39 protein-coding genes and 1 riboswitch (1 of these 40 cut by a window edge) are annotated in these 54591 nt (G+C 36.2%); of the genes, 13 read left to right on the top strand and 26 right to left on the bottom strand.

Annotated features, from left to right (window positions below; genetic code table 11):
- Positions 1–242: 242 nt before the first annotated feature.
- The 6 genes from EA412_09010 to EA412_08985 all read right to left on the bottom strand — a co-directional run bounded on the left by EA412_09010 (position 243) and on the right by EA412_08985 (position 9673).
- Complete coding sequence (locus EA412_09010) at positions 243–3110, bottom strand: PKD domain-containing protein (GenBank protein ID TVR78562.1); 2868 nt, start codon at positions 3108–3110, stop codon at positions 243–245.
- Positions 3111–3175: 65 nt separating this feature from the next.
- Positions 3176–4174 (bottom strand): hypothetical protein, encoded by a 999-nt coding sequence (locus EA412_09005; GenBank protein ID TVR78561.1) that lies wholly within the window; start codon positions 4172–4174, stop codon positions 3176–3178.
- Between the two features lie 65 nt (positions 4175–4239).
- The gene (locus tag EA412_09000; protein TVR78560.1) at positions 4240–4650 is read right to left on the bottom strand and encodes a T9SS C-terminal target domain-containing protein; all 411 of its coding nucleotides are present in this window, start codon (positions 4648–4650) and stop codon (positions 4240–4242) included.
- Between the two features lie 18 nt (positions 4651–4668).
- On the bottom strand, positions 4669–6162 hold the full coding sequence (locus tag EA412_08995) for a hypothetical protein (protein ID TVR78559.1): 1494 nt from the start codon (positions 6160–6162) through the stop codon (positions 4669–4671).
- Positions 6163–6216: 54 nt separating this feature from the next.
- Positions 6217–7767: a T9SS C-terminal target domain-containing protein gene (locus EA412_08990; protein TVR78558.1), complete on the bottom strand. Its 1551-nt coding sequence runs from the start codon at positions 7765–7767 to the stop codon at positions 6217–6219.
- Positions 7768–7777: 10 nt separating this feature from the next.
- Positions 7778–9673, bottom strand: a complete 1896-nt coding sequence (locus tag EA412_08985) for a hypothetical protein (GenBank protein TVR78557.1) — start codon at positions 9671–9673, stop codon at positions 7778–7780.
- Between the two features lie 110 nt (positions 9674–9783).
- Positions 9784–9990, bottom strand: a riboswitch (cobalamin riboswitch).
- Positions 9991–10127: 137 nt separating this feature from the next.
- Here EA412_08985 and EA412_08980 point away from each other — a divergent pair.
- Positions 10128–10406, top strand: coding sequence for a hypothetical protein (locus EA412_08980; GenBank protein ID TVR78556.1), 279 nt, complete (start codon positions 10128–10130; stop codon positions 10404–10406).
- Positions 10407–10421: 15 nt separating this feature from the next.
- On the opposite strand, the gene EA412_08975 is transcribed toward EA412_08980, so the two are convergent.
- From EA412_08975 to EA412_08945, 7 genes are all read right to left on the bottom strand, one after another.
- On the bottom strand, positions 10422–11066 hold the full coding sequence (locus EA412_08975; GenBank protein TVR78555.1) for a methyltransferase domain-containing protein: 645 nt from the start codon (positions 11064–11066) through the stop codon (positions 10422–10424).
- 60 nt (positions 11067–11126) lie between these two features.
- Positions 11127–11399 (bottom strand): HU family DNA-binding protein, encoded by a 273-nt coding sequence (locus EA412_08970; protein TVR78554.1) that lies wholly within the window; start codon positions 11397–11399, stop codon positions 11127–11129.
- Between the two features lie 627 nt (positions 11400–12026).
- Positions 12027–12614 carry a sugar transferase gene (locus EA412_08965; GenBank protein ID TVR78553.1) on the bottom strand — a complete coding sequence of 196 codons (588 nt, stop codon included), beginning with the start codon at positions 12612–12614 and terminating at the stop codon, positions 12027–12029.
- Between the two features lie 11 nt (positions 12615–12625).
- On the bottom strand, positions 12626–13834 hold the full coding sequence (locus tag EA412_08960; GenBank protein TVR78552.1) for a DegT/DnrJ/EryC1/StrS family aminotransferase: 1209 nt from the start codon (positions 13832–13834) through the stop codon (positions 12626–12628).
- A 56-nt stretch (positions 13835–13890) separates the two neighbouring features.
- Positions 13891–14346 carry a ribose 5-phosphate isomerase B gene (gene rpiB / locus EA412_08955; protein TVR78551.1) on the bottom strand — a complete coding sequence of 152 codons (456 nt, stop codon included), beginning with the start codon at positions 14344–14346 and terminating at the stop codon, positions 13891–13893.
- Between the two features lie 10 nt (positions 14347–14356).
- Entirely contained in the window at positions 14357–15148 is a 792-nt protein-coding gene (gene tatC / locus EA412_08950) for a twin-arginine translocase subunit TatC (protein ID TVR78569.1), read from the bottom strand.
- Between the two features lie 70 nt (positions 15149–15218).
- Complete coding sequence (locus EA412_08945) at positions 15219–16241, bottom strand: hypothetical protein (protein TVR78550.1); 1023 nt, start codon at positions 16239–16241, stop codon at positions 15219–15221.
- A gap of 340 nt (positions 16242–16581) precedes the next feature.
- Here EA412_08945 and EA412_08940 point away from each other — a divergent pair, with 340 nt between their 5' ends.
- Positions 16582–16911: a hypothetical protein gene (locus EA412_08940; GenBank protein ID TVR78549.1), complete on the top strand. Its 330-nt coding sequence runs from the start codon at positions 16582–16584 to the stop codon at positions 16909–16911.
- Between the two features lie 375 nt (positions 16912–17286).
- Here EA412_08940 and EA412_08935 read toward each other — a convergent pair whose 3' ends face one another.
- Together EA412_08935 and EA412_08930 are read right to left on the bottom strand one after the other, a co-directional pair.
- On the bottom strand, positions 17287–17481 hold the full coding sequence (locus EA412_08935; GenBank protein ID TVR78548.1) for a hypothetical protein: 195 nt from the start codon (positions 17479–17481) through the stop codon (positions 17287–17289).
- 199 nt (positions 17482–17680) lie between these two features.
- Positions 17681–17872, bottom strand: a complete 192-nt coding sequence (locus EA412_08930; protein ID TVR78547.1) for a type II toxin-antitoxin system VapB family antitoxin — start codon at positions 17870–17872, stop codon at positions 17681–17683.
- Positions 17873–18128: 256 nt separating this feature from the next.
- Between EA412_08930 and EA412_08925 the strand changes: the two genes are divergently transcribed.
- Positions 18129–18608: a DoxX family protein gene (locus tag EA412_08925; protein ID TVR78546.1), complete on the top strand. Its 480-nt coding sequence runs from the start codon at positions 18129–18131 to the stop codon at positions 18606–18608.
- Positions 18609–18734: 126 nt separating this feature from the next.
- Positions 18735–20024, top strand: coding sequence for an amino acid permease (locus EA412_08920; protein TVR78568.1), 1290 nt, complete (start codon positions 18735–18737; stop codon positions 20022–20024).
- Between the two features lie 155 nt (positions 20025–20179).
- Here the strand turns inward: EA412_08920 and EA412_08915 are convergent, their stop codons facing one another.
- Both EA412_08915 and EA412_08910 read right to left on the bottom strand, forming a co-directional pair.
- Positions 20180–20689 carry a hypothetical protein gene (locus tag EA412_08915; protein ID TVR78545.1) on the bottom strand — a complete coding sequence of 170 codons (510 nt, stop codon included), beginning with the start codon at positions 20687–20689 and terminating at the stop codon, positions 20180–20182.
- A gap of 15 nt (positions 20690–20704) precedes the next feature.
- Positions 20705–21220 (bottom strand): hypothetical protein, encoded by a 516-nt coding sequence (locus EA412_08910; protein TVR78544.1) that lies wholly within the window; start codon positions 21218–21220, stop codon positions 20705–20707.
- Positions 21221–21427: 207 nt separating this feature from the next.
- Here EA412_08910 and EA412_08905 point away from each other — a divergent pair, with 207 nt between their 5' ends.
- On the top strand, positions 21428–21997 hold the full coding sequence (locus tag EA412_08905) for a hypothetical protein (GenBank protein ID TVR78543.1): 570 nt from the start codon (positions 21428–21430) through the stop codon (positions 21995–21997).
- 575 nt (positions 21998–22572) lie between these two features.
- On the opposite strand, the gene EA412_08900 is transcribed toward EA412_08905, so the two are convergent.
- Positions 22573–23241 (bottom strand): L,D-transpeptidase, encoded by a 669-nt coding sequence (locus EA412_08900; protein TVR78542.1) that lies wholly within the window; start codon positions 23239–23241, stop codon positions 22573–22575.
- Between the two features lie 79 nt (positions 23242–23320).
- Entirely contained in the window at positions 23321–25543 is a 2223-nt protein-coding gene (locus EA412_08895) for a TonB-dependent receptor (GenBank protein ID TVR78541.1), read from the bottom strand.
- 134 nt (positions 25544–25677) lie between these two features.
- Between EA412_08895 and EA412_08890 the strand changes: the two genes are divergently transcribed.
- On the top strand, positions 25678–26994 hold the full coding sequence (locus EA412_08890) for a T9SS C-terminal target domain-containing protein (protein ID TVR78540.1): 1317 nt from the start codon (positions 25678–25680) through the stop codon (positions 26992–26994).
- 3 nt (positions 26995–26997) lie between these two features.
- Here EA412_08890 and EA412_08885 read toward each other — a convergent pair whose 3' ends face one another.
- The 5 genes from EA412_08885 to EA412_08865 form a co-directional block, all read right to left on the bottom strand.
- Positions 26998–27819: an ATPase gene (locus EA412_08885; GenBank protein ID TVR78539.1), complete on the bottom strand. Its 822-nt coding sequence runs from the start codon at positions 27817–27819 to the stop codon at positions 26998–27000.
- A 9-nt stretch (positions 27820–27828) separates the two neighbouring features.
- Positions 27829–35196 (bottom strand): cell surface protein SprA, encoded by a 7368-nt coding sequence (gene sprA, locus EA412_08880; GenBank protein ID TVR78538.1) that lies wholly within the window; start codon positions 35194–35196, stop codon positions 27829–27831.
- Between the two features lie 18 nt (positions 35197–35214).
- A complete protein-coding gene (gene ruvA, locus EA412_08875; GenBank protein ID TVR78537.1) occupies positions 35215–35802 on the bottom strand; it encodes a Holliday junction branch migration protein RuvA in 588 nt (195 codons plus the stop codon).
- Positions 35803–35927: 125 nt separating this feature from the next.
- Positions 35928–36296 carry a co-chaperone GroES gene (locus EA412_08870; protein ID TVR78567.1) on the bottom strand — a complete coding sequence of 123 codons (369 nt, stop codon included), beginning with the start codon at positions 36294–36296 and terminating at the stop codon, positions 35928–35930.
- A 21-nt stretch (positions 36297–36317) separates the two neighbouring features.
- Positions 36318–37307, bottom strand: a complete 990-nt coding sequence (locus EA412_08865) for an aspartate-semialdehyde dehydrogenase (GenBank protein ID TVR78536.1) — start codon at positions 37305–37307, stop codon at positions 36318–36320.
- A gap of 115 nt (positions 37308–37422) precedes the next feature.
- Between EA412_08865 and EA412_08860 the strand changes: the two genes are divergently transcribed.
- The 3 genes from EA412_08860 (at position 37423) to EA412_08850 (ending at position 41874) form a co-directional block, all read left to right on the top strand.
- Entirely contained in the window at positions 37423–40047 is a 2625-nt protein-coding gene (locus EA412_08860) for a hypothetical protein (protein ID TVR78535.1), read from the top strand.
- Positions 40048–40120: 73 nt separating this feature from the next.
- The gene (locus tag EA412_08855) at positions 40121–40801 is read left to right on the top strand and encodes a DNA-binding response regulator (GenBank protein ID TVR78534.1); all 681 of its coding nucleotides are present in this window, start codon (positions 40121–40123) and stop codon (positions 40799–40801) included.
- 23 nt (positions 40802–40824) lie between these two features.
- A complete protein-coding gene (locus EA412_08850) occupies positions 40825–41874 on the top strand; it encodes a sensor histidine kinase (GenBank protein TVR78533.1) in 1050 nt (349 codons plus the stop codon).
- On the opposite strand, the gene EA412_08845 is transcribed toward EA412_08850, so the two are convergent.
- Together EA412_08845 and EA412_08840 are read right to left on the bottom strand one after the other, a co-directional pair.
- Positions 41875–42237, bottom strand: coding sequence for an MGMT family protein (locus EA412_08845; protein TVR78532.1), 363 nt, complete (start codon positions 42235–42237; stop codon positions 41875–41877).
- Complete coding sequence (locus EA412_08840) at positions 42224–42739, bottom strand: ferritin (protein ID TVR78531.1); 516 nt, start codon at positions 42737–42739, stop codon at positions 42224–42226. The genes EA412_08845 and EA412_08840 overlap by 14 nt, the downstream gene beginning before the upstream one ends.
- A gap of 438 nt (positions 42740–43177) precedes the next feature.
- Between EA412_08840 and EA412_08835 the strand changes: the two genes are divergently transcribed.
- The 4 genes from EA412_08835 to EA412_08820 form a co-directional block, all read left to right on the top strand.
- Positions 43178–44275: a glycosyltransferase gene (locus EA412_08835; protein TVR78530.1), complete on the top strand. Its 1098-nt coding sequence runs from the start codon at positions 43178–43180 to the stop codon at positions 44273–44275.
- Between the two features lie 130 nt (positions 44276–44405).
- Positions 44406–48230 (top strand): hypothetical protein, encoded by a 3825-nt coding sequence (locus EA412_08830; GenBank protein ID TVR78529.1) that lies wholly within the window; start codon positions 44406–44408, stop codon positions 48228–48230.
- A 230-nt stretch (positions 48231–48460) separates the two neighbouring features.
- The gene (locus EA412_08825; GenBank protein TVR78528.1) at positions 48461–52690 is read left to right on the top strand and encodes a PKD domain-containing protein; all 4230 of its coding nucleotides are present in this window, start codon (positions 48461–48463) and stop codon (positions 52688–52690) included.
- A 42-nt stretch (positions 52691–52732) separates the two neighbouring features.
- Positions 52733–54591, top strand: the 5' portion of a protein-coding gene (locus tag EA412_08820) for a T9SS C-terminal target domain-containing protein (protein TVR78527.1). It continues 49 nt past the right edge of the window; the window shows 1859 of its 1908 coding nt (coding positions 1–1859); the start codon lies at positions 52733–52735; the stop codon falls past the right edge of the window.

The raw sequence follows: 54591 nt of genomic DNA, 5'->3' as shown, positions 1-54591 counted from the left end.
AGGATGGATTCAACGTCAGGGGCGAGTTGTAAAACTGAGAAAAATGAATGTCCTGAGCTTCGGTTGAGCTTGTAAAAATAAAAAAGAAACAGCTCAAAATCAATGTAATTTTATTCTTCATAACGTTTAGTTTAATGTTATTTCACCAATAATTAAATATTTGTAATCGTAAAAATAATAAAAGAATTAAAAACATTGCTTGTAAAGACAACAAATTGAAGAATAAATATAAAAAATATAAATTAACGGATGAGAGTAGTATTTCCAAACAATTCAATAATAGAATTATTTATTGGGCATCTATACGCAACTACAAATGCATAAACTCCCAATTGAGCATACTCTCCACCTGCTATATCTCCATCCCAGCCTCTATCAACAGAGTTTGTTTCAAAGACTAAGTTACCCCAGCGATCAAAAACTCTGAAATATTTTAATTCAATAGGGTAAAGAGTCCGAACGTATAAGACATCATTAAAACCATCTCCGTTTGGAGTAAAGGTATTTGGAATATAAACAAAACTCGTGCATTCATCTATCATATCTAAACGGATATCAACCGATGACAAACAACCATTCATACTTATTAAGTTTGCTGTAACCCACATACTGCTATCCGGAAATGCAGTTGTAAGAAAGCAATCTGCACAATCAAAAATAGATTCCGGCTGCCATTGCAAATCACCTTCATCTGAGGTAAACACTTCTATATCCAGTCCCTGACCCATAAAAAAAGTCAATTCTTCTTCATCAGTCCATAATTCAGGCGGGTCATGGACAATAAGATTAAAAGTGTCATAAGCACTAAAACATTCATTATACTTTTCCACGATGATTTGCTGGTCAAAAAAAGCTTCAAATAAAACTTCATCACCTGTATTTGGAGTAACCGCAAAATCCGGATACCAATTATAACCTTCTCCACCCTCTGCACGAATAATCAGACTATCCTCATAACATAGCTCAAAAGTAAAAGGACCGTTTGAATTTAGCGGATAAATAACATCCACCACAGCAGAAATAGTATTCCTGCAACCAAAACTATTAAAACCTTCTACCAAAAACTCCTCCTCTTGATAAGGGTAAACAAGCAACTGATTAAAATCTTCAACTGTAGAGGTGCTTGAATCTGTCAACCAGTTATATTGAACTCCTCCATCTACGAAAAGATTTATTGAATCCCCCAAACAAATTATCGTATCTGGTGAAATGCTTAACTCAGGCAATGGAACAACCTCAGCAAATAAACTATCACTGTCAGCACATCCGTTTTGATCCGTTACTGTAAGATAAAACCATTGACTTTCTGTAATGAAAGCACCGGTGGTGGATGAGTCTGCATGAACTACATTTGCAGAAGGTGACCAATTATAAAAAAGACTCCCACTTCCTTCAATCTGAAAGGTATCTAAATAACAAACCACTGTATCAGGTCCGGCCAAAGCCGTTGGTGGTTCATCTACATCAAACAATAGGGTATCTTGCATTTCACAACCATATGAATTCTGTTGATTTACAATAATTTCATAACTACCGGTTTGCTGAAAACTAATTGTAAAGCTATCGGTAAAAAAGAAAGGCTGGCCATTCAAAGTCCAGGACTGCTGAGTTATACTATCCGCATTTATATTTATATCCGGTACAAAAACAATTTCATCTCCCAGACAAAAAGAATTAAAATTCAGAGTAACTTCAGGAGGGCCATAAATCTCTAAAACCATTTCTCTAATATCATAACACCCCTTTTCACTCTCTGCTTCTAAAATCACCAGATAAGTTCCCGGCTGGTCATAAACATGTACCGGATTCTGATTAGTAGAAAATTCCCCGTCACCAAAACTCCAATTCCAGCTTTCCACATCATTAAATGATGAAACTGTTAAATCTTCAAAAAATACAGACTCTCCAACGCAAACAGAGTTAGCAAGAAAATCCGCTTCAAAAAAAGGATAAATTTCCACTAAAACATCCGTAGTATCGGAACATACAGAACCCGGATTTGCAATTAGTGTAACAACATAGGTGCCTGTATCCGGATAAACATGATTTGGCTGAAAATCAGTTGATGTATTCCCATCTCCAAAATCCCAAAAATAAGAAGTAGCGTTTATGCTTTGATTAATGAAATCTACATCAAACTTGTTACACTGCGTTATATACAAGCCGGAAGTTCCTAAAGAAGCTGCTGCCGATGTATCAATCACAGGAATTAAAGCTTCTACATTAATGGAACAATCCGTTACATTAAACTGAAAATCACGTCTGGTTTTACCAATAAAAACACCATTTCTGTATTCTCTTACACAAACCCCAATTACATACTGCCCCAATTGATTCGGAGTTCCGGTTATTTCTCCTGTTACAGGGTCAATTGCTAAAGGAGGATTTGCCGGTAAAGGATTATTTACATTAAATGGTGCCAGCCAGTTAACAGGGTCAAAAGGCAGAGATGCCGGCACAGCAGGCATTGGAAAATTGAACGTTGCTCCAAGCAAAGGCTCACAAAATTCATAAGATAAACTGTCTCCATCGGGATCTGTTGCGCTATGATCAAAAACAAATGGCTGATTGGCACAGATAACTATTGGAGGAAAATCATTAAAATAAGCACTGTTATTACAACTCACTAAGTCAGGCCCGGGAATATGAATTGTATAGGTTGATCCGGATGCCCCGGGGTCTATTATATTGGCTATAGTGTTGTTTCTGCAACAGCGCTGGTGTGAAAGGTAATAGCCTCCCGGCTGAGGAGGTAAATTTATAGTTATTTCATAAACACCTTCTTCTACACAAACATCTAATGGCGCCTGTAAACAAGGGTCTGAAGTGGTCGGTGGGATATTTGTTGCTCCGGGAAACGGCAACATATAAGTGTTATGCAACGAATCGTTTATATCATATACGGCTAAATACAAAGGATTGTCAAAAGGAGCTAGTCCAAGATAACAGTCTCTGTAAATTATAATGGTTACTTTATAATCATTATTTCCCAAACATTCATAAAAAATATCCCCTCCAACTATATGAGATGCTGAAAGCTTCTTTTGAGAAATGCCTGTTAAAAAAATGATGATAAACAACAAACACCCTAAGAGTCTAAATATTTTCATCTTTAACCCGATTGATATGCAATCAATCTATAAAGTTAAAGTTTTTTTATCAGCCTTGCAACTCATTATTTTTCAATCCTTTCAAAGTATACAAATGTAGGGATAATGCCTGTTTTAAATTTTTCTTTGAAGTTTCCTTCTGAATCATAAATAAAAAGGGCTCCCCGACTATTATAATCCTTAGCGTCCAAAACATAAAAATCATTGGTTACCGGATGTATGAAAAAGTCATAAATATTCTGGCTTTGACTTTCTATAAATGGTGTTTGAGGTAAGTCAAAATTATAGGCACTTTTTTTAAAAATATCATTATTTACTGCATAAAAGAGTTTATCTCCACCGGCATTTTTTTGCAGACCTTTAACTCCGGTAACCTGAGGTGAAAAACTGATTGTATGTTGCAATTGATTATCAACCGGATTTACGGATATCAAAAACGCTTCTTCATTATCAAAACTACTTCCCGGACAAAGAACCCATAGTTTTCCGCTATTATCTTCTATTAGAGAATATGATTTGCAGGCTAAATAAATAGAATCCGTCAATTCATCTGTATTTACATCAATTATATACAAATAATCCGTCCGCAAATTAGTCACATAGAGTTTATCCTCAATCAAAAGCATTTCCTCCGTCCAGCCGGCTAAAGGTATTTGCTTTAAAATTTTTCTTGATAACAAATCAATCACATAAACAGCGTCCTCATACAAATCGCTTACATATGCTTTTTGATTTGCCCCTTTTACAATATACCTGGGAGAGTTAAATCCACTTATAGTTTCTATTCTTTTAAAATCCCGCTTATCAACCACTTCTATTTTTGAACTATTGTTTACGACTATATAAAAATAGCTTTCATCTGAAATCATTGACAAGGCAACATCTCCCAGACTTTGATTATTAACTTGTTGATAATAGTCTTCAATAATTTTATTTGAATCAGGTAAAAAAAGAGATATACCGGCATTCCCCCATTGAAAATTACCTTCATTAATAATAAAAACCCTTTCTATATCCGCGCTGATGATTTCTTTCTCTTCAACTTCATCTTTTGAACAGGACATTAAAAAAGCAAACAGAAATAATACAATTATTCCGCTAAGTGAGTTTCGTTTTAATAGCTTCATAATCAATAGATTATTAGTTTTTTTGTGTTTACTTCTTCTGACACTCTTATTTGTAAAAAATATATGCCGGCAGGTAAATTTAAACTGAGGGTAGTCGTTTCCGAAACAATAAAATGTTCGTTTCTGAGCAATCTCAGCTTGCTGTCATAGATGTATAGCAAAGCCTTTTCAGTTTCAGAAAAATTTTCAGCCAATAAATATAAGGTTTTGTTTTCAGCCAATGGGTTAGGGTAAAGTTTAAACTCTGAGACCTTATTTTGTTCAGAAACACCAGAAACTTCATTGATTTTTAACTTAACAGAAGCGTAACCACCTCCGGTTCCTCCCATAAATGGAATATTGGAATACCCTTGCCGAGTGAAAGTCAACATTAGAAATAAAGCTAAAACAAAAACATACATTTGATATTTCATAAGAAATCTTTTTAAATATTAATGAGCTGATCGGACTCCCCTGCCCCCTGATGTATTTCTTCTACCCGATAAGTTCCAGTTGTCATAAAACCTATCAGATACTGATGCATCTCGAAAACCCGGCAATACTCCAGAATTCCAACCTCCACCTCTGTATATATACCCGCCTTTTTCCACGGGCCAATCAGATTGAGTTGTATTCCCTGTATTTGACAATATACCATTACCGTGGCTTCCAATAAATTGAAGTGCATCCGACCTTAAACCAACTGCAACTTCCCATACATTCCCGCTCATTTCCATCACTCCGTAATAAGATGCAGCTGCCTGCACTCTGTTTTGAGCCAAAAAAGAGGAAAATCCGTTTCGAAGCGGACCTTGCGGACTATCGTAACCATGACTTAAAATTCCTGCCGTAATCGTGCCCGTTTGAGATACATGCTCATATATTGTAGCGTCTAAAATAGGGTCTATAGCCGAAATATGAAAAGGAGTGCCCCAGGCAAATTCTAAAGGCACCGGAACTTTCGGCCCTCTACAAATCTTTTCAAACTCAAGTTCTGTCATGGGCCTTAATCCGGACCAATCCAGATAGGCCAGCACATCATACCAACTTAGAAAATTTGCAGACCTGTGTTTCCCATCATAAAACGGAAAGCTGTTGTTTCTAACTTCATAAACTGCCGGCTTAGATAAGTTTTCATCTCCACTTTGCTTTATTACAATATTGTTTCTAAAATGAAAAGAGTTATCAGGAACATAAGCGCTTGAAGACTTGGGACTCTCAGGATTATTTGAAACCCTTGAAAGCTGCTGCTCAAAAGTCAGCGTATTCAAAAAGTCAGTATACTGCCATTGGTTAATTTCATATTTCATGGCATAAAAAGCGTTAAACCCTTTTGGATAATTCTCTCCTATTTGCCCTGACAACAAATCATTCCCTGTTGTCTGCATGGAATTATTTACCTCACCAAGCTCAATTGGAAGCTCACTGTCTACGTAATAAGGCCCGCCGGCAGGCCATTTATGCAAATGATTGTTTGACTCACCGTCTCCAACATAAAAAGCCTCCTCAGGAATGTAAACCATTTCTATCCCAAATACTTGTAACTCATAAATATCCTGAGCAAATGTTGAACAAAAAGATAATCCAAGTCTAAAGTTATTCGTCCCTTCACCACTTCTTCTTTTAACAAAAACACCCATTTCGTCATCAACGGTACTTATTTTCATTGAGTTGTAACTCAGATAATGAAGTGTACTGTCTGACGAAATGCATAAATGCCCCCAAATACCATCTGAATTTTTATATTTCATAAAAACCCAGACAGCATCATAATTATATGGGGGCTTGGTATCATTATAGTTCCAGCTATTTTCCCAACTAATATCTACATAGACTTTGTCATTGATAAATTCCGGATTCTTAATCTGTAAATTAATAGCCGATAATTCCGCACTGACTAAGGTCAACAACAGCAAACAAAACTTTTTGCAGTTAAAAAAAATCATAAAAGCCTTTATTTAGTGCATTTAAAAATTACCTGAAATGCAGCTTCAATTTAGTTAATTAATTATCAAACTATGATTTTCAGACTTAAAATCACTTTGAATACGCAACAAATATGCTCCTTTAGGGAAATTGTTCAGAGATATAGTTACTCTTTCTCCTTTCTCAAGGATTCTTTTCTCTAATTGTCTCCCTTCTATGCTATACAGTTCAAAGACTACCTCAGTGTGAAACTGATTATCTAAAAATAACTTATCAGACGCCGGATTTGGATAAAATTGAAACTCCGGAGTGGAAGTAAGGTTTTCTTCAGTACTAACTGAAAAGTCTACCTCAACCGATTCCATTATCTTTTCTACACTATAGCCGGGAATAGAGGCTGTCAAAGTAATGTCATAAGTGCCTTGTTCAAGAAATCTGATTTCCGGGTTCAAAGAGTTTTCATTTGTGCCATTTTCAAAAGCAAATGTGTTTGGCACAATCTCCCAATGAAAACTTACTGCATTTTCACTCGTATTTTGCACTAAAACATCCTGATTAGCAAAAATTGTCCCTGAAGGCAATTCAAAATCAGCCTGCGGAACGTAACGTACATCAGCACTTAATGCCTCCGGCGAAATCCACAATGCAATAGAGTCTGTCATAACAAAACTACTATCCCATACTTTTAAGTAACCAAAAGTGGAAAAATCAGTAGCTAATGTGTACATTTTGTCACTATACGGCTCATATAATGCTTTGGATACTGAACCCGTGTAAATAGCTGTATCTTCCGGCTGCTTTGTATCCAGATTAAAGGTACCGATACCTTCCGATGACCAACCTCCGTATGAAACAAACAGTAAGTTATCTTTCACTCCGTAACCTCTTGAAAAAGAAGAAGTGTTTACAGCATGTGAATCAACTTGTAAATCCTGAAGGTCTATTTCAATCAGATTTTTACTGTTTGAAGCTACTGCCATAACTTTATCTTCATAGGAAAATAAAAATCCGATTCCATCGCCGTCAGTTCCTAAATCAAATGATTCACGTAAAGTTATGCTTGATTCAAAACGCTCAAATGCTAAAACCAAACCTGTATCATTCATCCAGCCACCCGGAGCAGATAGCCAAACCAAGGAATCTGTCAATAAAATCCTTGAAGCTTCCATATTGACATCATAGTAGTCTGCAATTGTCAAATCCGGAAAATTTAGTTTTACAAATTCCTGATCTGTTGCCGGAAAAGAACGACTTAAGTATAGAAAACCGCTTTGTTCATCAAAAACAATATCATTAATTCCTGCCAAATGAATACTATCCAGCCACTCATAAGTATTTGCATCATATAAATGAAGTTCATCACCGACTGTTGCCAGTAAATAATTCAATCCATCATAATCAACTACCTGTGAAGCACCGGTAAAATTTCCCGGTAAGGAATCAAAATAAAAAAAATGGTTGTCATAGGGATAATAAACCCCCAATTTAACCTGATTGCCGGGAACACCGAATTCACCTCCGGAAATTACAAATAATTGATTGTGAATTTTTTCGTCTGCTTTTGCATAGCCTACGCATACAAGCATAATAATACAAATTGATAAAAGAGTCTTCATTGTTTTCATAAAAATTGGTTTATTTGATAAAAGTATATTGTATTCCGCCTTTAAAATTTATTCCCGGCATTGGACGGGAAGACATATTCTGATAAGTCGCATTGAACAAGTTATTTGCCCTGAAAAAAAGCAAAACATTATGCTTATTCTCTAATAACTGATATTGAAAAGCCATATTCAAAACATTATATGCCTGTAAACTTTGTGAATTATCTGTTGTGAGATATCGCTCGCCTGTATATTGCCATTCAGCAATCAGGGATATCCGTTTGAAAAGCCAGTAAAAATTAATACTTCCCATAAATTCAGGGGTGTAAATCAACTGCTCTTTAGCAGGACTTTCTGTTAAATATGAACGAACATAACTAATCGATGGGCTTAGTTTAAAGGAATGTTCAGCCATACTGTACTGTGCACTTAAACTCAAATCTGCTCCCATTGCCGTCACATCACTGAGGTTAAAGGCCTCCCAGAAATTGTTATTCCCCGGCCTCCATTGTATATAATTCGTTGTCTTTCTGTGAAAAATTGCAGTATTAAAGATCAAATCAAAACTTGAATTTTCTCTGAACATAATTGTCTCAAGATCTATTTCCTGACCAAATGCAATCTCAGGCAGAAGTTCCGGATTCCCACCCGGGACCCAGTATAAATCATTAAAAGAGGGTTTTCTGAAATCATAATGAGTCTTGGCGGTTAATCTGACATTTTTTAAGATTAAAAACCATTTTTCAACTGCTCCTGAAGGGTAAAAGTCCGTTTCATCAGCTAATCCCTTAAGCGACAAAGCATAGCCTCCCCGCCTGTTTAAATAATATCCTTTATAGGCTGTTAAAAATGAAAAATCCATTTGTTCTGCCCTTTCACTGTATCCATCTGCCCGGGCAGTTTGATATTGATTTCTCAAAGCAAACAAAAAATGATGTTGAGTATTAGGCTTCCAGACTAATTCCAAGTCCTGAAAATAACTTTGTGATCGGTTAGTACTGAATAAATCTGCAGCTTCGTCATCGTATAAAACTTCTTCAAAAGAAGCTGAAGAACTAAAGCGAAAATTTAATGAAGGACTAAAATTGACATGCCACTCTATTTGAGGTCTGTAAATCAAATCTTGCTGAAAAGCCAGGGATTTATCCTGAAAGATAGTAGGAGGAATTTCTCTTTTAGCCTCTTGAAACCAAAAACGAAAAGCTAAACGCTGCCTGTCAGATAAATGCAAATACTTTTCACCGAGAACCCCGGATTGGTAGCTTTCAGCATTTGACAAACGTCTGTTCTCATTGTTATCAGGAGTTGAATAACTGAAATTGTTTGTTGACTGATGGTAAAATGCTCTTAAATTAAAGCTTCCTGCATCATAATTATGCGAAAACTGAAGTTGTTGATTTAACTCGCTAAAACTTCCATAAGAGGAGGTAGCTGAAAAACGAGTTCCTGAGGCCGGCGCTTTAGAATTGAGAATAACAGTTCCTGCAAGGCCACTTTCGCCCGGCATAGACATACTGCTTCCATTTACTACATCCAGCTGATCAATAAAGTAGAGAGGCAGGAGAGAAAAATCAACCAATGCATTCATGGGACTATGAATCGGAAAACCATTCCACAGCACACGGGTATGAACAGCTGCGCCTCCCCTTATTGTCATTGTCGACAACAGACCGGGGCTGTTCGTTCGGAGATAAGCCGTATTATGTTGCGTTAAAAAACTACTTAAAGAAGGTGTTTTTGCTTTGGAAAGAAAAACAGTATCCATTTTTTCCTGAAAAGGTCTGTCTAAAAAAGCAAGCCTGGATTCTTTAATAAAAACTTCAGGTAATAAGACAGAGTCCGGCATTGAACTGCCAAAGTTGTTGCCGGCAGAAAAATACGGTAAAAGACCAAAAATCAAACCCAAAAGGGCTGAAAAACACCACATAATTAATGATTTAGTGTAAACACTTTAATCATTCATAAATCATGCGGAAAATAAACGTAAGAATAGATATGTATGCTACTATCTACTCACTGCTTTTTTTCCCGAAAGCTATGAATAAAAACGATACAGGCAGGTCTTCTGACTTACTCCCTTTTCAGTAGCCTTCCCATTCCCGAAAGAATAGTGGCAATGAAGTTCTGAAAAGTTTATAGAGCTTACAGCAGCGGGAACTGTTCAGGATTTTCAAAATTGATCACCTGATTCCCTTTTAATCTTACTTACAATTTAAGTTAAGAACCTATAACATCGCAAAAATAGAATTTACTTTTCAAAGTTCTATCAAATTGCTTCTTTTTTATAAAAAAGGTCAAATTTCTCTTCATTTTATTTTAAAAATATTTAGAATTTTCGTAACTTAATGGAGTGTTATTATTTAATTTTAAATGTGTATTTTATGGAAAGTACTTATAGGGAAATGCTTTATGAAACTGTAAATAATCTATCTAAACTTAGGGAAGATATATTTGAAACAACACTAAATTTAGCTATGAGTAATGAGTTGAAAGAGATAAATGATGTTTTTGAGGAAGGTGATGTATATCATTTTGAATTAGAACATTTGAAAGGCGGGTCTGATGTAAATGTAATCAAACTATTAGATATCATCGAACACATAGATTCTACTACGGAAAGTTTGATAAACATAAACGCTCTGGATACAGAGGTCGACTAATCAGGCTTTGAAAGCTTAATCTTTTCTACAGACAAAAACTATATACGTAAAAAAGAACTCCCTTTTTTTTACAAAATCCCGTTGAATAGAAAATCCTGCTTTTTTTAGTTTTTCTTCATAATAGTTTGAATCTCCCTGATAAGGGTGCAGGACATCAAAAGAAAAAAACCGAAATATTTTTTTAAAAAAAGTATAATTATGTACATCAGTACTTATAACAAGTGTAGCTTTTTCATTGCTTAACTCTGCCAATCGGGTCAAAGCCTTATCAATATCCTCGACATGATTGATGGCATTGAGGCAAAAAATTAAATCAAACTTATCGGTGCTTGAAAAAGATTCAATTTTAGAATTAATAAAAGAGTCTTCCGGTTTGTAGTAACTGTTATATGCGGGGAATTTTTCTTTGTAATAGTTAAAAAGGGGATCGATTGCTATAAAATTCTGATTTTGCAAAATCAGAAATATTCCTGCCGGTCCACATCCGGCGTCTAAAATTCTACTATTTGCAGTTTTGGGGAAGGCTATTTCAGGGATTTGTTTCAAAAAAGTTTCCCAGTACTTTTTTTTCCATAGAATGTATGCCTCAGGATTTTTATTTTTTAGATAAATCCTCCACCACAACTGTTCAAAAAACTGAGCTATTCCCCATTTAGCCATAAATAAAAAAGAGTAAAGCCGTCTGGCCTTACTCTTTGCATTAAGTAATTTGTTAAAAATTTACTTTACTTTGTCAGAAAACTCTTTTCCGGCTTTGAATTTTACAACTTTTTTCGCCGGGATTTTGATTTCAGCTCCGGTTTGTGGATTTCTTCCGGTTCTTGCTGATCTGCTAGATACCGAGAAAGTTCCGAAACCTACTAAAGTTACTTTGTCTCCCTTTTTTAATGTGGTTACCACATTGTCAAGTACTGAATTTAATGCTGAAGTTGCCTGAGTTTTTGTTAAACCCGCTTCTTCTGCGATTTGATTGATTAATTCTCCTTTGTTCATAGTGCAAAGATTTATGTTAAAAAAATAATGGTTTGGTGAATACAAATTTAGAATACTATCATTAACAAACAAATTTTTAAGGACAATTTAATCGATAATATTATAGCAAAATCAAGGCTTTGCGGACAAGGTTTCTTTTAACCTATTGATTTTTAGTATTTTATACATTTTATCTTCGAAAAAAAAATTACAAGATTTATATACAATTTTTTCTAAAATTTTCTAAAACTAGAGATAATCAAGTGGAAAACAGTTATAAAGCCAACATCTTTTAAAAATTTTCGTAATTCATTTTTATTTAAATATTTCTAAATACTAAGCAAAAAACAGATTAAAACTTGAAAATCCATATTTGTTCAGATTAGATTTAAGGATTTTTAGTGAAATGATTTTGATGACAATAAATTTCTTAATTTTACATTAGCTTAATGTGGGCAAAGATTTTTTTTAATCTTGTAAACTGAAAACCATGAGACTACTTTTAATCATAATTATTCTATTTTCTTCTGTAAGTCTGACGAATTGCAACAGGCATGGATGTCCGTCAGTGGAAGGTGCTAAAGAACAAAATTTAGACAAACAGCCCAGAAGGTCGTCCCCACGCTCAAATGTTCTACCTCCCGGTCGTTAACCGGCAATTCGTAACAATGTTCTGAAAATTATTTTTAGGTCCAGCAAAAAGCTTTGTTGTTGAATATACTCCAGATTCAATTTCAATTTATGGGGCATAATCTCTTTTATATAGGCTTCCTCCGGATTTTCTTTGGATTCCAGTATTCTATTTTCATCAAAATACATTAATGAAGCAAAATCTGTTAAGCCGGGTTTTACGCTCAGAACCTGGCGCTGGCTTTCGTTATAATAATTCACATATTTTTCAACTTCCGGTCTTGGACCGACAAAACTCATTTCTCCCAAAAGTATATTTATCAATTGAGGCAGCTCATCAATTTTATACTTTCTAAGAAAAAATCCTGCTTTTGTTATTCGATTATCTTTTTGCCCGACAGTTAAATGCCCTTTTTTATCCGAATCCACAAACATGGTTCTGAACTTATAGATATAGAAGGGATTTGCATTTAGACCAATTCTTTTTTGTTTAAAAAAAACAGCCCCTTTTGAATCAGTCTTTATCCATAAAGCGACAATCAGGAATGGGATAAAAAGAAAAACCAATCCTGTAGCAGAGAAAAAAATATCAAAAATTCGCTTCATCCTGAGTCGTTTTATCCAACAACCTCCTGATAGCTGCTCACCAAAGATTTAATAACAAGCTGTTGCTGTTCCTTCGTTAAATCAAAAAACACGGGAAGACTTATTTCCTGTTCATATTTTCGCTTACTTACATCCAACCCTTTTAAGGTATAGCCCATATCGCGATAATAACTCATCAATGGCAGAGGTTTGTAATGCACATTAACACTAATTTCTTTCTCGAAAACCTTTTTAATGATTTCATTACGCTGAGCCTCTGTGACATTTGCTATCGTAAGTAAATATAAGTGATAGGAGGTTTTTTTATGCTCACTTTCATACTCCGGGATTTGAAAAAAATCAAATGCTTTTAGTTCAGCAGAGTAAAAATCAAAGATTTCTTTTCGCTTTGGGAGTGTTTCCCTTTCATATCTTTCCAACTCTACCAATCCCATACTGGCCTGAATGTCTGTCATATTGCATTTGTAACCGGGGTAAATAACATCGTATTCCCAGGCTGCTTTTGTAAATTTTGATAAAGCATCTTTATTTTGACCATGCAGAGACAGAGTATTGAGATAATCGTAAATATCCTTGTTGTTAAAGGGTTCGGGTAAATTTAAACACAATGCTCCACCTTCGGCGGTAGTGAGATTTTTGACCGCATGAAATGAAAAAGAAGATACATCTGCCAGTATGCCCGAAGATTTTCCTTTATAGGAAGCTCCGATAGAGTGTGCGGAATCTGCTACTAAAATAATACGGCCAAGCTTTTTTTGCAGCTGATTACCGGGTTTAAAATGATGTTTCTTTTTATCAATTATATCATATAAGGCATCGTAATCACAGGGATAACCGCCTATATCGACCGGCACAATGGCTTTAGTTCTGCCGGTAATTGCCTTTTCAACTTTCTCCGGTGAAATATTAAAATCTTCTCCGCAATCAACCATAACAGGTTTTGCGCCGCAATGCATTACCACATTGGCTGTTGCACAATAGGTATAAGCCGGGACAATTACCTCATCACCGGGTCCGATTCCCCAGTATCTCATGATTAACTCCAGACCGGCGGTGGCAGAATTCAAACATAAAATTTTAGGAGCTTTGGTATATTTCTCTAATTCCAGCTCAAACAATTTTGTTTTAGGGCCGGTTGATATCCAACCTGTTCGCAGGGTTTCCTCTACTGCCTTTATAATTTTTTCGTCTATACGGGGAGGTGAAAAAGGCACTTTCATAAGTTAAAATTTGAATGAATTAGTGAAATCTAAATGCTGCTAATCAAAGGGAGTATTTAATTGCCGTCTTTTGTGATTGGAGATACCGGTATTTTATCTACTCGTTTCTGATGTCTTCCTCCCTCAAAATCTGTATTTAGAAATAAGTCAAGAATTTCAATGGCAGTTGAGGTCTCCAGAAATCGGGCAGGCAGGCATAAAACATTTGCATCATTATGTTGGCGGGCAAGAGTTGCTATTTCCGGCGACCAGCAAAGTGCAGCCCGGATTTTTTGATGTTTATTAGCTGTTATACAAGCTCCATTTGCACTACCACAAATAACTATCCCAATGACATTTTTATCTTTTTCTACAGCCTCCGCTACAGGATGAATAAAATCCGGATAATCAACGGAATCTTCCGAAAAAGTACCCTTATCCTTTACGTCAATTTGCTTTTCTTTCAAATAATCAATGATTTTAGACTTCAGTTCAAAGCCGGCATGATCAGATCCGATTGATATTTTTTGCATAAAAAATCTTTTATAAATTATCTTTTAACCTTTTTCGCTCAACATTGGCTGATATGAAAATACTAAATTCATACAGAACATATACAGGAACGGTAACTAAAAGTTGTGTTCCAACATCTGCCGGTGTAATCACCGCAGCTACTATTACAATCCCTACAAAAGCATGTTTACGGTAAGTTTTCATGATTTTGGGTGTCAAAAGCCCCAGTTTCGATAGAAAATACACTACCATGGGTAATTCAAACAATATGCCGGAAGCCAATACAAACATGGTTAAAAACCCGGTGTAATTGGTCAGTGTGAAGGTATTATTTACAATGTCAGTAACGGAATAAGTACCGAAAAAATTAATAGCAAAAGGGGTTAAAATGAAATATCCGAAAGAGACTCCGGTAAAAAACAGCAAACTGCTAAAGAAGACGATTCCTCTTGTGTAAGTTATTTCTTTTTGATAAAGTCCGGGTTTTATGAACCTCCACAACTCCCAAAATAAATAGGGAAAAGTTAATACAAAACCCAATACCAAAGACACCTTCAGGTGGACCAGAAACTGTCCGGCCATTTCGGTATTAATAAAAATAAATGAATAATCACCCAGACAAAGCAGATCACCTAATCCTAAAGCTGATGAAAGTTGGCAAAGACCCACATAGGTTGGGAAAGATGATTTTGTTGGTCCAAAAATCAGTGTATCAAAGATTAACTCTTTTGATAAAAAAACTATAATCGTAAAGGTAAAAAGTGCAATTGCTGATCGAATGAGGTGCCATCTTAATTCTTCAAGATGGTCTACAAATGACATTTCTTTAACCTTTGTCGACTCTTTTTTTTCTCCTATGTATGCTGTTTCTTCGCGCATGGTTTAATTATCATCAATTACTTTCCAGCAATTGAAATACCTGATCTAAATCAGGAGCAACAATTATTTCGGTTCTTCTGTTCAAAGACCTGCCTGCCCTATCTTCATTTGTAGCTACCGGCAAATGCTCTCCTCTTCCGGAAGCAATTACTCTTTGAGAATCCAATCCGGTATTTTCAGTTAAAATTCGTATAATAGATGTAGCTCTCAGGACACTTAAATCCCAGTTATCTTTTATACAGGATGTTCTTATCGGTACATTATCGGTATGGCCTTCTATCATTATAGAAACATCTTCCTGACGGGATAAAACTTCAGCCAGAGACTTCAAAGCACGAACTCCTTTGGGGTCAACCTGTATACTCCCTGATTGAAACAGTAATTGTTCAGCCAGAGAGACATAAATCTTGCCGTCCCGAACTTCAACCGTTAGGTCTTCTTTGTCAAAACCTAAAAGTGATTGTGCAATATTTTCTCTTAAAGCTTTGGTTGCAGAGTCTTGCTTAGCTATCAGACTTTCTAGTTCTTCTACTCTTTTTTCTCTTTCCTTCAGGTTTACGTTTAGGTCATCAATATTAGAGCGTTGCTGCTGAACAGACTGCTGAAGAGCTAATAATTCATTTTCCTGCTTTTGTATATCTTTAGATTTCTCATTGAGTTCCCGAATCTTATTATCTAATTCTCTTGTAAGTCTTTCCTGTTCTGAACTTGAGGTTTGTAAGAGGTTTTTATTTTGTTCAATTACCTCTTCGTATAATCTGTTCAAATCATCATTCATTTCACGCATTCGTCTGTATCGCAAGCCATAACTGGTTGTATCCTGCACTAATCCTTGAATTGCCCTCTGAGTTTCGGCAACCTGCATAGATTTCTCTTTATTATCCTCTTCTAAATTCTGTACCCGGCTTACTAAGCGGGTGTTTTCACTTTCTAAACGCTCTGTTCTTTTGCGCTCATCATCCAATTTTTGAGCCGGAACACAACTTTCTAACAAAAAGATTGCACTAATTATGATTAAAAATATCTTAAGTTTCATGAGCAAAAAATTTAGGTTTAGTGTTTAATTGCAATGAAAACAGTTAGCAAACAAAAAGCCCACCTGCTGTATCATTAAATACAAAATTACAAAATTTAAGTTTGATTCACTGTTTTGTTTAAAAATAGGTTTTTACAAAATTGTTTAAATGATAGTGGTAAGCAAAAACATAAAAAAACTAAACAAAACAAGTTGCAAAAATATATTGGATTTGATTCTAAAAAATGAGTGGTGGATATAGTAGCAAAAGGGTTGAATAAATTTACAATCAATAGTAGGTTTGCTGTATGATTAGTGTTTTCATTGCATTAAGAAAAAAATATTTACTGCTTTTAAGCACATGATTCCAACAGATTATTTATTTTATTTTTTATACATTGGCATATTTGCCCAATACTTCAAATTTTACTACCACTTTGTGTATTTAAGCCAATTGAATAAAATTGCCGATAAGTCTATTTTTAAATTTCTTGCAAATTCCGGACTTAAGGATTTTCAAATAATGGTTGAATTAATCATACCGTTTTTTTTCCCTAACAACTTACAAAATTTAGAAGCTTCAATTTTGCAAAAAGTCATCCGGGTAGAGCGTAAAATTTATTTCTCATTAGTACTATTTTACGTATGCATCACATCTTGTGCAATAATTGCAATATATGAAACTCTATAACAACCCTTCTTATGCTAAGAAAGTTTGCCGACGAGAGAGGTAAATTTTTTTGAATTATTCTATATGGTTAGCAATAAAACAATAAATGTTTTTAAAAATCAATCACCTAATCATTTATGGGAAGTAATTATAAATATCCTTTCGGTAAACAATCTAATCAGTTCAACTTGATTACTATCAACTATGATTCCAAGTCTGTAATTACAAATTCTGATTCTATAATAGTTCTTGGTTCCTTTAATTTTTTTATGTGCTGAATTTCTTTTAAACCTGATGCTTCAAGCATCTGATTAATAATTGTGGTAAGTTTGGATTTAACAGATTTGTCATTGATTTGAAGCATGTCCTTTTCCAACGACTTATAAATTTAAACAATCATTTCAAGCTTTTTAGAAACTTCTCTGTATCAACAAATTCACCGATCTTACCTTTATCCATTGCCAACTTTAATCCTAAATCTTCATATTCTTCTTTTGATAAAACTTTAGTTTTTATCCCCAGTTTTTTTGCCAGTTCCAAAAGAAGTTTAAGGTCTTTGTCTGATTCACTTGTAAAAATCGCACTTTTCATGTGTCTAAAATTCTTTAATTCAAATTTATACAATTTTTTGAAGAATATTTTGAAGTGTTGTTTCAACTCCAACAACCCGTCTGACGCTATGAAAGCGTGCTTACGGGAGGGGTGCCATTAACCCTCTTCCAGCCCTCAGTAACACAAAGTTCACAATGGTTTGCGCAAAGTAGCACTTAGTACTTGACTACTACTTCATTCATACTTGTCGCAATTTATCCAGGTTAGTATCCCATTTCACTTTTCCCTTTAATTGCAAAAAACGTTTACGTTTAGCTGCAGCGATTAATTCTTTAAGTGCTAACTCAACCGTTTCTCTTTTTGTACTTAACCGGCTGATTTTCATGGCTTCTCTTATCAGCTTTTCATCTATTTCAATATTAGTATGCATAATGTGTATGGCTTATACACAAATATAACACAAAATGATTATAGACTCAAGTTTGTCTTTACAAAAACCTGTCTGACACTTTAAAAGCGCACTGACGGGAGGGGTTGCCATTCATCAAATTCCCGCTCCCATCTTCCAGCCTTCCGTATCACAAAGTTCCATTATGGAGATGACTGCTAATACCTTCTTCCTATCTCCTATCTCTGCGATTTTTGCACTTCAACTTTAAAAATAATATCTTTGAAAAAACTTACAAATGAGCAGTTATATCAATAAGCTTTTAATGACGGACAATAATCGAGCAACAATTTTGATCCGATTTGTTGTAGGGCTTGTCTTTTTCTCCGAAGGGATACAAAAACTGATTTATCCTGCCCTCAGAGGTGGCGGCAGATTTGAACGCATCGGCATTCCTTTTCCGGAATTTAACGGATATTTTGTCGCCGGTGCTGAAATCATTTTTGGCTTAATGATTTTAATTGGCCTTTTTACGCGTTTTGCTGCTGTACCGCTCATTATCATCATGCTGGTTGCTTTGTTTACAACTAAAATTCCAATTTTACTGGGGAGCGAGTTTTTGGGCTTTAGCTTACGCGAACTTGAGCATTATGGTTTGCTGAGTATGTTGCACGAATCCCGTAACGATTTGGCTATGCTTTTTTGTAGTTTATTTCTGTTAATGAGGGGTGGAGGCGCCCGGTCAATAGATAAAAAACTAACTTCCGGAATAAAATGATTGTAAAAAAACTCAAGCTTCAATTTAAGTTTTCTGACTGAAGATTACAGCTATCATGTTAACAAATATTTAACAAATTGAAGTTGCCCATGATAAATTTCATTGGCGTATTACGAAACGAAAAAAATACCATTGAAAAACGCACTCAAACGTTCGATTAAAACACCCGGAGCCATCATGATGGGGCTGGGTTCAATTTTGGGAACCGGCCTGTTTGTCAGCCTGGCAATTGCAACACAGTTTGCCGGAAACGGTATTTTTATCGCTATTATCATTGCAGCCATAGTCGCAATATTGAATGGATTGAGCAGTGCACAACTTGCGGCTAATTTCCCTGTCAGTGGCGGAACCTACGAATATGCATACAGTGTATTAGGTTCATATTGGGGGTTTACCGCCGGTTGGATGTTTTTGATTGCAAAATCTGCTTCGGCAGCTACTGCCGTACTGGGCTGCACCGGATATATTTTTTATCTTTTCGACATACAAACTTCAAAATGGGTGCTTGCAGGAGCCGGGCTTTTGATACTTTTCAGTATTTCGGCTTTAGTTTCCGGAGGTATTAAAAGAACTAATACAGCGAATGTATTGATTGTTTCATTTACACTTTTTGGACTTTTAGCATTGGTTCTCGGAGGCGTATATTCACAAGGTGTGCCTGTCAAACCAATCCAAAATATGTTTGATGACTTAGCCTATTCTTCGGTCGTGTATGCTTCAGCACTGATGTTTGTGGCATATACCGGTTACGGACGAATTGCCACCTTGGGAGAAGAAGTGGTGAACCCGAAAAAAACCATCCTCAAAGCAATCATAATGAGTATGTTTTTCATTGTGATTATTTACTTATTGGTTTCGCTCACCGCTATTCAAGTGATGGAACCTGAGGCTTTCGGACAGACTGTTGAAGGCAGGGCTGCTCCGCTGATGATTGTCGCTCAAACAATATCACTACCCGGCTTGGGCCTCATTGTTTCTCTGGCTGCCATTACAGCGATGGCAGGGGTATTACTTAATCTCATTTTAGGTTTATCGCGTGTAATGCTGGGCATGGCAAGAAGAAGAGACTTGCCTGCAAAATTGGAAAATGTACATCCTGTCAGTCAAAGCCCTGTGAATTCAATTTGGGCAACCACACTAATCATAGCGATACTGGTATTGAGCAGGGATGTGGTATTCACCTGGTCATTTAGTGCATTTACAGTACTGATTTATTATGCAATCACCAATTTATCGGCTTTACAACTGCCCAAAGAAAAAAGATTATACTCTAAATGGATTCCTGTTTTGGGGTTAATCTCCTGCCTCACACTGGCATTTTGGATAGAACCAAGCATTTGGCTGAGCGGACTTGCACTTATTTTAGCCGGTGCAGTTTGGCATACGGTTGCATTGATGTTGAAAAGAAGAAAATAATTGGTGTCTTTTTTAGTGTATAAGATAATTTGTTAAACAAAAAGTATCATTAATGTGGTGATTTATCCAGCCAATAAAACCTATGTTTTCTTGTAGTATATCTCTAATTTGGCGTATTTGCAATAAAATACACTAAAGCTAACTTTTACTTATCCTCAAAATCTATATCCAATCATGAAATTCATATTTCTATGAAATATGATTCCATCACTCCAATCATTTCCGGTATTGAGAAATCCATAACTTACGCCTGCTTCAAGATTTGCTGTAAATCTGTTATTAATATGATAGCAGACTCCAATAACCGGACCACCACCTATAAAGTAGTTCCCACTGATTCCAAAACCAATGCCCGTCACATCAAGGCCATAAAGAAAAATTACATTATTTGCTTCGTTCAAACTTACATGTCTCTCATATCCTATATTCAGCATATAGTTAATTGCTGAAAAAGACAATAAATTACCAAATCTTATCCCACTCCGAAAAGCACCATTAGAATCTGAAGATTTACCTAAGTATTTATAACTTATCAATGCCGGTCCAATTCCAATTTCATGTGATACCAAATCTTCTTTTTCATCAGCATGAGTTTTCATAAAAGATAAGCTAATTAACAGTATTGTTATTATCAGAATTTTACTGCCCTTCATTATATTATTCATTTTAGTTTTTATTAATTACTTTCTGTAAAAATTCATTTGAAACCAAGAATTGTTTTCTTTATAATTCAGTATCAACTCATCATCTTCAAACAGGTAACAGATTGTTTCATTAAAAGCACTAAAGAACCTGTCTTCCCATTCAGCTTCAAGATTTGTTCGCCCAACTTGAGTTGAACCTTGAGTCTGAATTTGAATTTTTTGATTTTCAAAAGTTGAAAACTCTGTCCATCCGCTATTTACAGGCCCCTGCCAAAGTATCATTTCTTCATCTGTAATTTCAATTTGCATTTTTTTCTTAAAAGTAAAGGGAGGCGTTTCTTTATCTAAAAAATCGCTACCTGCTTTTTGAAAACTTTCGAAAATCCATTTTCCATAAAGTTGTTCGTCCTCAATTGCAACAGGATCTTTTAACTGCTCAGCTGCAAAACAAGGATTTTGAAAACTATCTTTCTTTTCACAACCAATATTTATAACCAAAACTGCAAAAAGGATAGTCGATAGTATTAATATTTTCCGATTTATATTTTTCATAAAGAGCTTGTTAAATGAATTCAATGAAATATAAAAAAGTGAGAAAAAAATAAAAAAACACACACCAAAAGAATCCTTTATGATATATGTTATGCTTTGTTTATTAATTTATTGCACTGTTTTTCAATAGCATTTTAAAAAAAATTTTACACAGTACAGTTAAGTCAAACTTGTATATTAAACATTATTATTAAAAATATATTATGTTTGTTAAAAAAAACTTTCTCCTACTTAAGCAATAGCTATATTTTTGTTAAAAATATATTAATTAAAGTTTTTGCTATGAGAGCATTTTTGATAGTTATTTTGTCTTTCGCTTTATTGATGAGTAATCAAAACGATATTAAAGCTCAGGAATATCAGTCAGCGATTGGACTAAGAGGAGGATATCCGGCCGGAATCACATTTAAGCACTTTGTTTCACAGGAGGGTGCACTTGAACTGATACTTTCAGCCGGTTGGAGAGGATTTATGGTTACCGGGCTATATGAGCATCATTTTGCTGTACCCGGAGCTGACGGATTGTATTGGTATATTGGTGGTGGAGGCTACTTTGCGACTATAAACAGGGGACATCATCCTGTTTTCGGTGGAGAAGGTGTTGTTGCTGATGTAGGAGTCGCCTTTGTTGGAGGTATGGAATTTAAATTTCCGGAAGTCCCTTTTACCATTAGCCTTGACATTGTTCCGGCAGTAGGCTTTTATGGACTCAGAAACAGATTTAATTATCTTGGACTTGTTAATGCCGGCTTAAGTGTAAGATATACTTTCAGGTAGTTGCTTGCTTAGATTGAAGTTGATAGTATAAAGTTTATAAAGTGTAAAAGTAATAAGGTAGCAGTTTATGTAAATCTCTGAAATCAGTTTTTCGCTCTGAGTGATAGTGAAACGTCCGCCTGTTAATACGGAGATGCCTCCTAATGACAGAATAGAAGAAGGCTGTACTATTTCAATTTCTTAGAACAACTTTTACCACAAATCCCTCACTAGCAAAAGAGAGGGTGCAGGGTGAGTCATATCATAATGAGATAGCTCTGTAAATTAAGGAGGAATTCAGCCGCGATTTTTTTGTTAACCTTTTTTTTCTAAAAAAAGGGTTAGTAAGGGAGTTAATAATGGCAAATTGATGAAGTCAAATGGAAAATCTTGGGAAATATTCAATCATTACTCATTTTTGTATTTTACAATTCATCCTTAGAGCTATTGTTAACACTGAGCACCTTGTGTTTTGTGGAGTCAAATCAAGTCAAAGTGAGTGCATTAGAAAAGTGGCAATATATCCCTTTCAACATATATCCCTTTCAAATTAAGGTGAATAATGAGGTCTTTCTATCAAAAGCTACACCAAACCTCTACTTAAACACCTTAAGATTTATGTCGTCAACGGGAGCGGGTCTGTTTTCAGCATCCAAAATATAAACAAATGTTCCTTCCGGTACTTTGTTATACAACTCAATTACTTCCTTATTACTCATTCTTACGCAACCGTGAGAGGCTTTTTTACCTAGTAACCCCTCTTCATGCGTTCCGTGTATATAAATATATCGCTTGTAAGAATCAATCCCATCACCCTGATTAAAACCTTTGGAAAGTCCCTGAAGCCAAAGGATTCTCGTAGTAACAAAATCATCATCCGTGGCAACTGCTTCATGAACAACATCTGCAATTTTACCGGTAAAAACCCTTCCCCTGAATACAGAACCGGAGGCGGCACCATCTCCTATTTTTGACTTAATTATATGTGCTCCCAATGGTGTTTTATAACTTCCGGCAGCCTGTCCTATACCGTATTTACTGGTTGAAATAACATAGGATTCCAACAACTCTTTATTTTTATACAAAAAAAGTTTTTGTTCTTTTACAGAAACAAGTATCAAAAAATCATCGGTTTGATAGTTATATTTTTGCTCTAAAAACTGCAAAAAAAACTCGTTTGGTAACTTTCCTTTTTCATTTGCCGATTGTTGTGCATGTATGCTGCTAAGCAGAAAGCTTAAAATGGATAATAAGACGAAATTCATTTTTAAAATTTTTCAGGACACTGTAAAACTATAGTAAAGATTAAACTCTTAAATTCAATTTACATTATGCAAAAAAAAATTAATTGCTAAATGGCCTCCACCTGATACCTGCGTAGATTTCTCTTCCTCTAACCGGACCCCAAACAATTGACGGGTCAAAATTTGAGTCAAATGGGTTTTCATAACCCAAAATGGGCTGCTTTTGTCGGAAATCAAAGACATTTTCTACACCACTATACACATCAATTTTATCAAATGACCAGCCAATCTGAAAATTCAGTACCGCAAATGGCTTAGTGTATCCGGTAGTATTCTCATCTTCCACAGCTATCAATTGAGGCAGTCTTTGCTTACCGTAAATATGAAGATTTGCATCTGTTTTTAAGCGATTATCAAAAGCATTGAATGAAACAACAGCTAAAAACTTATGCGTAGGACTTAAATCAAATTTCTTTTTCTCATCGTCTAATTCTCTGGCTGAATGGTGATAGACATAACCGGCTTTAAGATCTATATTATCATTAATATTCAGACCCTTTTCAAAAAGGAAGTTTCCAAAATAAGCTTCAATTCCACCGGCAGGCAAACCCACAATTCCGGGAACATCTAAATCAGGTGTATGCATTCTTGAAAATCGGGTAAAAAAATACTCCCCGCTTATATAACCATTCAATTGGTGATGGTTCCAGTTATAAACAAGTTGTGCTCCGTAGTTCAGGCTTCTTTCAGGCAAAAGGTGAAACATATGCACCGGCATATCTCTTCCCGAGCTCAGCAAAGCTGTATTTTCCGGAATAAAATCAGGACTTCTCCAGGCAGTACCTATCAACGCACGGGCTTCCAGTTCCGGCAAAAGGCTGTAACGAATTAATAAGCGCGGGGTAACATTAACTCCAAACTGCTGATGATGATCTATGCGAACACCTTTAACTAAGTTTAATCTGTTAGATATCAAATTTGTATGCTTTTCAGCAAAAAATCCGGTAGTGTAATCTTCTTTTCGATACTTTCCTTCATAATTCTTATGCGGAACAGTTTCAGCAAACTCTATTTTCTGAGTAATATCCTGTAGTCGAAACTGTAATCCATATTTTAACTCACTAATATCATTAAACTCTATATCATGCCTTAACTCTGCAAAAAGGCTTGTCTGCTCAGCCTCATAAGAGGTGGTTCCGTAATAACTTTCCTGCTGATGATATGAAGCAGAAACATTAAATAAAAGAGTATTAAAATCATTGATTTTCCAACTGAGTCTCGAGTAAAATTCCGGTTGAAAATAACTGATTGATTGCCCATATACTTCAGATTGCAAACGATGTTGCGAAGGAACAAAACCTGTTTCTCCACCCCTTCTGTGTTCACTTACCCAGCGTAAAGTATTATCCCATTTCAATCGATTTACAGATAAAGAATTTTTACTCACAAACATATATCGTTCAATAACTGCCTGATCTAAAAATCCATTATTATTTCTGTCTGTTTCTCTTCCCGGCCCTGTGTAGTGTGCACCTATAAGTCCTTTGTAATTATTATCACCAAAAGAAAACCAGGTATTTGCCTGATGTTCCAGGTAATTATTCATATAAAGGTTTAGAAAAAACTTATCTGATTTGGCAGGAGAAACTGTTTCAAAATTTATTTCGCCACTCATTCCTTCATAGCCTCTAAGCACAGAATTTGAACCTTTTGAAATATGAATCTCATCTACAAATACTCCCGGCCAGGTACTCATTCCATAAGTATAGCTTAAGCCTTTAAAAAGTGGGAAACCATCCAGTGTTTGATAATTATAAACTCCGTCCAGTCCGAGCATTTCAAGCTCCTTGGCACTTGTTATCACATTTGAGGTAGAGGAATGAACAGCTGTATTTGTCTCGAAACACCCGGTTAAATCACAGCAAGCGGATCTGGTTAACTCTTCAGAGGTAATAACCTGTACCGGTGCTGCTCGTTTGGACAGGTAAGTCGCCGGGTTTTTGCCTTTAATTTCTATTTCAGATAAATAGCTCTCAAGCAAAGTAACAGTCAGCAAGTCCATTTTGGCACTAACCTGAACTGTATCAGGAGTATAGCCGACAAAACTAATTACAAGAGGCTGAGGCATTTCGTCCGGTTTCACTAAAGAAAAAGAACCATTTTCATCAGTAGCAGTACCTTTTTGGTATGACAACCAATACACATTTGCTCCGGAAAGAATATTTCCCTCACTATCGATAACTTTGCCTTTAAGTATGTCTCCGGCAAAACTTAAATTTATGGCGGTTATCAAAAAAGCAACTGTTAACAAAAAATGTTTCATTCTTCAAAATTAATCAAATCTTTAGTTATTAGCAAACTTATTATATATAAGCTACTTATGTTTTAATACTTTTTAAAAAAATAATTGTATAATCGTACTGATAAAAATTTCTTTGTTTAACATATTAATTATTTATGGTTTTTCGAGTTTTTATTTCATTGCTTTTCTGTTGTAATATTGTTTTTACTCAAAACATTCAGGCTCAGTGTACTCCGGACATGACTCAAGTTAATCCGGGATTAGAGCCGGATCAGAATTTAACTCCTTGTTTTGTCAGAAACAGCACTTTGTCTGTGACACTTAACTTTAAAAACTTAGATGAATTCAGTCCGCCCGGTTTTCCAAGTGGTTTTCCTATTCGTTCTACCACTATAGATAGTATTGTAAATTTACCCTGTGGACTGGAATGGTCTACAAATTATTCTGACAATACATTTTCAGCAGGTGAAGCAGGTTGCATACAGATTTTTGGAATAACAGATGACCTCGCAGGCCAATATAATATTGACATTTGGGCTTCTATTGACATTGATATGCAGGGTAGTCCTTTTCCATTTCCACCTATAGATGTTAATCTATCTGACTGGGGTTATGATTATCATATAAGGGTACGCGAACAAGCTAGCCCATGTCCTGATGTAGGAAGTTCTGACAGTCCCGAAAGAACTGCTTGTTTTGCACTTGAAGCTCCTGAATTTACACCTTCAGCCGTTTGCAATGAAGGTGACACAATCTTGATAACATTTAACAGCTCTGAAACTTTTGACTCAACAAATGTTTTTGCAGTTGAGCTTTCAGATGAAAATGGTGACTTCAGCAGTCCGGTTATAATCGGCACTTTAGAAAGCACCACTGCAGCCCCTATTGAATGTATAATTCCACCATCACTTACAGCCGGTAACGATTATAGAATCCGTATACACGCTTCTTCACCGGAAATAATCAGTTTTGTTTCAAATAATAGTTTTGAGATTTTACCAATCCCTGCAGAACCGGAAATTACGGCAAATGAAAATGTTTTAGCCTCTTCCTATTCAACCGGCAATCAATGGTTTTTAAATGGTGAATTAATTGAGGGCGCCGAAGGGCAATTTTACACTGCCGAAGAAAGTGGTTTTTACACCGTAATTTATACAAGTCCTGAAGGCTGTAGTTCTGAATTATCTGAAGTATATAATCTTACTATTTCAGGGCTTGGCGAGCTGCAATCCGCAAATAGCAGACTTTTAGTTTACCCCAATCCTGCAACAATGATGCTTTACTGGAAACTTCCCGATAACTTATCTAATATTAAATCAGCGACAGTCTACCATGTAGATGGCCGAAGAGTTTTTGATCTAAAAAATTTGGAAAAGGGTTATATTAATCTGGAAAAGGTAAGTCCGGGGATTTATTTTCTAAAAATTAAGGGAGAAAAATTTAAATTGACAGAGCGATTTGTAGTTTTTTAAGTATTAACTAAGCCACTTACATTCTTCAATTATTTTTGACTTTCTTACCGGGCTTAAATGTAGAGTTTTTTCAAGTTTATTTATATCTATTTGATTACACACTATCACATCTTCACTTAGTAAAAGTTTTTTTTCATTTAGTGTAATACTTGTCAGGCAGGTTATGGGATATGCATTGTGTTTTTCAATAAGCTTTTTTAAGCTGTCTTTATTTGGATAATCCCATGAAAGCATTTTAATGCCGGCACATTCACCATAATCCATTGCATCTTTAGTAAAACGATTATTAGATATCAACCATGGGAAATAATTTCGTGGTTTGGCAGATACCTCTCCGGCACTTTTTAAGTCCATAAATCGTGCACTAAAATATAAAGCCACTTTTACATCTACTTTCTGGCCGGCTTTATTTGAAAATTTACATTCTGCCCAGTTCACTTCACTTTGATTCGTAAACTGAACATCCACTTCATGATTGATGCATTTTCCTGATAAAATTAGATTTGTTTTTGTTTTATAGCCTGCATTCATAAAAACATGAGACATAAGCTTTTCAAAATAATACCCTGAAGGACCTAATTCCCTCATGGCGTTTTTTAATTTATACCTCGCAGCTATTCCGGCTCTTTGCTTTTTAAGTGTATTAAAAGCAAGTTGAAAAATTTTACGGGTGGAGATATTTTCAGCCTCTATTTTAGGCTTTATTTTGTGCCAGACACGATTAATTTCATCTTCATTTGCTCCCGCCGACTTAAGCGATCGAAAAAGTTTCTCTTTTTCAAAAATTACTAATTCACCTCCGGATTTAATAACCCTTGTATTCATTGCCTTGGTTTATGGAGCAAGTGAGAACCTGATAGTAACGCCTGCACGGGTATTAGTAATAGGAAAAGATGCTGATGTTGCCGGAATTGTTCGGTTTCTGTCAAAAAACAAACGAATATTCAGTCTTCGGTTAATAACGTAATCAATAGATGGTGAAAATCTGATTGTACGCATACCTGAAACAGGCTCTTCTATGTTCTGATCTAATCTGTGCGTAATGGTAATATTGTCCCGTATAGAAAAATCAAATCGAATGTTCAAGTCATTTTCAAGTCTTATTCTTCTTCCCTCTGTTCTAATAGGCAGATTTAACCCTGTAATACGATAACCCAAACCGACAGTAGTTTCTGTTGTCTTAGACTCATTTAAACGATAATCTATGAAAGACATGCTCAGGTTTCGTGATTTTTTATATTCAAAACGGGTAGTGATATTATTTTTCCAGGTGATATCAATCCCAAAAAGAGGGGAAAATTGCTCAGAAATAACAATTTGCGGGATATTGATCTCCGGGAAAAAATTACCGGTCAAGGTATCTATTACCTCAGGTTCATATTTGTTTACTCCTTCAAAATTCTGCTCTGTTATAAAACTGTTGACCGTATAGGTAGAATTATAACCATGCGTTACATTCGCCGAATTTAGTATGTTTTGCAAAAATGGTATTCGGCTTAAACCATTGTATGTAACCCTCCAGTTAGGCAATGGTATACTCCGGAAAGGGGACAAATCAATATCATTCGGATTCTGATCTGTATAGGCTGCCAAGAAAGAAGGTATCAACACATCCTGAGAATATGGCCCATAACCAAAAGCATAACCTGTAGATGGTATAGTATCGGCAGGACTTTGAAAGCCTCCTATTGAATTAGGATTTTGCTCAGCAAAACGTTGAGAAAGTACTCTTCTGTTTTGTTCAAAAGTTTTAAACGTCTCAGACAATCCATTATCGCTGGCTTCATTAAACATCGTCTGGAAGCTTAGGAATGATATTGAATAACTCCCGGTTCTTGTCGGGTTCAAGTGCTGAAACTCTCCTCCTTCAAATTGTCTCTTAAAGTACTCCGTATAGTTTTCACTTTCCGTACGGGTAAAAGTCAGGTCAACTCTCAAATCTCTGAATGGCTCCAGGTTAGCTCTTACATTAAGGTTTTTAGAGGTCGTTTGTCTGAATTGATAGTTTAAATTTGTATCAGAAGTAATTCTCCCTTCATCAGCCAGTCTGTCTAACCACTCTTGTCCGGGCTGATAACCAAAAATAAAATCAAATCCCGGTGCTTCAAAAGCATCATCCATTCCCAATAAGCGGGTGGTAGGTAAATAACCCGGTAAAAAAGTAGAGCGATTTTCTGTGTAGGTAGCCGAAATTCTCTTTAAACTTAGCACCGGTCTTAAAATCGGACTCAGAAAAGGGTTTGCCGGAACCTGAACGCGTTGTCTGTTTTGGCGTGTACGTTGAATTTGCTGATTGGTATTAGCTATACGTTGTTCTTTTCTTTCAATTTCTGCTTCATTCTCTTCATCAGAACGCTGAAGCTCTCTTAACTCTTGCCTCTGCTCCCTTCTGGTTTCACGTAACTGATCCAGGTCGTTAGACAATCGCTCTCTTTGTCGCAAACGGGTTTCCCTTTGCTCGGCAGTTACCCTCGGCATATTGCTGTTATACGGTCTGAGAAATGTCCATTTGTTATAAAGATTTCGTAAATTGAATTCTCCGTTAATCCTTACATTTTGACTATTCTCAATCGTATTTCCGTAGGGGCTTGGTCCTAGCTCTCCTTCCGGAGTCATAAACAATGGCCCGGCACGCCAATTATAAGTGGTTGCATAACCGGTTCTCAACTGTATCCAATCCAAGATAGGGATTTTGTTAATTGGAACATTGTAATTTGCTGAAGCGGATTGACTATACTCAATATTTCTTCCGAAATCCTGAACATTTCTCCACACGCTATCTCTTTTTTCACGGGTATCTAACCTGCCTTCAGGCTCATCAATCCGGGCTCTGTTGGTTGCCGAAAAATCTATATTTAATGAGCGGAATGGATTGTATTGAAATCCGTACAGCCTGTCCCATGTAAAGTTTTTATTGTATGTAGGGTCTATAGGAAACTCTTCATCTCCAAGCATTCTCAACTGTTGCTCTCCAAATTGCCTGTTAAAATCTGTACTGAACCTTAAATTACTTGGAATAAAGTTAATATTAATGTCTTTAATCAAGTCAAAATATTTACTGCTGTTTGAACCAAAAAGATTTTCAAAAGGCGTAAAATAGTTTGCTGTAGGAGCAAAGTTATACCCTAAAGACAAGCGATGCCTTTGAATCAAATCACTTTCAATAAAGGGATCGCTTCTTTGAGTTTCCGTAAAAGCATATGTAAGGTTCCAGTTTTCAATACTGTATATTCTTGGAGTAAAATCTTCTCTGGGACTAATTCTCCTGACATTTGTAAAATTGATGCTTCGGATAGTTTCTAAGTCCTGAATCGTTCTTCTGTAGTCTCTTCTTTCATCAGCTTCCAAAAATCGCAATTTGTCATCAACTTTAATGTCCATTTCATAGGGGTCATACTGAGGGGTACTGAAAGATTGTGATAAACTTGCAAACATAGGCAATCGTAATCCGGTAGCATCCGGTAAAAAGCGACCAAGTTCCAGATTTGTAGAAACATCATACTGAAAAAAGTTATCTCTGTATCTCTGATCCAGTTTTTGTTCAATCTGACCAAACCCGATTGTATGCATATTGGCAGACAAGGTTAAACTTCCTAAATCTGCTAATTGTATATCAACGCGACCGAGAGCCGCCCATCCTCCTTCTTCATCAAAACCTGTCAGACGCAATTCATTAAACCACACTTCAGCACATTTTGATGATCCATCATCACCGGTTTCTCCGATTGCTTTCGGGTTTCTTATACCGAGCATAGCCATTTGCACTAAACCTAAATCCGGATTTCCAACAATAGTTATATTATTCCCCCGATCATCGGTAATAGTAAATGGTTGATTCGGCGGAATGTCTGCTTCATTTCTCAATTGTTTTGCCAATACAAAACTATCCAGCGGAAAATTCATTTCGTTTGCTTCCGGCCAAATCAATTGCGGATCGGTAATGCCCGGTTCTGTAATCGTAAGCGGTATTTCGTATTCATAATAGTTATCCTTAAAATCACTACCTAAACGAATAAAAGCTGTTACTTCTCCATCGTTTACAGGCACTTCACCTAAAAGCGACTCAGCATGAATAAACATGCGCATTCTTCTGAATAAGCGAAGATCTAAATCAATATTCCGATATACTGCTCTGGCATCACCATCCTGTAAATCACAAACTTCCAGGGAAATTGATTGCTCATTTTGAAGAGCTACATAGTTCTGCGCACCTAAAAGCTGCTCCCGCTCAATACCCGGTGCCAGCACGTATGGGATTGGCTGTCTGTCAGAATTCTCCTCAATATTTACTGCTGAAACATTAAAATAAGTGTCACCAATATTGTCAGAAGGGATATATTCACCCGGCTGAAGAAGTGACTGTCTGTACCTTCTCCATTGGCTTCTAACCAACTCTAATCTTGCAAATCTCAAAACTACAGGATCTTCAAAACCGGTTAAAAACATTCTCATAAAACGAATAGAGCGAAAATCAGGAATGTTTCCTACTTTGTTATCATACGCATCAATAGGGATTTTAAACTGATACCAGGTAACTGTTTCCTGATTCCCGTTCCTTAAATTAACCGTAGCCTCAACTTTATCGGTTATATAAGAATCGCCTACATCCATTCCCGGTTCAAGGCGAACCCTGTACTGAAAATATTCCTCAGATTCATTTAATGTATTGTCTCTGTTTAAATCTTCAGAATCAGGCAAGTTCGTGGCTGCGGAAGAGAATCCGGTAGCTCCAGTTTGAACAGGCGAGTTCCCCTGAGGGTTATTATAGCGTTTATACCTTTCTAATATCGGCACCTGATTATTATCTAACTCACTGCTTCTGTAGTACTGAAAATTATCTCCGGCAGGGTCCTCAAAAATTGCGTTGTACGCATCTGAATCCAGATATCCGTTTAAGTCGTTTAAAAAATCCTGAAAAAATGCTCTTTCTTCTTCATCATTTAAACCGTTAAAACCTAAATCCTGAAAAGCTCTAACATCCGGGTCGTTATCAAATGCATTGGTTATTGGCTGAGTATTCGGCACTTTCCCCCATATAGTAGTATCCACAGAAACCGGACTATTCGGACCGGGAAGACCATTTTCAAAAAACATTCGGGAATCCTTTAAAATATCTTCTGAAACATTTCCTAAGTTAAAATACAAATAACCACTATTACCTATACTATCATAGATGAAAGGGTCCAAAACCCAAAATTCAATAAATTCAATATTAGAAGCTTCAAAGTCATTATTTTGAATACTTCTGGAAACACCTCCCCATCTGGTAGATGGCTCTCTTAATCGTCCGTCAGGTAAAATACCACTGGATATTCCCGGCGAACCATTCGGTAAGGACTCAAAGTTATAAGGACCTCTTTCACTGGGGTATAAAGCTAAATCCAATGTTTGAATCGTAGTAGCTATACCCGGATTAATATCGTCTTTATTTGGAAAAACCTCTCTTTGCAGAACTTCCCTCACATAGTGGTTTGACTGTTGGTCAGGGTCATTTCTTATATGGTCCGGCGTACTTGAAATATTTCTTAGAAAAAGTGGATCAATATTATACCATGCTAACCTTGCTCTGTTAAATCCATAACGTAAATCATTTGAAAGCTCTGCTTCCGGGAACAATATGTTTCCGTTTTCATCTATTGCATTCCGGGGAGTACTGGCCAAAACCCATCTACTGGAAGGAAACTTCATATCGTAAGCTGAGCGTGTACCTTCAAAATCATCTATGTAGACAGTTCCTTCTCTCCCTATAGCTCTAGAGTGTCCGGGACTTAAATGGGCTACCTCGCCGGTTACATTAACAGATGAGGTTTGTGTTGATTCGTAAAATGGTAATCTGTTCAGTAACCAGGTAATAAATTCTGATTCAGTGCTGTAGTTCACATCCAAGCCATACATTGTATTGGCTATAGGGTCGTCACCTACATTTACTTTTCGGGTAAAAGGTCTTTCATTCAATCTCAGAATAGTACCTCCGATGGTAAAATTATCACTTATCCAATAATCTAAACGTGCCCCTAAAAATGTTTTTGTCTGAACTCCAAATTGAGCGCTATTTTCATAAGATACATTAATTGGTATACCGGAATTTAAAATCCCTTCATTTAGAATTCTGACCCGGCCCAGGTTGTAATCAACAGTATAATCAGTACCTTCAACAAGTTGCTGTCCACCGGCAGATACCTGAATAGAACCCTCGGGAATGTTAAATGCACCAAGACTAATTTCAGCAGAAATTTCCGATTTGTAACGGCCTCGTATTAAATATCGGTTAAATTCCGGAAACTGCATTGCAACAGTTTTAGTAGAATCGTAGAGAACATCATAGACATAGTTATTAGCTAAAGTAGATTGTTCGCTACTGGAAAATTTGCTTCTAAGATCTGCACCAAATGGCTCCAGTACAGGAAAAATAATCCGTCCATTCTGAGGGTTTATCGTAATTCCGGGAATAAAGTCAAACCGGCCATCGGGCTGTGGGTCGAGTTGCTGATTAAGATTATCTAAATTAAGTACACGGATTAAAGGCTGACCTTGTAAGCTCCCCGCAGGTATATAGCGCTTAATTCCTCCTCCCGGATCTGCATAATATACATCCAACTGAAAATCTTCTCTGTTTATCTGAAATGCGCCTATGGAATAGATATTTTTCATCATCAAATCCCAAATGGGCAACTTAGGCCTTACAGACGTACTTTTAAGCATTTTTAAATAGAGCACTTTTTCTCCGCTCAAAGAATCCGGCGGTACATCCTGTGCAAATTCACCTACTTTAAAAACTTCTCCGTTAAAAGTATATTCAAAAGAAACAGCCAGCATTTCATCCGGCTGTAAAGTTTGATTAAGTGAAATATAACCTAACTGTGCATTGTAAGTAAATTCATTGGAGGAAAGCTTTCTGGCAAATGTTTTTTCAAAATCCTGAACCGGTTCTAATTGAAATTGAGAGCCTTGTATGACATTTACAACATTATTGGCATTTCTATTAGACGAGGAGCTATTCAATCTGCTGTATAAATCATTTGCTCCGTTTGCCGGTAAAGGACGTTGGCTTGTGCGGGTAATTTGGTCGGATCTGTGTATTTTTTCCGGCTCTCCTAAGTCCATAAATCCAACTACCTCTCTTGCATTCTCAACGACACCTCTTTTGTTTGTTACCCATACTTCAATTCTGGTAATATTTGCCAGTGAATTAATTAAAGGCAAATTACTCATTGCCTGATTGTAGTTATCTCTAAAATAGTGCGCCAAAAAGAAGTGTCGATTTTCATCGTATTGATCTGCTTTTACTTCAAATTCTCTAATCTGAGCTCCACCTTCCAATTGAATGTTCTCCATCTGTGATTTCTGCTGTGAAACAACACCGGTAACCGTCAATCTTCCGAATTGCATTTGTGTTTTAACACCAAACAGACTTTGATTTCCCTGAATTAGACTGGTATTTAAAGGAAAACTTACATTTCCGGCCTCAATTTTTTGAATAATTTCATCCTCCTCACCGGTATACTCCAGATTTATTTCGTTTTCAAAATCAAAAGTTTGCTCAGTATTATAACTGGCATTCATTTTCAGTTTATCCCCAATAGTTCCGATGACATTCATATTTATATTCATGTCAAAATCAAAACCACCTTGCCTTCTTTGTTGTTCTGTTAGTGTAGGATTATCTATTCGTTGAAAATTTCCACCAAAAGTTAAATCAATATTTCCCGAAGGTCTGATATCAACTGTAGAACCTCCAAAAACTCTATCCAGCACATTTGCATCTAAATGTAATTGAGGAATAATTCCCGGTCTTTCAATGAGAGTAATAGCTTCTGTTCTCTCATTCCAGTAATTTTTTTCCTGCCTTTTAGATTCATATTCCAGATATTCTTCAAAAGTAAGATATTGTGGATTGGAGTAAAAAGCACCCCCTACCTTTTCTCTTATGATATACATATTCGTTTCGGGATCGTATTCAATGCTTTTTTCGATTGCAGGAGGATCGCTTAAATCAAACGGATTAGGCGTTTGAGGATTGGTAAAATCCGGGACATCCTGATTTTCGGAAGCTTCTTCTTCCTCAGCCTCTTCTGTATGCATTGCAAAAACATTGGACAAATCTGAGCCTATCCATGCCTTAGCATTAAATGCTAAAACAAAAATACAAACGGTCATCAGAAATGCCGGCAATGTTTTTTTAATGTTGGTTTTTACCGCCACTATAAGTGCTTTCTCTATTTATAAATACTTTAATGCTGACTTAATCAGCATTTCTAAAGATTGATCATTCCCAGCCTCTGACATCGATTTCTGAATCGCTTTTTCGGAAACAGAACGCACAAATCCCAAAGATATTAAAGCAGTTAACGCTTCTTCCTTTAATGTATTTTTTGAGGACATTGAAATTTCTGAATGCCCTTCTTCGGTTTTCGAAATCTTATCTCTTATTTCCAAAATTATTCTTCCGGCTGTTTTAGCTCCAATCCCTTTTATTGATTTTACAATTGATTCATTCCCCTGAATTATAGCTGACTCCAACTCTGAAACTGTCATTGCTGATAAGGCTAAAATAGCTGTTGAGGGACCCACTCCCGAAACGCCTATCAACAAATTAAAAAGAGACCGTTCCCTGTCTTCAAAAAATCCATATAATAATTCAGCATCTTCTCTTACGATGTGCGTAGTGAAAAGTTTGCCTTCTGCTAAATTCTGTATAGCTGTATATGTTTGCAAACTAATCATAACCTTATAACCAACTCCATTTGCTTCAACAACAGCGAAAGTTGGGTTTTTTTCGGTTATAAGCCCCTTCAGATATGTTATCATATACGTTACTTAAGAAAGAATAAACGGCTAAATTATTAAAGGTAAACTGATTTTTAGAATTTAATTCCAATAGTTTTTATAATTGACGGACAAATAACGGCTTTATCTGTGACTTATTTTTAAAATTAAATCATTTCGTCATCTCTCATCAATAATAAAATGGCTGACTGAGGTACAATAACGTACTTTTCTTTATTTATTTCTATATCAAATGATTGACTTTGAATGTATACGGCCAAATCTCCCGACTTTGCCTGCAAAGGAAGGTATTTTGTTTCCTCTTGTTCTTTTTTCCAAAATTCATCATTCATTTCAGCAGATGGAATCGGATATCCCGGACCTGTCTTAATGACATAACCACTGAATATCTTTTCCTTTTTTTGAACACCGGGCGGCAGAAATAATCCACTGTCGGTTTTTTCATTTTCCTTAGTGGGCTTTATCAATAAACGATCCCCTATCACAATGAATTTGTCAAACGTATCAACCTGCATCATAAATTCTTTATTTTGGATTTAATTAAAAAATAGTTTTTGAATTCTTTCAGCTATCTGAACTGCGTTTGTTGCAGCTCCTTTTCTGAGGTTATCAGCAACTATCCATAAGTTTAACCCGTTTTCAACCGATTCATCTTTTCTGATTCTACCAATAAAAACATCATTTTTCCCCTTTGCAAATAAGGGATGCGGATATTCATTCCGGGACGGATTGTCCATAACGGTTATTCCGGGACTATTTTCCAACACTTCACGAATCTGTTTTAATTCAAAAGGTTTTTTAAATTGTATGTTCACCGATTCTGAATGCCCTCCAACAACAGGGACTCTTACGGCTGTAGCAGTAATTTTTAAGTTCGGCAGATCTAAAATCTTTCTGCTTTCATTCACCATTTTCATTTCTTCTTTAGTATAACCATTATCTAAAAAAGTATCGCAATGAGGAATGCAATTCATATCTATTGGATAAGGATATACCTTTTCAGTATGTAAGCCTTTTCTTTCAGATTCTAATTGTTCCAATGCTTTCACTCCTGTACCCGTAACAGATTGGTATGTCGAAATAACTACTCTTTCAAGTCCAAAGTGATGATGTAAGGGGGCTAGAGCAATCAGTAACTGTATTGTGGAACAATTAGGGTTCGCTATGATTTTCGTACTATTTTTAACGGATTGAAAGTTTATTTCCGGAATGACCAAAGGCACATTGTCATGCATACGCCATGCACTTGAATTATCAATTACAAAACATCCGTTATCAGAAAAAAGAGGGGCATAGCTTAAGGAAGTTTCACTTCCTGCAGAAAAAATAGCTATATCGGGGTTTTGCAAAACAGCTTCATTAGCTGTAATTAACGTAAGTTCTTTCCCACTGAATAAAATCTTTTTTCCGGCAGATTTTTCTGAAGCTACCGGAATTAATTCATCCATTTTAAAATTTTGTTCGTCTAAGACTTTTAGAATTTCGCGGCCTACTAAGCCTGTAGCTCCTATAATTGCAAGCTTCATAAATAAATATAGTTAAAACTGTTTAGGTTAATTAAAGGTAAAATAACAGATTGCAAAGGTAATGGAATATTTTTTTATAGAAAACTTGTTATTTTAGCATTTATATAATAATCTGATGTTGAAAAAGAATTGGTCCAAAGGTATTTTTAAATGCGGGTTCTTTTACTTGCTTTTTTTAGTGAGCACTCCTACAAATGCTCAGTTTTTTGATGATTTTAGCAATCCGGTTTTAGATCCTGAGTGGTCCGGGGAACTATCTAAATTTATGATTAATCCGGCAGAAAGACTTCAGCTGGATGCGCCCTCAGTGCAGGATAGCGCATGGATATCCCGGCCTTCATCTATTATAGACGATGCAGAATGGCAAATCTGGGTAAATTTAAATTTCCCTCCTTCGAATAATAATCGCCTGAGTATTTATTTGGTAAGTGATGAAGAAGATTTAACAGGACCCCTAAACGGATACTTTTTGCGTATTGGTGAAAATGGAAATAATGATGCAATAGAACTTTACAGACAAACCGGCTATACAAAAGATTTGTTAGCCAGAGGCACAGATGGTTTTGTAACGAATGCTTTTAGTATGCGTTTTAAAGTGACCAGAGATGCTTCGGGTGTATGGGAAGTCAGTGCTGACCCTACAGGCAGCACTTTTTTTCAAACTGAATTTACGGTGCAGGATGCTACTTATACAAACACAAGCTATTTTGGAATGGTTTGCTACTATACGGCAACCCGTTCTGATCAGTTTTTCTTTGATGAAATTTATGCGGGAGCACCTTTAATAGATACCGATCCGCCGGTCGTGCTAGAAGTTATCCCGAGATCCTCTACCGAATTGGAAATTGTTTTTGATGAAGGAGTTGAGGAAACTACTGCTGCACAGACTTCCAACTACTTTGTAAGTGCAGGAGTTGGAAATCCGATTAATGCTTTCAGGAATCCACAGGATTTTTCAAGAGTAACCCTTGAATTTCAAAATCCCTTTCCGTCTGACGGATCCACTTTAGCCTTAACAGTAGATGGTGTAGAAGATGCTTCAGGAAATGCTGTAAATAACCAAATTGTAACTTTTACTTTTTATCTGGCAAAATTCAATGACATTATTATGTCAGAAATCTTTCCAAGAACTACTCCGGTAGTTGGGTTGCCCGCTCATCAGTTTATAGAGCTCTACAACAGAAGCGGCAGAGATATCAACCTGAACGGATGGACATATTCAGACAGAAGTTCTACCACTTTTTTACCGGATTTTACACTTCAGGCGGATAGCTTTGTATTATTATCACCTAATGCCGGTGTAAATCAGTTGTCTGCTTTTGGAGAAGTTTTAGGACTTTCTCCCTGGCCTTCTTTAAACCTGACATCTGATGAGTTGACGCTTAGAAATGATGAAGGAGAATTGATCTTTTACCTCAATTATACAAATGATTGGTATGGCGATGACCAGAAAAAAAACGAAGGTTGGTCACTTGAAATGATTGACATTGATAATCCTTGTGGCGATGCAGACAACTGGACAGCTTCTGTAGATCCGAGTGGAGGAACACCCGGGAGAGAAAACTCTGTTTCCTTTTCAAATCCTGATTTAACAGCCCCGCAATTGATAAGAGCCTTTCCTGTTTCTGAAAATGAAGTGGTACTTTTCTTTGATAAAAGGTTAGACAGCATATCTTCTGTTAGCACTTCTAACTTTTCCATTTCAGAGGGCATAGGTGAGCCTCAAATAGCAGAAGTAATCAGTCCGGCTTTCAGAGAAATAAAATTATCCCTTAACACAAATCTTACGACAGGTGTTACTTATAATGTAACTGTTGCCAATGTATCTGATTGCTCCGGAAACAATATCGAAGATGGCGCTCAAACACGCTTTGGCATACCGGAACCCATTGAAGAATTTGACATTATTATTAATGAATTACTTTTTCATCCGGTAACAGGAGGTGTGCGATTTATAGAATTATATAATCGTTCTGAAAAGGTAGTAAATCTGGAAGATTTAAGAATTCTACGAATTGATCCTAATGAGGGCACTACAGTAGGGAACCCTGTAACAGCCTCCACGGAACCCTTTCTGATGTTTCCCGGAGACTTCATAGTTATTACACCTAATGCAACTCAGCTCAATGAACAATATGAAATACCTGATTTGAAACAGGTTATAAGTGTATCCGGATTTCCTGCATACCCTAATGGTGTAGGTGTAGCTCAAATTAGAAATTACCAGGCTGAAATTATTGACAATTTACAATACGATAACAGCTGGCATTTTGATTTACTGGACAGCAGAGGGGTTTCCCTCGAAAGGGTTCATTATGACAGGCCTACGCAAGATAAAAACAATTGGAGGTCAGCAGCCTCTACTGTGGGTTATGCAACACCCGGATATAAAAATTCTCAACATCTGGAGTTTGAAATCAGTGGTCAAGGTATTTATCTGGAAGATGAAGTTTTTTCTCCTGATGGCGATGGCTTTAGGGATTATTTAAATATTTTTTATGAATTTGATGCTCCGGGTTTTGTAGCTAATGTAAATATTCATGATTCAGAAGGCAGATTAGTTAGAAGACTCATAAAAAATAAATTTATGGATAAAGAGGGAATGTTCAGCTGGGACGGTATTAATAAAAAAGGAGAAAAAGCATCTATTGGAATTTATATAGTAGTTGCTGAAATTTTTGATTTAGAAGGAAATATTAAAACATATAAGCTTTCATGCGTCCTGGGGGGGCGTCTTTAAAAAATCATTTCATATTTATAACCCACTATTAACATTAGGTTAACATACAGCGCTTAACTTTGCAAAAAAAATTATGGTTGACAATCATAAAATACTTTTAGTCGATGATGAGGAAGATATACTTGAGTTCATTAAGTATAATCTTGAGAAAGAAGGGTATGAAGTAGCTACAGCATTAAATGGGAAACAAAGCTTAGAGATAGCAAAAAAGTTAAAACCTCATTTAATCATTTTAGACATAATGATGCCTGAAATGGACGGCATAGAAACGTGTAGAGAACTACGCACAATGCCGGAGTTCAAAAATACACTAATTGCATTTTTAACCGCGAGAAATGAAGATTATTCTCAAATAGCCGGATTTGATGTAGGTGCAGACGATTACATAACAAAACCAATAAAGCCCAGAGTTTTAGTTGGTCGTGTAAAAGCACTTTTAAGAAGAATTTCCGAAAACAGAAGTGAATCTGAAAATACTATAGTAGGAGACATAGAAGTAGACAGAGAAAAGTATTTAGTATATAAAAAGGGACAGGCAATCGGTCTTCCAAAAAAAGAGTTTGAACTACTTTCTTTACTCATGTCAAAACCCGGAAAAGTCTTTTCCCGGGAGGAAATTTTAAATAAAGTTTGGGGCAAAGAAATCATAGTAGGCGACCGAACAATAGATGTTCACATCAGAAAACTAAGAGAAAAATTAGGTGACGATTACTTCCGGACAATCAAAGGGGTTGGATATAAGTTTGATTTGTAGTCTGCCTTTATTTATATTCAACCATGAGTTATAAAAACCCAAAAAATATTGGCTTATTCGTAGCTGTTTGGGCATTTTTTGTATATCTGCTTCTACAACTGCTTCTTATTATCAATGACCCTTATTTTTTATCTACTTTCACTATAATACTAATTTTTTTATCCGCAATACTGATTTCATTAGTTATTTACTTTGTTACGGTTTACCTGATTGAGAAATTTATCTATAAGAAAATAAAGGTGCTTTACAAAAGCATGCATAGTCAGGGAAAAATTAAAGATAGCCGCTCCATCAAAGCTGACGAAGATCTCATTTCACGGGTAGAAAAAGAAATACTTTCCATTACCAATCAAAGTAAAACTGAAATTCAGGACCTGAAAAAAATGGATGAATACCGCAAAGAATTTTTAGGAAATGTTTCTCATGAACTTAAAACACCCATTTTTAATATTCAGGGATATTTACACACCCTCATTGATGGAGGTTTGGATAATCCAAAGGTAAATATGGATTTCTTACTAAAGGCCACTCAAAACTTAGACCGCCTATCTAATATCGTAGAAGATTTGGAATTTATATCCAGATTTGAAAGTATGGATTTAACTATTGATATCACTAAGTTTGATTTCATAAAACTGGTAAATGAAATTATTGAAAATCTTGAAATGCAGGCTGACCTCAGGGATATAAAACTCAAACTGGGTTCAAAAACTCCGGAAAAAGCTATGGTAAAAGCTGATAAAGATAGAATCCGACAGGTTTTGAACAACCTTATTATCAATTCTATAAAATATGGCAAAGAAGGTGGAACGACTACTATATCATTGACTGAGGCCGAAGAAAATGTAATAATAGAAGTCATAGATGACGGGCCGGGCATATCTGAAGAACATTTACCCAGACTTTTTGAAAGATTTTACCGGGTAGATAAAAGCAGATCGAGGAATATAGGTGGTACCGGATTAGGCCTTTCAATTGTAAAGCATATACTGGAGGCTCATGATAAAAATATAAATGTCAAAAGTAAGCCGGGTATAGGAACTACTTTTACTTTTCAATTAGAAAAAGCATAATTATTCAGGAGTTAAAGCCTCTGGAATCCAAAGCCTTTTATCAAAGTCCATCACTTTATCATTTTTCACTTCAACACCCTCTTTTTCAAGTAGCTCCTGCATTTGTTCAGGATATAAAAAATGATGTTTCCCCGTTAGCAATCCATTTCTGTTTACAACTCTGTGAGCAGGTACCAATGGAAAAACTCTGTGTGAGTGATTCATAGCCCAGCCAACCATGCGTGCTGATTTAGCTGTACCAACAGAAGCTGCAATTTTGCCATAAGTTGAAACTCTTCCGGGCGGAATTTTCCGAACTACATCATAAACTTTTTCAAAAAAACCTGCCTTGTCATTTTGCTGCGTCAGCCTATCCGTTTTCATTTCGTAAAAGTTCGATTTCTTTATCTATATAAAAGAGCCCTTTCCCGTCTAAGCCAATGAGTTCAATTCGCTCAATAGCATTCGTGAATAGCTGCTCTTCTTCTAATTGCTCTTGTACAAAAAATTGTAAAAAGTTATAGGTAGCATGATCCCTTTCTTTAGTAGCCAGTTCTGTGAGCTCATGTATAGATTTGGTAACTTTTTGTTCGTGACTCAACGCATTTTCAAAAACTTTTTTGATATCGCCAAAAGATGCTGAAGGCTTTTTAATATTGGGTGCTACAGCAAATCCACCTACGGCATTTACATAATTAAAAAACTTCATCATGTGCTGACGTTCCTCCTCCGAATGAGCCATAAAAAAACCTGCACAACCTTTGAGGCCTCTTTCTTCGCACCACGAAACTAAAGCCAAGTAATTAAAAGATGCAGTAGCCTCCATTTCAATCTGATTGTTTAATGCTGTTTCTATAGTGTCTGATATTAATTTTCTGTTTGCCATTTTTCCTGATTTTGTTTTTGCGTTATAAAATATTCATCTTCTTCTTGTACTTCCACTCTCGGACAATCACAATCTCTTTTAAATATAGAGCAGGAGCTTAAAAAAAAAGTAAAGCAAACAATTATTAAAGTAATTTTCAAAAGTTGCATATTAATTATTTTACTGTAAAGTATGATTTTTTAACGCTTTTTTTACTTTTAAAGTTTATTTAGATGCTTTCATTTTGAAATAATGCTTTCTTTTGATTAGGTAATTTATCTTTATCATAAAAGTCTATAAGCGATTCTGTAAGCATTTTCATTCAAAGCCTAACATCGACTTTAATAAAAAAACTGTAGTTGTTCTTCTATGAATTTCAATGCTGTATGAAAAGGAATAATTTTATAAAATAAACTTCGTCACGGTATTTAACAGTAAATTGCAAACATAATTTTTAGAATGCTCAAGATTTGTATTGCACCTTTAGATTGGGGCTTAGGTCATGCCGGCAGAATGATTCCTATAATTAAAGAACTGGACAAACAGAATCATGATGTGTTTATAGCCGGTGCAGAAGAGGTAATTCGGTTTTTAAAATATGAATTTCCAAACTTAACCTATATTCCAATTCCGGCTTATAAACCAAAATATGGTAGTCGCTTACCCTTGGAACTGGAAATGGCAAAACAAAGTCATCACTTTTTAAAAATCATAAAAGAAGAAACAGAGATAGCAAATGCACTTACTGAAAAATGGAAATTTGATTTCATAATTTCCGATAATCGTTATGGGTTTCGATCTACTAAATGTAAAAACATATTTATTACCCATCAATTGCAAATTTTAATGCCGGGATATCTAAAATTTCTGGAAAATTTTTTAAACCGCTTAAACCATTCTTATATCAATAAGTTCGATGAATGCTGGATCCCTGACTTTGAAAAAACAGAAAATTTATCCGGTAAATTATCACATAATATTGAATTGGATATCCCACAGTTTTATATAGGTCCACTGAGCAGGTTCAGTGATACTAAGAACAATCAGCTTCAGGCCACCGGTTCAAAAGAAATTTTAGCAATATGTTCCGGTCCTGAACCAGGCAGGTCAAAATTTAAAAACATACTTTTGAAACAGCTTTCTCAATTAGAAGAACCTAATGTATTAATAGGTGGCGACTTAAATGCAGTAAAGCAATCAAAAAAGTATGGAAATTGTACTTACTATCCGTTTTTAAGTCCAACAGAATTAATTATTTTTTTTAAAAATGCGAATATTATAATTAGCCGCTCGGGATATACCACTGTTATGGATTTATTTTTTTTGCAGAAAAAAGCAATTTTTATCCCAACGAAAGGGCAAACAGAGCAAGAATATCTGGCAACAAAATTTCGAAAAGAAAATATTTGTCCGTCTTATGATTTACATAAATTTAATGTAAGAAATGCATTAGCTGAAAGCTCTAATTTTAAAGGATTTGAAGAATATAGTAATATACAGCCATGTGTAAGAGGTAGCCTAAAAAAGCACATAGAGTTACGCCTGACTTCAAAATAAGAATCTCATTTTAATACCTCTCAAACTTTCTTCTAAGTAATAATTGCATGTTTTTTTTTATGGAAAGAATTCTAAAAATATAGTAAATTAGCTTCTAAATTTCAGCCATTTAGGTTTAAAAATAATTTTTATGAAAAGAATTTACATATATATAGCGGGATTACTGTTTTTTGTGCTCATCCTCTCAAACTCTCAACTCAAAGCATCACATGCAGTTGGTGGAGACATTACATATATTTGCTTAGGTAACAATCAATATGAAATCACTTTAAACTTATACAGGGATTGTGCAGGAATTGGAGCTCCAAATACAGTAAATCTAACGGTTAGCTCCCAAAGTTGTAATCAAAGTTTCAGTACCGGAGCTATGAGCAAGGTAAGTTTTCAGGAAATTTCACCACTATGCCCACAGCAAATGCCTCAAAGCAGGTGTAATGGTGGTAATTTACCGGGAATTGAACAACATATTTACAAGGGGATTGTCACACTACCTCAAAATTGCACTGACTGGAAGTTTAGCTATAGACTATGCTGTAGAAATTCAGCAATCACAAACCTGGTCTCTCCCGGCAGTCAGCGGTTTTATATAGAGGCCATGGTAAATAATACAAACAATTATTGTAACAATTCCCCATACTTTACTTCATTACCCGTTCCTTACATCTGTGCGTCACAGGTTTATAACTACAACCACGGAGCTATAGATGTTGATGGCGATCAATTGGTTTACAGCATGATTACTCCACTTGATAACCAAAACGTAAATATTCCTTACGTTGGAGGGTATAATATTAATATGCCTATGGCAGTAACCGGACCTTTTAACTTCAGCACTACGACCGGACAAATGAATTTTAATCCCAGCATGACACAAAATGCAGTTGTAACTGTAAAAGTAGAAGAATTTAGAAATGGCGTATTGGTAGGATATACTATGCGGGACATACAGGTAATCGTGATAAATTGCTCAAATACAAACCCGGAAGCATCCGGTATTAATGGAGGTGGCTCTTTTACTACAAATGTATGTGCAGGAAGTCCATTGTGTTTTGATATACTTACTTCAGATCCGGATGGAGATAATGTTACCCTTACCTGGAATAGCGGTATCCCGGGAGGAACGTTTACTACTACCGGTGGTCAATTCCCAACCGGTACTTTTTGCTGGACACCCCTCCCTTCCGATACAGGAAGCCATTCCTTTTTGGTCACTGCTACTGATGACGCTTGCCCTCTAACTGCCTCCAACACATATACTTATGAAATTCAGGTTGATAACCCGGTTCTTACGGCTATAGAAACTATACAAGATGCTTCATGTGTAGATGCTTTAGACGGATCTATTAGTCTTGATGTTAGCGGCGGAAGCGGAAATTATACTTTTTCATGGAGTCATAATGCTAACATAAATGATTCAATTGCTAATAACTTAGCTCCGGGAAACTACTCAATTACTATTGATGATGGAACCAATTGTCCTTTGGTAAAAGTGTTGGATGTGGGTGCTCCTGACTCAATAGATATTCAATACACCTCTGTTCCTGCAAGTTGTTTTGGTACTTCTGATGGAAGTATAGAATTGACAGTAACCGGAGGAAATGCTCCATTCCTATATTCATTCAACGGTGGAGGAAATATAAGCAACAATCTATTCCCTGATTTATCAGCCGGGAATTATACAATTGAAGTAACTGATGACAATGGTTGTACTGCTACCGAAACAATTGAAGTTACAGAACCGGATGCCATTGAATCAGTAATTGATGCGAATGCATTTAATGGGGGTTACAATCTTTCATGTCACAATGGGAATGACGGAAGCTTTACGACTACAGTAACCGGCGGTAATGCACCTTACTCTTTCAACTGGGATAATAACCTGCCTTCAGTTGCTGATCAGCAAAGCTTATCAGCAGGTACATATACCGTGGAAATTGTGGATGATAATAATTGTATTCACTTTGATACTATAACTCTGATTGAACCGGATTCAATTTCTATTTTATCAGATTTGACTACTTATAACGGAGGTTACAATATCTCTTGTAATGGATTAAACGATGGAAATATTGACATAACTATCTCAGGAGGAGTTTCACCATTTACCTATGACTGGAACAGTGGTTTGTCAAATCAACAAAATTTAACAAATGCAGAAGCCGGATTGTATGAATTAGCTGTAACTGATGCTAATGGTTGTATTGCAAATGTCTCAGAAACGCTTACTGAGCCTGATCCATTAAACTTCAGCATTGATAGCAATGAACCACTTTGCTTTGGAGATAATAATGGAGAAATTGAAGTCCTGGTATCCGGTGGTAGCGGAACATACCTTTACAGCTTAAATGGTGCTGCTGCGGTTTCAACAAATACTTTTAGTGCTTTACAAGCTGATACGTACAATATTGAAATTACCGATGACAATAATTGTGTTTTTAGTGATGATTATACTTTAAATCAACCGGATGATTTATCTGCTTCACTTACTGCTACTCAATATACCGGTGGATATGAAATTTCATGCTTTGGCGGAAGTGATGGTGAAATCTTTACAAACGTATCCGGTGGTACCGCTCCTTATAGTTTCAACTGGAACAACGGGCAATACAATCAGCAGGATCTTCAAAATTTAATCGCAGGAGATTATGAACTAGAAGTTACTGATGATAACGGGTGTACCTTTGATGTAACGATTTCTCTTGAGCAACCTGACTCAGTTGTTATTGCTTCAAGCGTTTCCGAGTTTGCCGGAGGTTATAATATCAGCTGCTATGGAGCAAGTGACGGTTTTATAGATATAAATTTAAATGGAGGAGTGGGACCTTTTAGCTACAACTGGAATAACGGACAATACAATCAATCGTCCATTTCCAATCTTGAACCCGGCAATTATGATTTAATAGTAACTTTTGGAAATGGGTGTTCACAAACTTACAGTGTTGAGCTTCTTAAACCTGAACCATTGAGTTTTGATCTTGCTTCATCTGACTTTAATTCTTATGGTATAAGCTGTTATGGATATAACGATGGTTATATTACCTTAGAAGCGGAAGGTGGAAGTGGAAATTACACTATTGACTGGAATAATGGCACTTACTCAGGAGATAGTTTGACAGATTTGGCTCCCGGTAATTATTCCTTTATTTTAACGGATGAAAATGCATGTACTACTACCGGCAATATTACTTTAACGGAACCGGAATTGCTTGTGCTTGATATCGTTAGTTCAGATGCAGTTTGTTTTGACGGTGACGAAGGTATTGCTGCTTCCGTAGTTGAAGGAGGCGTTGAGCCCTATTCGTATTTATGGGATAATGGAAATGAATCCGCTATTAATGACAGTTTACCTTTTGGAAGTTACTTCCTGACAGTCACAGATGATAACGGATGTGAAGTAAGCGGTTCTGCTTTCATAGACCAGCCGGATCCTCCTCAAATTTCTGTAAGTTCATCAAATACAGACCTGTTTTTTGGGCAAAGTACTTCTTTACAAACTACTATTATTGAAGGCTTAATTCCACCACTTACTTATCATTGGGAACCGGGAGATGGCCTTTCATGTGTATCATGTCCAAATCCGGTAGCAACACCTCTTGAAACAACCACTTATTTAGTGGAAGTTACGGATGCAAACAACTGTAAATCCACAGATGAAATTACGATAGAGGTAAATCCTTTCGACAAAAGAATTTATGTACCTAATATTTTCAGTCCTAATGGTGACGGAGTGAATGATGTCTTTCAGGTATACGGGCTCGGTATTCGAAATATTGAATTGAGGGTATTTGACCGATGGGGAGGCCTTTTGTATGAAACTTCAGATATAAATAGCGGCTGGGACGGAACCTTTAATGGCAGAAATATGGAACAGGGCGTCTACATTTACTACGTTAAATTTATCTTCCTAAACGGTGATGTTACCGATAAAAAAGGAAGTGTAACTTTAGTGCGATAATCCGATATTACAATTTAACTTTAGTTTGTACATACCTAATTCTAAGCTTCTGTTTTTATTTAAAATAGGTATTTGTAATATTAGTTTTTTGTGATTTTTTTCATAAAAGTATAAGTCTTTTTTTGAGTCTTTAATTATATTCAATATATTTGGAGATTAAACTCCTGTGGTTTTAAGTGGTTTTTAAATTTTTTTTGAGAATCAATATTTAAGAAAATAACGTTAATTTTATGAAATATTTATACATTTTACTGGCTTTTTTTACCCTGAATTTAATAGCTATTAATTCTGAAGCCAGTTGCATAGGCTCCTGTGGTGGACCAGGTTCAGCGGGTTGTTGGTGTGATGACGCATGCTGGATACTGGGAGATTGCTGTTTTGATATGTGTACTTGGTGTTCTAATCAAGGGCCCAATTCGATTGCTAATTGCGGTGGAGGAACTCCGGGAGGTCCGGGTGGTTGTAATACTGATGTTTCTATTTGTGATCCCGGGACTGCCGGTCCATTTGATTTCATTACAGCAGATAATTTTGTCAGTTCTTGTCTTGATTTCACAAATGGTTTAAATTCAAACAATTATGCCTATATACTCTTAAATATTGCTACAACAGGTCCTCTAAATTTGTTAATTAATGGAAATAGTACAACCGGCTTTGTTGATGTATCTGTGTTTAATATCCCCCAGGGGATGGATCCCTGTATGGCTATTCTAAATGTAAGCAATGAATTAAGTTGTAATTATGCGAGTAGTGCCAGTGGTTGTGCTCAATTTGGAAACGCATTTCCTTGTCCGGCTTCAGTTGCAGCTCCTATGGTCAATGCGGGGGATTTGTTGATGATAATTGTAGAAGACTGGAGTAATGCTCAAAATTCATTTACTTTAGATTTAGGACCTCCACCGGGAGCACAAACCGGATTATATGACTTAACATTAAATCCTGCCGGTCCTTTTTGTGTAACAGACCCTTCTGTTAATTTGAGTGCTGTAACAGGAGGAGGTGAATGGTCCGGGCAAGGAATAACAGATGCAAATACAGGAACTTTCAACCCGGGAAATGCCGGAGTAGGTGTACATACAATCAGCTATGAAATTTTAGCAAATTGTGGGGGCACGAATACTATGGATATTGAAGTTATTCCTTCCGGAGCACCTACTATTACTCCTGTAAATAATGTATGTTTAGGAGATACTGCATTTAATATTCAGGGAGCACCTGCAGGAGGCACTTGGTCAGGGAATGGTATAACTGATGCTGCTGCCGGAACATTTGATCCTGCTGTTGCCGGAACCGGCAACCATACAATAACTTATGTTGTAACCGGATCTTGCGGAGGAACGGTAACTACAGATATATCAGTTGATCCTATAGATGTTCCTCAAGCCAATCCGGCAGGACCTTTTTGTTTAGCAGAACCTGCTGTAAATTTAACTGCTGATATTAGTGGAGGAAGTTGGACTGGCACAGGTATAACTAATTCCTCTAACGGCACATTTGATCCTATGACAGCAGGAGTTGGTACTCATTTGGTCGTTTATAGCTTACCCGCTCCATGTGGGGGCAGTGATACAATAGAAATAATAGTTAACTTAGATGCAAATCCAATAATAGACAGTATTCCGGAAGTATGTGAAACCTTTAGTCCGTTTACTTTAAATGCTCAGCCTTCCGGTGGTATATGGTCCGGAATTGGTATAACAGATAATACAGCCGGAGTTTTTAATGCCGGTATCGCCGGTCCGGGCACTCACCAAATTATTTATGAAGTAAGTGGTCAATGTGGAGGTGCAGATACTATAAATTTAACAGTCTTACCGGATTTAACACCTCTTATAGGAAGTGTTACTGATTTGTGTATTAATGATGCTGATGTTACTTTGATTGCACAACCTACAGGGGGAGTATGGGCAGGGAATGGCATTACAGATTCCTTAACGGGAACATTTTCTCCAACTGATGCCGGAGACGGAATTCATTTAATAACATATACTACTAACGGGATTTGTGGAGGAGTTGATTCTGTTTTAATTGAAGTTACTGAAGTAACGGCAACCTTTAGCTATAATAATAATCAATGCTTTGAAGGACATTCTTTTGATTTTTCTAACCAATCTGTAAATGCTGCAAACTATAGCTGGGACTTTGGAAATGGTACAACATCAACTTTAATTAACCCGGAGAACATTACCTATACACAAGCCGGAGATTATACTGTTCAGCTTATTGCCGAAACAGCTTCTTGTATAGATACCTTCTCATTAGAAATATCAGTTTTCCCGCAACCTGACTATACCATAAATTCTACTAATGTAAATTGCTATGGTAATTGTGACGGATACATTGAGTTATCAGCTGACACATCGCTAAATTACTCTTATGGTTGGAGTAATGGATTGCCTGACTTTCCCTCACATTCAAATCTTTGCGAAGGAACTTATACTTTTAATGTGACTACTCAGGAAGGTTGTATTGCTTTAGACACCGTTATTATTACAGAACCGTTGCCATTTGATGTAAACTATACTATAGAAAATATCACGTGCAATAATGATTGCGATGGCAGTGTAGAGGTTTTTGTTTCTGGTGCAACAGCTCCTTATGTAATTGACTGGAATACAGCAGGAACTGTAAGTTTGATAGAAAACTTATGTGAAGGAGCTTACACGGTAAATATAATAGATAACAATCTATGTGAATTTACAGATTCAATTAGCATTAGCCAGCCGGACGCTTTAACCCTTAATGCTATTTCTAGTGACGAAACTTGCACAGGTGCTTGCGATGGTGAAATAGAGGTTTATGTAAACGGTGGAACCGGTTCTTACATATACTCCTGGACCGGACCGGCAGCTTCTTTGCCGGGTAACGTATCTTCCTCAACTTCACTATGCAGCGGAACTTATACTGTTACCGTAACAGACATAAATGGTTGTGAAATAATAGACACCTCAATACTTAATGTTCAGAATCCGGTAGATATTCAATTCACTACCTCAGATTATAACGGGTATAATATTAGTTGCTTTAATGCAAATGATGGTAATATTTATGCGAATGTTTCCGGTGGAACTGTTCCTTATAGCTATAATTGGTCACCCATAAATGTAATAAGTTCTGAATTACTTAATGTTCCTGCAGGAACATACTATCTGCAAGTAACAGATAATGAAGGTTGCACAGCTACCGACAGCATTACTTTAACCCAGCCCGATGATATAGATGTCCAACTAAACCCGGCTGTATTTGCGGGAGGTAATAACATAAGTTGTAATGGATTAACTGACGGAAGTATAGATGTAATTGTAAATGGAGGTGTACCTGCATATAACTTTGACTGGAATAATGGTTTTTCTAACCAACAAAACTTAGATAATCTGGGGGCAGGAATTTATGAACTTCTAGTTACCGATGACAATAACTGTACACATACTACTTCAATATCTCTTAATGAGCCGGATTTGATGAACATTACTCTAAACAGTTCACTTACCAACGGATATAGCCTAAGTTGCTTTGAGTCCGATGATGGTCAAATTGAAGCTATTGTAAGTGGAGGTTCAGGAAATTATACTTATAATTGGAATAACAACTCCTTCAATAGTGCTTTTATAGAAAATTTAGCATCAGGAATGTATATATTAATCGTAACGGATGAAAATAATTGCTCTTTAACCGACACTATATGGTTAAATCAACCTGACCCTATGGATATTTCTTATAACTCTACTCCTGCTGCTTGTTTTAGTGCAAGTAATGGGACAGCTGAAATACTTGTTAATGGTGGCATTCCTGATTACAGCTTTTTATGGCAATCTTTTCCTAATATGAATCAAGCTGACATGGTTGGACTTATTCCGGGCGATTATATTGTAACGATAACTGATGATAATAACTGCTCTCAAGATATAACTATCCCTGTAGGCTTTTCCTCAAGTGAAGATTTAACAGTTAATGCTATTGAGGATACTATTATCTGGGGAGGGAGCACTCAGCTTTATGTAGCAAATGATACTATACTTCAACAACCACTTACTTACAATTGGTATCCTGAAAATTATTTAAGTTGTAGTGATTGTGAAAGCCCTATAGCATCACCTTTAATTGATACTGACTTTTTTGTAACTGTTAGTGATGCACAGGGATGTGTTTTATCCGGTGAGGTTACAGTGCATGTAGTGCCCGAGCAAAGAATATTGTATATACCAAATATATTTTCTCCTAATGGAGATGGGATTAATGACGAATTTGAAGTATTTACAGGTGGTGTCCGGACATTTTACCTTAGTGTTTTTGATAGATGGGGCAGTAAAATATTTGAAAGTGAAGATCCTAATATTTCATGGAATGGTAAACTTAATGGAATTCAAGTGCCACAGGGAGTATACGTGTTTTACATCAGAGTTACATTTCAGGATGGAGAGAATATTTCCAAAAAAGGCAGTATAACATTGGTGAGATAGCTCATTTATCGTTATTTTTAGCATTAAATTAAAACGTTTATTATGATTAAAAAATTTATATTATTTTTTGCTTGTTTGTTAATTACCGGAGTTTTTAGTGTAAATTCTCAAACATTATTCTCTGAAGATTTTAGTTCAGGAACAATCGATACCTCAATTATAACCTTAAAAGACGAAGATGGATTAACTATTAATCCAAGCATCTCTCCTCCTTTTCCGGCAACAGCATCCTGGGTTGTTTTGCAGGAGCAAGGTAATCAAAATTACTATGCTGCCAGCACATCCTGGTTTGAGCCTGAAGGTTGTTGCGCAGATGACTGGATGATACTTCCATCCGTTTCTATTGGAGATTTTACTGCATTAAGCTGGAGAGCTATGGCTGTAGACGCAAGCTTTCCTGATGGTTATGAAGTAAGAATTTCTACCGCTGGAACAGATATCGCTGATTTTATGGCTAATCCACCTTTATTAGCAGTTCCCGCAGAAAACAGTACTTGGACAGAAAGAGAAATCTTATTGTTTGATGAAGGCTATACGAATACAGATGTTCATATTGCTTTCAGAAATAATTCAGATGATAAGTTTATTCTTCGCTTAGATGACATAGAGATTTTTGAAATACCAAGTTTAGATGCAGCAGTTGAAGGTTTGATTGAACCAACGACCGTTTGTGAAAAAACGAATAGTGAAGTTGTTACAATTACAGTCTCTAATTCGGGAGTAAATGACATTAGCAATTTTGAAGTATACTATTCTGTAAATGGAGGAGCTCCTGTAACAGAAGTTATTACAGATACTTTAGCTTTTACTGAAAGTATGAATTATACCTTTCAGCAAACTGTTGATATGAGTCAGGCAGGGCCATATGAATTTACTATTGGTGTGAATTTAACTAATGACGAGAACCCTGACAATGATGAGATAGATGAATTAAATGTATTTACCTTAGAGCCTCAGGATGTTAGTGCTGACCCTTTAACAATGGGCTTCGGACCTTCGGATGATTTTTTAGGCTGGATTATTGAAGATGCAAATGATGACGGGGTTACCTGGAGAATTACTGATTTCTCACCCAATTCAGGAGATTTTTCAGCAGGATACTTCTGGAATGAGTTCGAAGATGCTGATGATTGGCTATTTACCAGATGCCTACACTTAGAAAGCTCTAACTACTATGTAGTTGAATTTTATCATTCTATAGCGCCTGATCAGAATGACTATTTTGAAAGAATGAAAGTTAACTATGGTAATATGCCGGCTTCCGGCTCAATGACAGAACTGGTTGTTGACTTAGGTTTAATGACCAATGACTTTTACCAACCATCAACAAACGTAATTTCTCCGGCATCTTCAGGCACATATCATGTTGGCTTCCATGCATACAGCGACAGAGATGAATGGGCTTTATTGGTTGATGACATTACTGTACGTCAGTTAGAAGTACCTAATGTTAACTTTAACTATAGCATTAATGATTTAACAGTTGATTTTAATGACTTATCTACTGAATTGCCAAACAATTGGGATTGGGATTTTGGAGTAAGTGGTGGTGTATCAACTCAGCAAAACCCTACTTTCACTTATGATGACTACGGAACCTATAATGTATGTATGGTTGCAAGCAATCAAGCGGGTTCCGGAACTGCGCATTGTGAGGAAATTTTATTAGAACCAATCGGAATTGATGATATATATCAAATATCAGAATTGTCTGTATATCCAAACCCCGTTAAAGACCAAATTAATATAAATGTTGAATTTACAGATTTCCAATACGTAAATATCACTTTGAAGAATAACTTAGGACAATCAATTTCTAATATTTATGAAGGAGAAGTCAATCAAGGATCCTGGTCACTAAACATGAAAAACCTACCTGCAGGTGTTTACTTTATAGAGCT

The organism is Chitinophagaceae bacterium (assembly GCA_007695095.1).
Classification (GTDB): domain Bacteria; phylum Bacteroidota; class Bacteroidia; order Chitinophagales; family REEL01; genus REEL01.
Note: the sequence above shows the minus strand (reverse complement) of the source record. Positions and strands in the feature narration are given on the sequence as shown.

Excerpts from the sequence above, each read along its gene's own strand:
- EA412_09010 (TVR78562.1), bottom strand. The coding sequence starts at position 3,110 with ATGAAAATATTTAGACTCTTAGGGTGTTTGTTGTTTATCATCATTTTT.
- EA412_09005 (TVR78561.1), bottom strand. The coding sequence starts at position 4,174 with ATGTCCTGTTCAAAAGATGAAGTTGAAGAGAAAGAAATCATCAGCGCG.
- EA412_09000 (TVR78560.1), bottom strand. The coding sequence starts at position 4,650 with ATGAAATATCAAATGTATGTTTTTGTTTTAGCTTTATTTCTAATGTTG.
- EA412_08995 (TVR78559.1), bottom strand. The coding sequence starts at position 6,162 with ATGATTTTTTTTAACTGCAAAAAGTTTTGTTTGCTGTTGTTGACCTTA.
- EA412_08990 (TVR78558.1), bottom strand. The coding sequence starts at position 7,767 with ATGAAAACAATGAAGACTCTTTTATCAATTTGTATTATTATGCTTGTA.
- EA412_08985 (TVR78557.1), bottom strand. The coding sequence starts at position 9,673 with ATGTGGTGTTTTTCAGCCCTTTTGGGTTTGATTTTTGGTCTTTTACCG.
- EA412_08980 (TVR78556.1), top strand. The coding sequence starts at position 10,128 with ATGGAAAGTACTTATAGGGAAATGCTTTATGAAACTGTAAATAATCTA.
- EA412_08975 (TVR78555.1), bottom strand. The coding sequence starts at position 11,066 with ATGGCTAAATGGGGAATAGCTCAGTTTTTTGAACAGTTGTGGTGGAGG.
- EA412_08970 (TVR78554.1), bottom strand. The coding sequence starts at position 11,399 with ATGAACAAAGGAGAATTAATCAATCAAATCGCAGAAGAAGCGGGTTTA.
- EA412_08965 (TVR78553.1), bottom strand. The coding sequence starts at position 12,614 with ATGAAGCGAATTTTTGATATTTTTTTCTCTGCTACAGGATTGGTTTTT.
- EA412_08960 (TVR78552.1), bottom strand. The coding sequence starts at position 13,834 with ATGAAAGTGCCTTTTTCACCTCCCCGTATAGACGAAAAAATTATAAAG.
- rpiB (TVR78551.1), bottom strand. The coding sequence starts at position 14,346 with ATGCAAAAAATATCAATCGGATCTGATCATGCCGGCTTTGAACTGAAG.
- tatC (TVR78569.1), bottom strand. The coding sequence starts at position 15,148 with ATGTCATTTGTAGACCATCTTGAAGAATTAAGATGGCACCTCATTCGA.
- EA412_08945 (TVR78550.1), bottom strand. The coding sequence starts at position 16,241 with ATGAAACTTAAGATATTTTTAATCATAATTAGTGCAATCTTTTTGTTA.
- EA412_08940 (TVR78549.1), top strand. The coding sequence starts at position 16,582 with ATGATTCCAACAGATTATTTATTTTATTTTTTATACATTGGCATATTT.
- EA412_08935 (TVR78548.1), bottom strand. The coding sequence starts at position 17,481 with ATGAAAAGTGCGATTTTTACAAGTGAATCAGACAAAGACCTTAAACTT.
- EA412_08930 (TVR78547.1), bottom strand. The coding sequence starts at position 17,872 with ATGCATACTAATATTGAAATAGATGAAAAGCTGATAAGAGAAGCCATG.
- EA412_08925 (TVR78546.1), top strand. The coding sequence starts at position 18,129 with ATGAGCAGTTATATCAATAAGCTTTTAATGACGGACAATAATCGAGCA.
- EA412_08915 (TVR78545.1), bottom strand. The coding sequence starts at position 20,689 with ATGAATAATATAATGAAGGGCAGTAAAATTCTGATAATAACAATACTG.
- EA412_08910 (TVR78544.1), bottom strand. The coding sequence starts at position 21,220 with ATGAAAAATATAAATCGGAAAATATTAATACTATCGACTATCCTTTTT.
- EA412_08900 (TVR78542.1), bottom strand. The coding sequence starts at position 23,241 with ATGAATTTCGTCTTATTATCCATTTTAAGCTTTCTGCTTAGCAGCATA.
- EA412_08895 (TVR78541.1), bottom strand. The coding sequence starts at position 25,543 with ATGAAACATTTTTTGTTAACAGTTGCTTTTTTGATAACCGCCATAAAT.
- EA412_08890 (TVR78540.1), top strand. The coding sequence starts at position 25,678 with ATGGTTTTTCGAGTTTTTATTTCATTGCTTTTCTGTTGTAATATTGTT.
- EA412_08885 (TVR78539.1), bottom strand. The coding sequence starts at position 27,819 with ATGAATACAAGGGTTATTAAATCCGGAGGTGAATTAGTAATTTTTGAA.
- ruvA (TVR78537.1), bottom strand. The coding sequence starts at position 35,802 with ATGATAACATATCTGAAGGGGCTTATAACCGAAAAAAACCCAACTTTC.
- EA412_08870 (TVR78567.1), bottom strand. The coding sequence starts at position 36,296 with ATGCAGGTTGATACGTTTGACAAATTCATTGTGATAGGGGATCGTTTA.
- EA412_08865 (TVR78536.1), bottom strand. The coding sequence starts at position 37,307 with ATGAAGCTTGCAATTATAGGAGCTACAGGCTTAGTAGGCCGCGAAATT.
- EA412_08860 (TVR78535.1), top strand. The coding sequence starts at position 37,423 with ATGTTGAAAAAGAATTGGTCCAAAGGTATTTTTAAATGCGGGTTCTTT.
- EA412_08855 (TVR78534.1), top strand. The coding sequence starts at position 40,121 with ATGGTTGACAATCATAAAATACTTTTAGTCGATGATGAGGAAGATATA.
- EA412_08850 (TVR78533.1), top strand. The coding sequence starts at position 40,825 with ATGAGTTATAAAAACCCAAAAAATATTGGCTTATTCGTAGCTGTTTGG.
- EA412_08845 (TVR78532.1), bottom strand. The coding sequence starts at position 42,237 with ATGAAAACGGATAGGCTGACGCAGCAAAATGACAAGGCAGGTTTTTTT.
- EA412_08840 (TVR78531.1), bottom strand. The coding sequence starts at position 42,739 with ATGGCAAACAGAAAATTAATATCAGACACTATAGAAACAGCATTAAAC.
- EA412_08835 (TVR78530.1), top strand. The coding sequence starts at position 43,178 with ATGCTCAAGATTTGTATTGCACCTTTAGATTGGGGCTTAGGTCATGCC.
- EA412_08830 (TVR78529.1), top strand. The coding sequence starts at position 44,406 with ATGAAAAGAATTTACATATATATAGCGGGATTACTGTTTTTTGTGCTC.
- EA412_08825 (TVR78528.1), top strand. The coding sequence starts at position 48,461 with ATGAAATATTTATACATTTTACTGGCTTTTTTTACCCTGAATTTAATA.